Raw genomic sequence first — 55397 nt, 5'->3', positions numbered from 1 at the left:
TGACCAAACCGTGAACGATGAAGCCCACGTGGCCTTTGGTGGAGAAAAAGCATCTGGTCTAGGCCGTTTTGGAGGGGACTGGGCATTAGAGAAATTCACCACTGTGAAATGGATCAGCGTGATGAATGGGTATCGGGATTACCCGATGTAATCAGATAGAAAGAGCCTGCCCATGGAGGCAGGCTTTATTTATTGATGAAGCTCTTTAAACGTTTGAAATCTGGAAACCGCTTCTTTTAATGTCTCTGTAGAATTGTTCAATCCAATCCTTACATACGATTCTCCAGATGCTCCAAACCCAACCCCCGGAGCAACAAAGAGACCAGCGTTTTCAAGCAGAGCATCTGCAAAGGATTCTGAAGAATATCCCTTCGGCACCTTCATCCATACGAAAAAGGACCCTTTACACGGTTCTACTTCATACCCTAGTTTTTGAAGCCCTCCTACTAACAAATTGCGTCGCTTTTCATACATATCTTTCAAATCGGTTACACATTCCTGAGATTCAAGCAGAGCTGAAGCAGCAGCCTCTTGCAGGGCTCCGAAAATACTTACATAGTAATGATCCTGTATAAGCTCAATCGCTTCGATTACGCTTTTGTTTCCGACAGCAAAAGCAATACGCCAGCCAGCCATATTGTAGGTTTTGGACAATGTGTAGATTTCCACGCCTACATCCTTTGCGCCGGGAACCTGGAGAAAGCTGATCGGTTTTTCCCCATCAAATCCTATTGCTCCATAGGCAAAGTCGTGAACGACACAAATGTCATGCTGGTCTGCAAATTGAATGGTTTTTTCAAAAAAAGCCTGATCTGCGATTGCAGAAGTAGGATTGTTCGGATAGTTCAAAAACATCAGTTTCGCTTTTTCCAGATCTTCTTTATCTATGGCACTATAATCAGGAAGAAAGTCGTTTTCCTTCAATAACGGCATGGGGACTAATTTTGCATTGGCCATAGCAACGCCGGACCAATAATCCGGATATCCAGGGTCAGGAATTAATGCGGCATCTCCCTCATCAAGAAAGCATTGACTTAATTCAACGAGTCCGGTTTTACTTCCAAACATTATGGCAACCTCTGTTTCAGCATCTACGTCTACGTCGTATTCTCTTTTATAAAACTTTGCAACGGCTTCTTTTAAGTAATCAAAACCCTGAAAAGGAGGGTATTTGTGATACATCGGTTTTTCTGTAGCTTCCTGCAAGGCTTTAACGATATGCTCAGGGGTAGGCTGGTCGGGATTCCCTTGACCCAAATTCAGTAAATCATGTCCTTTAGCTTTATAGGCATTCAGCTTTTTGACTAAGTCAGCAAAGAATTGATCAGGCAGACGCTTGAGCAATTGAGATTGAGGAAATTGTTTCATGTCATCCCGCCTTTGTTTTAATTATTTTGAAAAGTCTAATAACAGATCATATCGTTAGTTCTCTTTTTTGTAAAGGGGTTTCTGTTTTTTATAAAATAATCCGCTGTTCTTTTGCTTTTTGCTGAATTTGGGTAAAGATAAAGGTAGAGATTTGTGTATAGAAGGGGCTGAATATATGAAATTTGTTATTATTGGGGGAGATGCAGCGGGAATGAGCGCTGCCATGCAAATGGTAAGAAATAGTGAAGGTCATGAAATCGTCACGCTGGAGCGTGGAGAAATTTACTCGTACGGACAATGCGGACTGCCTTATGTTCTTAGCGGTGATGTTGATTCTACAGATCGATTGATTGCCAGGACACCGGAAACGTTTCGAGATCAATACGGTATTGATGCTCGCACCCGTCATGAGGTAACCAAAGTGGACTGTGACCATAAAATTGTTTTTGGAACAGACCATCACTCGGGAAAGCCCTTTCAGGAAAAATATGACCGGCTGCTAATCGCCACTGGTGCAGACCCGGTTGTCCCCCCATGGGAAGGAAAACAATTACAGGGAATTTATTCATTAAAAACCATTCCAGACATAGAGAAGATTATTCAAAGTATGGATCACCGCGTCCAAACAGTCACGATCGTAGGCGGGGGATATATTGGTTTGGAAATGGCTGAAGCCTTTGCAGCCAGAAATAAGCAGATAAGAATCATCGACCGAGGCTCACAGCTGGCGAAGTTGTTTGATAAGGATATGGGAGAACTTATCCACGAAGAAGCTGAACGGAATAGAATACAATTGAACCTAAATGAATCAGTCGAAGAGTTTAAAGGAAATACAAGGGTAGAGACGATCGTCACTGACCGTGGAGAATATGAAACAGACCTTGTGCTCGTCGCTGCAGGGGTTGTTCCAAACACCTCGTTTTTAGAGGATACGGGAATTTATACGAGTTATCAGGGCGCCATTCAAGTGAACGCTTTTATGGAAACAAGTATCCACGATATCTTTGCTGCTGGTGACTGTGCCACACAGTACCACCGGATTAAACATACGAACGATTATGTCCCACTTGGAACTCATGCGAATAAACAAGGTCAAGTAGCTGGTTTGAATATGGTCAACATCCGAAAACCATTCAAAGGAATTGTCGGTACTTCCATCTTGAAATTTTTTGATTTAACGTTGGCAAGAACCGGATTGTCCGAAAAAGAAGCTGTTCAAAGCCATATTCCTTATCAAACAATTACCACCAATTCTACAGCAGCTGCGGGCTACTATTCTTCAGGGGATGAGTTAACCATAAAATTGCTGTATCACAAAGATAAAAGAATGTTGCTAGGAGGACAAGTGATTGGTCGGGAAGGGGCAGATAAACGAATTGATGTTCTGGCCACAGCGCTTTTTCACAAGATGACTGTAGAGGAGCTTCTTGATCTTGATCTTGCTTATGCTCCTCCTTATAACAGTGTGTGGGACCCTGTGCAGCAGGCAGCGCGCAAAGCAAAATGAAACTTTTTCCGATACTATTCCGTAGTTGATAGTTAGAATACTTAAAGGAGGATTTTTTTATGAGTGAAGGGTGCGTAAAATGCGGAAGTCAAGATGCAGGCCAAAAGGATGTCTCCATGACAGGATCTGGTTTATCTAAGATGCTGGATGTCCAAAATAATAAATTCACAGTAGTGTATTGCAAGAAATGCGGGTATTCAGAGTTTTATAACCAGCAAGCATCAAAAGGAAGCAATATCTTAGACTTGTTCTTTGGCTGAGAAAAAAACAATTAAAGCCTATAGGCGAAGCGGCAGCTATCTGTGGTCAGATTAGCTGCTTTTTTATGTTGGCATCTAATCGAAGATGGCACAGTCGAGTGTAACATGGGAAATATGGTAGTATGGAGGAGCAACGAAGTATACAGGGGGATAAGGCTGTGAATAAAGAACGATTACAACAAGCCGAACAGTTTATTCGTCAATGCTATGAGGAATTAGGAAAAAGCAATGAACAGTTGGAGAAAAGGCTGTTAGAGATAAAAGAAGCGATAAGTGCAACAGGAACGTATGAACACAACTATGAGGAACTTGAACACGGGGCGCGAATGGCCTGGAGAAACAGCAACCGCTGTATCGGCCGGTTGTTTTGGAAAAGCCTCCAAGTGTTTGATCACAGAAGCTTGAACAACCCCGAAGAAATTAAGGATGCTCTACTGGATCATTTGGACTACGCAACTAATAAAGGAAGAATCCGTTCCACTATTTCGATTTTCAAGCCAAAGAGTGAAAAGATGCAGGTAAGAATATGGAACCATCAACTCCTTCGTTATGCTGGCTACAAACGCGAGCACGGAGTTATTGGTGACCCCGCCTCGGTAGAATTTACCCAAAAATGTGAGGCTCTGGGTTGGAAAGGGAAAGAAACCTCCTTCGATATTCTTCCGCTAGTCATCCAGGTGAATAACGAAACACCGAGATGGTATGAAATCCCTGAGGAAAAGGTGGTCGAAGTTCCTTTGCGTCATCCGGACTATGATTGGTTCAAGGATCTTGATTTAAAATGGTATGCGGTTCCAATTATTTCCGATATGCGGCTGGAAATCGGCGGGATTGATTATATTGCTGCGCCGTTTAACGGCTGGTACATGGAAACAGAAATCGGTGCCCGGAATTTGGCTGATGAATTTCGATATGATCTGCTTCCTGTCGTGGCAGAAGCTATGGGGCTGAATACAAAAAGAAATACCTCATTGTGGAAAGACCGTGCTTTATTAGAGCTGAACCAAGCCGTGTTATATTCCTTTAAAGAGGACAAAGTCAGCATGGTCGATCACCATACAGCTGCCCAGCAGTTTCAGCTGTTTGAGAAAAAAGAACATTCGTGCGGACGCGAAGCTACAGGGGACTGGACATGGTTAATCCCTCCAGTATCCCCTGCAACCACCCATATTTTCCACAGCTCCTATGAGGACCGGATGGATACGCCGAATTATTTTTATCAGGAAACTCCTTTTTAAATCAAAGCGAGTAGAAAAAACATCCAAGCAGGAACAATCGAGTACGAAATCACCAACGATTTCTGCTCGATTGTTTATTTTTAGGAGCTAGAATTTCCTGACAAAACCATGTAATTGCTACATATATTCTTCTGCTGTTCGTCTGAAAAGGTTCCTTCCTGACCGGTTCATCATCCAGGTTTTCAAAATCCTCCTTGTTAGGATTGAAAAATCTGAATGACAACGGTGCTCACAGCGACGGCCACAAGGATAATCGCCAGCGACAACACAGTTATGATTCCATATTCCCAGCTTTTAATTTTTTGAATGCCACGCTTTTTCTTTTGCTGGGGGTACCAGAAGATGACTAATACTAATGCAGTGACGGCCAATGAAAAAATTCCACAGATAATAAGAGCCTCAACAATTTTCATTAGTATATTCATAAGGGAACTCCTCACTTTGGTTAATCTCCCAAACGATTACTTGTATAGGTCAGGACGACGGTCCCTGAAAATAGGAATTTGTTCCCGAATGGCTTCTACAGCTGAAAAATCAATATCTCCCGTAAGGATCTCTTCTTCTTCAGAGCCTTCAGCAACAATATTTCCCCACGGATCAATAATAATTGAATGCCCGCCGAAAGTATTGTTAGGATCGCTGCCGATACGGTTGCAGGCGATCACGAATGTCTGGTTTTCAATCGCACGGCTGATTAAAAGACTTCTCCAGTGATCAACCCTCGGCTTCGGCCATTCCGCTACGACACAAAGAGCTCGTGATCCTTCAAGCATATGGGTACGTATCCATTCAGGAAAACGAATATCATAGCAAATGACGCCGGCCATAGGAGTTCCATTCAGTTCAAAGAGCCCTTCTTTATCTCCCGCGTGTAAAAATTTCTCCTCATCCATCAAACGAAAGAGGTGGACTTTGCGATAATAAGCCTTTCTTTCCCCAGATGGATCATAAACGACAAACGTATTATAAAAGTGTCCATTATCTTTTTCTGCCACAGAGCCAGCAATCGTTATTTCATGGGCTTGGCACAGTTCTTTCAGCAATTGATGGGTCGGACCTTCAAGCGTTTCTGCGATGGAAGGAAACCGGCTGAGATCGTAACCGGTCGTCCATAATTCAGGAAGCAAAATAAATTCCGCACCTTTTTCCGCTGCCTTTTCAATGGCACTCTTTGCAGCGTGACGATTTTTTTCGGGTTGTCCAAACGCAATATCCATTTGAATAATACCAATTTTCACTGTCATTCTATCACCTCGTAGTCTTTATTTTATCAAAGTTTTCTGTATTCTTCTTCCTTTATGCCAGAGGGGTGAAACGTGCTACAATGACAGCAAATCAGGAATATTAGTTCGAAGAGGAGGATGAAAAAGAATGAACGAAAAAATAAAGATGGAAAAAGAGCGTTTTTATGTAGGTGATCCTATGGAGCCGGCAGCTGAGTTGAAGTTTGAAGAGCGTGGTGAAGATATGATCATTACTCATACAATCGTTCATCCGGAGGAACGGGGAAAGGGACTAGCTACAGAACTTGTACGTTATGCAGAACAATATGCGGAAGATCATCGATTGGAAATTGTTCCCGTTTGTTCCTTTGCCAAAGAAGTATTAAGGAATCGTTGAGGTTTTGGGAGGTGACATTTAATGCTAACTGTTAGAAAGCCGATGAACAAAGACTTAATCCATTTCACAAGATATGCGATTGAATTCGAGCGGGCAGTTTCTAGAAACGGGAAGAAAGAGGACCGTACACCGAATAGATTGAGGCTTCGAAAAGAATGGGCAGCCGATCAATTAATAGCGGAACAGCGCGACCAAAGTTTGTTATTTGCTGAACATCATGGGCAGATGGCGGGCTATGTTTTAGGCTGTATCGTTACTAATGACAAGCAGCAGACAGTTGGACGAATAAATGAAATATTTGTAGAAGAGTTTTTTCGCAGGGAGGGAATAGGCACGAAGCTCTGTAAGGAAATAGAAAAGTGGATGAACACACAAGGAGCAGATCGTATGGAAGTAACACTTCCAGAGGGCAGCGAAGGATTAGCAAATTTTTTTCATTCGTTAGGGTTTGTAAAGCAGGAAAACAATCATTTTTTTCAAAAAGAAACAGGAGGCGGATGATCCACCTCCTGTTTAAGGTTTAAATAGAAGTGTTTTTGTTAAAGAAGCTGAGAAGACCAAAATAAATAAGTACTAATGAGAAAAATGCCATGGCAATGTAGCCGACGACTGAGAAGAACGTGTCTAAATCATCTAAGAATGTTCCTGTTTCAGGCAGTATCGACAACGCAAACCCTGCAAACACACACGCCAGATACAAAAATACTTTGTTATTCATTAAAACCCCCTCCTTTGTTTTTAAATATATGCTCGGCTTTATCCGAATATTTAAAGATAAAAAAATAAATCATCGAAACGGGATGTCTGCCCTGTCAAAATGCTTGTTTTCCAAGAACATTGGTAAAAAACATAAAAAAAACCCTTTCTGAAATGTTCAGAAAGGGACATGGCAGAGAACCCCTGATAGAGGAAGACTCACCATGAAATCTACAGGTTTATTCTTCCTGACGGGGAAGAATAACAAAGGGTGATTCGACGTAAGACACCAAAGAGTGCTTCAAGGAAGTCTTGAAACAATTGACCAGAATTCTTGAGTAACATCATTCCTAACATATCCATGAAAATCCTGACAATAACTCTCTTCAATAGAGAAGAAGCATGCCAGAAGAAGGCTCAAGAATAAGAGTTTTTCCCATTTGGTTAAGTCCATTATATCACTGAACAGGGGTGTACATCTTTGGGAAAATTCCGTGGCAATTGTTCAATTAAATATGTCTAATAAACTTATTTTTTCTCAAGTTTTGGGTTGAATTGGAACATGTGTTAAAAATAACTAGATTCCATTGTCGAAGGGGATCGAATGAGGTAAGATAAAGGTAATAATCATAATGAGGTGGATCCATGGAATTTAAGAACGTGGAGTTTTTGATTCAAATGCAAGCCATGTCGGCAATGAGTACTGCGAATGACCGTTCGCTTTCAAGCGGGGTTTCCGATCGTGCATTTCAAAGTATGCTGGAAGCTGCCCTGGCTAAATCTTATGGAGCGGGCCCTGCTGCTAATCCAGTACCTAGTCAAATGCCTTTGTTTCAAACGAAAGCTCTTCCGGTTGTTAATATGGTAAAGACCAATGACTCAACCCCTGATCGTTCAGATATTGATGCTTACATAAATAAGGCAGCTCAAACCTATGGGGTAGACGAAAGCCTGATTCGTTCAGTCGTGAGTGCCGAATCAAGTTTCAACCCAAAGGCTGTAAGCTCAGTAGGGGCTCAGGGGCTCATGCAGTTGATGCCTGAAACGGCTAAAGGACTTGGCGTATCAAACCCATTCGATTCAGAACAAAATATTATGGGGGAACAAAATATTTAAAACAACTTCTCGAACGATACAACGGAAATAAGCAGCTTGCTTTGGCTGCGTATAATGCCGGACCGGGAAACGTTGACAAGTATGGCGGAGTTCCTCCATTTGAAGAAACGCAAAAGTACGTAAATAAAGTCTTAAATTATGTATAGAAAAGCCCGTTCCCTCTATTTAAGGGGAAACGGGCTTTTCATTATTTATCTGATTCCAACGATTTACTCATATTTAAGTACTGATTGAAAACTTTCGTCATTTCTTTCAGACGGCTTCTTACATCTTCATCGATCAGTTCACCCTGGGTGGAAAAATGGTTTGTATGGGTGTAGACGTAGTTAGGAGTAACCATACAGCGAAAATAGTTAAGTATCGGTTTAAGTTGATTTTCTATCACCAGATGGTGCTGTAGTGTTCCACCATTGGCAACAATGGAAACTGGTTTATATCGCATGGCTAACGGGGAAACCGCATCGAATAAATTTTTTAATGTTCCTGGTATGGAGCCTTGAAAAATAGGAGTGGCGATTACGTACGCATCAGCCGTTTCCATTTCTTTAATCAATGTCTGCATATCATCGTTGTATTGATCTATAGGCCTTCCATCAACGAACTGCATATCGTAATCTTCGAGATTTACAAGTTTAGTATCATGCTTTTGGGGAAGTTCAAGGATATCCTTTTCAATTTCCTCAAGCAGTGTTCTCGTTTTTTTTCCGACAATGGTCCCGTTCAATAAAAGTATTTCCATGAAAATTCTCCCCTTTTAATAATCGGGATGGTTCATTCATCTCGATGTGTCTGGTGAAATATCTAGAAGGACAAGTTAGAACAGTGAGAGTTATAATTAGAATGTGCGAAGGTACTGAGTGTATGCAGGGTATAATGCCTCATTACAATCATTATGTTAAAGCATACGTATTATTTAAGCAATTGTGACTAACTGGGTTTAAATCCCTTGAGCCAGCCCGTTCTTAGGAAGGAGATTTCTATGATAAGGTTATGGAAACGGATAAAATTTGTATTTCAAATAAAAAAATCGATCCCTTTCTTTATACAGTTTTTCCGTTCTGAAAAAGTAAGCAGACAAAAGAAATGGTTTTCCATCCTTCTCATGGGAGGGTATCTGTTGTTTCCCTGGGATGTGATCCCTGACTTTCTATTCGCGTTAGGATTAATCGATGACCTTACCGTCTTCACCTTCGTTCTGCAGCTCCTAGTGAAATTGGCGCCTGAATCCTTAAAAGAGGAGTATCGGCTTGACGAGTAAGAGAAAGGTTTGATTGTTTGAGAGTTGAGGTACATAAGGACTGTGAAGAGTTAATAAATTCAAGGAGTGATAGCATGAGTGATGTAATGTTTACTTCCAGTGCCACAGCAAAAAATGGACGTAACGGTCATGTAAAATCTGAGGACGGCTTAATTGATCTGAACCTGGTTATGCCTGGGGAAGGTGATGAAAAAGGTTCAAATCCGGAACAATTATTTGCTGCTACTTACGCTTCTTGTTTCGATGGGGCCCTGAATTTAGTGGCCGGCAAGAAAAAGAAAGACATTGATTCTACAACTACAGCAGAGGTCAGCTTTTTAAAAGACCCGGCAGATAATGGGTTTAAAATTGGAGTAGTATTGAACGTCGAAATAAACGGCGTTTCCCAGGAAGAAGCAGAAGAGTTGACGAACGATGCCCACCAAGTCTGCCCTTACTCCAAAGCCACTCGTGGGAACATTGATGTTGAATTAAAGCCTAAAGCTGTCTAATGAAGGTCGGGGTCTCCAGAATGGTTTTCTGGAGATCCTTTTTATTAACTACATATATTAAAGAAATAAGGTTACGGGCATAATGACAAGAGGTTTTGGTTCATATCCAGGGACTAATTGTGATACTTTTATAGTCGAAGGAGAGAGATCATTATGAAAATTACAGATCAAGCCCGTGATTTACTCGACCAGTTATTAGAAGATGAACAAGCAGAGTGTCTGCGAATCTTTTTTGCCGGTTATGGATGCGGCGAACCTGATATCGGGTTAATGCTCGGTGCACCTGAGGCTGATGATGAACTGCACCAAGTTAACTCTATTCCTGTAGCTATTGATAAGAAGATCGTTCACTTAACTAAAAATCTAACAATTGAAGGCAAACAAACGATGGAAGGACCTAAATTTCAAATGTTGGGACTTCCTGAGAAAGATTGCTAATCCCAGGCAGTAACCCGCTGGACAGGCGGGTTTTTTAGATTGGATAAATTCCTTTTTTCTTTCAAATTTGCGATAATGAAATAGATAGCGACTTTGATAGTAAGGATGATTTCAACATGATGGCAACAGGACACCAGGTGGTGGGCTTTACTTTTGGCATAGGGGCGATGACTCTGCTGCCTCAAGTCGAATTAATGCCGGAGAGTCCTTTTCAGACGGTTCTTTATCTGGTATTTGTACTTTTCGGAGCTTTAATTCCAGACATCGACACACCGAGCTCTAAATTGGGCCAAAAATTTTGGCGGGGGATTATGCTTCTATTCACACTCGCTTTGCTGGGATTTTTATTTGCGCCGGAATTCTTTGATGTGTACAGACAACAGCTGAAGTTTTATGTCCTCTTAATGCTCCCGATCCTGATTATGGTTAGAAGTCACCGAAACATGACCCATTCGCTGCTGTTCCTTGCTTTACTTGCCGTTTACAGCGGCATCATCGAAAGAGTCTTCCATGTACCTTTGTTTTTGCTTACAGGATTTATCATCGGTGCAGTTTCACATTTGTTTGCAGATTTCCTGACAAAGAAAGGCATTCCGATATTCTTTCCATTCTCAAAAAAGTACTTTCGGTTCCCAGCTGCATTTAAAACGGGCTCTGTAACTGAAAAAGCCCTTGTATCACTGCTGGTGCTCGGAAATGTATGGTATTTAATAGTCACCATCTTTTAATTCCAATTGACAAAACAGCGCTTTTACCATATGATTTTTTTAATTTCATACTTAGAGCGATGAAGAAGAGGAGTAAATGACACCGCCTTTTTCAGAGAGCTGATGGCAGGTGGGAATCAGCAGGGGCAGTCATTGAATGGGCTTTGGAGCAGCTGCGCTGAAAATAGCAGTAGGAGCAGCGGAGGAACTCTTACCGATACAAGAGAGGTTACAGTGACAGCTGTAAATGTTAGTGCACACAACTACAAGTGTGAATAAAGGTGGCACCACGGGAGCTCTCGTCCTTTTTAGGAGGAGGGCTCTTTTTTATACAAAAAATGAATAAAGGAGTGAATTCAATGAAGCGAATCATCACAGGTATTAAACCGACTGGAACTCCCCATGTAGGAAATTATTTAGGAGCAATTAAGCCTGCTTTAAAGCTTGCAGCAGAAGAAGAGCACCAATCTATGTATTTCATAGCTGATTTACATGCCTTGAACTCTATTCATAACCGCTCCAAGCTTAAGAGTCTGACCTATGAGGTGGCCGCTGCGTGGCTGGCACTCGGCCTTGACCCTGAGCGTTCCTTGTTTTATCGTCAATCCGATATTAAAGAACTGCCTGAACTTCATTGGATACTCAGCTCCGTAACTGGCAAAGGCCTGATGAACCGGGCGCATGCTTATAAAGCGCAAGTGGAACAGAACAACCGCGAAGGGAGAGATAGAGATGACGGAGTAAATATGGGGTTGTTTAACTACCCCATTCTCATGGCAGCGGATATTCTTCTCTTTAACGGTTCTGAAGTTCCTGTAGGAAAAGATAACAGGCAGCATTTGGAGATGGCGAAGGATATTGGAGAATCGTTTAATCGTTTATATGGTTCGACCTTTGATCTTCCTACGCCGGTATTTGCGGAAGGATCAGAAATTATTCCCGGGCTGGACGGGAGGAAGATGAGTAAGAGTTATGGAAACACCATTCCACTGTTTACGGAGGAAAAATCGCTGCATAAGCTTGTGAAAAGGATTGTAACAGACTCTTTGCCGCCGGAAGCTCCTAAGGACAGAGAAGGATCGCCATTATTCACTCTTTTCCGTGAATTTGCCACTCCTATAGAAACCGAGCAAATGGCCCATGCGTTTCAAAAGGGGATCGGATACGGAGAAATCAAAGAAGAGTTGTTTTTAGTGATGAACCGTGTGATTGCTGGTCCTAGAGTTAAGTACCGGCACTTACTGGAGAATACAGACGAGATCGATAAATGTTTAAAAGATGGAGGGAGTAAAGTACGGAAAGAAGCAGCTGAACACATGGATAGAATTAGAGAAAGAGTGGGTTTATGACACGAGCAGTCAATCTATCTATCCTAAGTAGAATTTGAAGTTTACCTACCTGAAAAATCCGGATGATGGTGAAATCTTATCAGAATAAGTTCACCTTCATCCGGATTTTTATTATGGCTAAAACACTTTTGTCACAGGCCCTTGTTAATTATGAACTTCTTTTCTGTTTGTCCCGCTCGCTTTTCAGTCTTCGTTCAGGCACTGGCTCCTGCCTGATGATTTTCGTAAAAGCGTAAACAAATATGATAATAATTACTGTAAATGGCAAGGCAGAAACAAGTGATGCGGTCTGCAAGGCATTTAATCCGCCGGCAACGAGTAATACAGCTGCAATAGCAGCCATGAGGACCCCCCAGATAATCTTAATCGGCAGGGCAGGTGTTAAATCCCCATTGGATGTCATACTTGCTAATATATAAGTAGCTGAGTCAGCAGATGTAATTAAGAAGGTTGCGATCAGCAAGATAGAAAGTAGTGACATGATTCCTGTCATAGGCAAGTGGGAGTAGGTTTCAAACAGGGCAACGGTTACATCGTTGTTCACTGCTTCGGCAATTTTCGTGCCGTGATTTAAGTCGCTGTTCAGCGCCGTTCCGCCAAAGGTAGCAATCCACAAGCAGGCGATAGCCGGAGGTACAACCAGTACACCGAAGATAAACTCGCGTATCGTTCTTCCCCTGGATACACGTGCCACAAACGCTCCAACGAATGGTGACCAGGCAATAACCCATGCCCAATAGAAGATCGTCCATTCGCGCAGCCAGTCTCCTCCTTCATAAGGCGTGAGGCGAAGGCTGTATTGAACAAAGTTCGTAATGTAATCGCCGATTCCTAAAGTAAACCCGTTCAGAATAAACACGGTCGGTCCAGCGATAAAGACAAAAGCGAGCAGCACCAGACAAAGCCCTAAGTTAATATTACTCAGCCACTTAATCCCTTTATTCAAACCGGAACTCGATGATAGTAAGTATAAAACGAGCAGGCAGAAGGTAATGATCAATTGAATCGTAATCGAATTTGGAACATCAAATACGGCTTTTAAGCCGCCGTTCATTTGCAGAATACCTAAGCCGAGTGAAGTTGCAATCCCCATTACAGTAGCAATAACCGCCAGGGAGTCAATGATCGTTTTTACAGTTTTGTTTTTCCCGAGGACAGGTTCTACAGCAGTCGAAACGAGTCCATTTTTATTTTTTCTAAACTGAAGAAATGCGATCATCATGCCCACAATAGCAAAAACCGACCACTGGCTGATTCCCCAGTGAAAGAAGGCGTAGCCCATGGCTACACGTGCGGCTTCATCTGTCTGACCCTCAAGACCTTGGAAGGGAGTTTTAAAGTAGTGGCTCATCGGTTCAGCGACTCCCCAGAATACAAGACCCGCGCCAAATCCGGCAGAGAAAAGCATACCGATCCACGTAAAGAAAGGATATTCCGGCCGCGAGTCAGGAGGACCGAGACGGATCTTGCCGTATTTGCTGATTGCCAGGGCGGCTAAAAAGAGGACAAACATAAAGACGGAGAGCAGATAAAACCAACCGAAATTAATTGTGGTGAAGTTAAATAATTGAGTAGCTACAGCACCAAACCCACTAGGGTTGATGGCCCCGATGATTACTAAAATAGTCACTACGATAGCAGAAATAATGAAAACCGGGGTGAGCATCTGTTTGTTCATAAGTATGGATCCTTTCATTAATAGATTGAAATTACCCTTATCTTAAAATATAAATGTGGGAAAACGTTGTTCTAAGTATTAAGAAGGATAAGGATAATAACGTGTTTTAACTAATTCCCTATTCATCCTTACTTAAACACTTGCCAGTTTCAAAAAATTATACCAAATGTGCTTAGTTAATAAAACAATCATTGCTATAAAGAACGAAAATAGCCATTTAGCGTCATAGAGTGGAGATAAATGGAAAGAATACTAGGGGAAAGGTGGGAGACTATGTTTGACCGATGCCTGGAAATCAAGAAATGGTTGAAGTCTTTTCAAGGAAAATGGATGGTGGCTGGAGGGTGGGCGATTGATTTACATATTGGCGAGGAAACTCGCAGTCATGAAGATATTGAGGTTGCAGTATTCCGCAATGACCAGCTGAGTTTGATTCCGGTGCTGAAAGGGTGGGAAGCCTATTTCTACAGCAATGGAGAGGCGTTTTTATGGGATCAAAAAACCTATTTGGAAGCGCCGATTCATGAACTTCATGTCATCAACCCAGCTGGAGAAGAGGTGGAGCTTCTATTAAATGAGCGGAAGAGAGACCTGTTTTGCTTTAGGAGAGATAAAGAAATAACATTCCCTATTGAACGGATGCAGTTGCATTCAGAAATGGGTATTCCGTACTTAAATCCAGAAATCGTCCTGCTTTATAAAGCGAAATATACAAAGCAAAAGGATGAAGATGATTTTAATAACATCTTTCCGCATCTAAATGAGCGTCAGAAGGAATGGCTGAAGCAGTCACTGATTCATTATGACCGCACGCACGTCTGGCTCGAAAAGCTCCTTTACTGAGAGGCACAGATTTTCCCAGTTTAAAGGGAGGCTGCTCAGGTAAAAGGCGGGGTGTAGAATTATAGAAAGAAGGCGGATATATGAATAAAGAAAAAATGTGGGTTCATGTGAGAGACAGCTTTTGGTTTTTACCAGCGGTATATGGATTAATTTCGCTGGCTGCAGTCAGTTTGGTCAGCGTAGCGGACTTTTTGCTAGTCCCTAAGTTCGAAAAGAACATCCCGTCGGTTTTTCTTACGAATAAAAGTGTGGCTCAAACCTTGTACGGGTCATTGATTACTTCAATCCTTACGATGACGACGATTAGTTTTTCGACCATTATGGTCGTGTTAACAACTTATACGACCCAGTTCTCACCAAGGACGCTTCAGGACTTTATGAGAAGCCGCTTTACCCAGCATGTACTTGGAGTTTATTCTTTCGGGTTTATATTTTCACTCGTGAATTTACTTCTGCTTGGAAAGGAACAGAGTAAGGGACTTATCAGCCCGTTTCTTACCGTAATCATATCTATTATTTGTTTAGCTTTTTTTATATTGTTTATCCATCACTCCTCTCAATTCGTTAAAGTCAACAATCTAATCGGTCAAATACGTCTCAGTACTTCCAAAATTATTAAGAAAACGTTTGAAGAAAAAGATTATGAAGAAAGCAGCGTGTGGGATCAAGAAGAAGTGGACCACATACGAAGTGCGAATCGGAGAGTTATTTATGCTGAGCAATCTGGTTATGTACAGGGGGTTCAAATCAAGCCATTAATGGCTTGGGCTAAAGAAAATGATGTTCTGCTAGAAGCGGACTTTTTTATCGGGCACTATATCCAAAAAGGAATGCCGATTTTTTATTACATTCAAAACAATGAATCGGATGAATTCTCTCCTGAATACTGTTTACAATTCCTTCTCATAGGGAATGAGCGGACGGATATCCAGGATATTGAGTTTTCGATTCAAAAGCTTGTAGAGATTGCAGTTAAATCGATTTCTCCGAGTATTAATGATCCTCATACCGCTGTGAATTGTATTAATAGAATTGGTTCGTTACTGGCGGAACTCGGTCAGCAATTCATTCCAATTCGTTATTATGCTGATCATAACCAGGATCTTAGGCTTATACTGGAACCCAAACCATACAGGGAATACTTGTATAAAAGCTTTTATCAAATAAGAATTTACGGCAGACATGATTTGTCAGTGATGAACGGCGTACTTGAGGCCTTGTACAAGATTGCGGTTGTAGACGGTGCGGAAGTCAGAAAAGATGTGTGGCGGTTTGGGGAATACATGATCAAGGCGGTCGACGTGGAAGAACTGGAAGAGCTTGATTATGAATACTTTCATCAGCAGGCCAAGAAGCTTGCGAATGCATGTGGAGAACCGCTGGACTATTTAGCCTGATAACAGCAAAGATTGAGTTGTTTTTCAGGCTTGTTTTTTTGGACAAATCTAACAAAGTGACATAAAATCATATCAATGTCTGGTAGAATGTAAGAGGGAAAGAGAGAGAATGAAATAAAGGAGTTCGAAATACATGTGGGAATGGAAAAACATTTACCGCGGCATCCTGATGGGTGCAAGTGACGTCGTGCCGGGTGTGAGCGGCGGAACAATAGCGGTCGTTTTAGGAATTTATGATCGACTGATCGAAGCTATCAATGGATTCTTCAGCCGGGAGTGGAAGAAGCATTTAAAGTTTTTACTTCCACTGGGAATCGGGGTTGGCATTTCGATATTAATGCTGTCTAAACTGATCGAGTGGCTGTTTGGCCATTATCCCGGGCCAACTGAATTTTTCTTTTTAGGACTGATCATTGGAGTCGTCCCGTTTCTTTCGCATAAAGCGGATGTAAAACATAATTTTACCAGCCGGCACTATCTCATTTTTCTGATCGGAGTAGTGATTGTCGGATCGCTGGCATTCTTTCAGGCGAACGAATCGGAACCGATGCAGAACCTTACACTAGCCACGTATGTGTTTTTATTCTTCTCCGGCTGGATTGCTAGCAGCGCCATGATTCTTCCAGGGATCAGCGGGTCTTTTATTTTGTTAATTATAGGAGTATATACTACCGTTATTCATGGTATTTCTGAGCTGAGAATCGATATTATCGCAGTTGTAGGCTTAGGGGTTGCTTTAGGGTTAATCTTTATGAGTAAAATCATCAATTATTTCCTGGAGCACCACACCTCAGGGACGTTCGCGCTGATCATTGGGTTTGTGATCGGATCCGTTTTTGTTATTTTTCCAGGACTGCCGGAAAGCAATCTGATGTGGTTTGTAAGCGGGGTTACCTTTATCGCCGGTCTGCTTGCTGCCTGGCTGCTTGGACGCGTCGAATATTCGTAAGCGTGTGGCAGGACAAACAGGAATAGATTTTTTAAGATAATAGAGAATACTTTTAACAAAGGAGCAATTACATCATGGAACCGATTCATACAATGGAAGCATTTAATCAAATCATTTCGAGTGAACAGCCGGTTATTGTTAAGTTTCAAGCGGACTGGTGTCCGGATTGCCGGAGAATGGATATGTTTATCGGTGATATATTGACGGAATACAAGGAGTATCAATGGTACGAAGTAAACCGGGATGAACTGCCGGAAGCAGCTGAACAATATGAAGTGATGGGCATTCCTAGTCTGCTCGTGTTTAAACAAGGGGATAAACTCGCTCATTTACACAGTGCTTATGCAAAAACTCCTGAAGAGGTTGAGGAATTTTTGCAAAAACACCTTTAACTGTCGCGTCCACATGGTCAAGTTCCATGTGGATGTTTTTATCTAGGGAAGGGGGCTGAAATGTGTCAAAGCGAATGCTGTTAATAGGGTCGGGCCCTGCTCATCTGGAAGTGCTCCGATCGATGGCTGAAGGCAGCTGGCAGGGTGTTGATGTCTGTCTAATCTCACCATCGAGCTATTACGAACACAAGGGAATGCTATCCGGATATATAGAAGGAATTTATTCTGCGGAAGATATACGTGTTAATGCTGAATCATTGCTGGCGAGGGCAGGCGGTCAATTCATTAAAAAAATCCCTTCTGTTGTATATCCCCGGCAGAAAAAGCTGGTATGTTCCGATGACACTGTTTACCCCTTTGATGTCATTAGCTTTGATATGGGGGAAAGCAGTCTCCTAAAACCAAGTGAAGGGACAGGTATAGAAAGGACCGCTGATCCATTGTATAAGCAAATCGATAAGCTGAAACAGACGAACCATCCTTTGATTATTGGAGGAGGAACGTCAGGAATAGAAGTTGCATTCGCTATGCAATCGTACAAAAACAACCGAAATATTCCGGGCGATGTGCGGTTGTTAACTTCAGATAAAACGTGGAATACTTCCAGCCCTCTATCCAATAGACTTCGCAGCCTTCTCACTAAAAGAGGTGTCCGCGTTTGGGAAAATGAAACTGCAGACATCATCGAAGATTCGTTTATACTCACCAATCTAGGCAATAAAGTGAGGAATACTGGAGTTCTTTGGCTTGGAGGAGCTTCTAAAGCGGGGATTTTTGACGCTTCAGGTATAGCAGCAGATGAAGAGGGAAGGGTACTTGTACAGCCGACGATGCAATTAAAAAACTTTGATTATATTTTCGCTGCAGCCGGACACGTAACAGGTATAGATGAATTCTCTCATGCGAAGAAAAAAGGGTCTCCAAGGAAACAAGAGACCGTACTCGCGGAAAATCTCAAACGCTTCTTAACGGATGAACCACTTGAAATATACCGCCCAGAAAAGCCGAATGTATCGATTATTTCAACGGGAAACCAAAAAGGTTTACGTAATTATGGACCTGTATCGATCCATAACCATAGACATTGGAAAATCAAAAATAAACAGGATCAGGAATTCATCCATTCCTACACCTGAAAACGGGGCTGGTACAAAAGAGTTTTAGCCCCTATTAAATCCGAATGAAGGTGAACTTATTACGATAAGACTTTACCCTCGTTCGGATTTTTAGGTTAGTTGAACTTCAACTTCTTATAAGGTGGGAGCATGGCCGCTCCGGCAGAAGATTTCTTTTTCCGCAAAGCAGGTCGATGTGGCACAGGACATGCTGGTCTTAATCAAACTTCCTTTCCCTGCCCTTCTTTGTTCGTCTATAGAAGGAAGGTTTTAATGATGTCCCAGCCACGTTTTTTCTCGGACAAGTTAAAGAAAAGGTGGATAAGGGAAGGTAAGGGTTAGAAAAGGAGGAATGCGAAAAATGTTAGGTTCGCAATTTTCACGCCCGCATGGAGCTGCTGGCAAACTAGCAGGCTGGTTTATGTCTAAAGAGAATGAAGAGTTAAATGAATGGACATTATCATTTTTAAATATGAAGGATAACGAACACGTTTTAGAGGTGGGATTCGGACCGGGAAGTGCAATCAAACAGCTATTAAAATCGAATCAGGTGAAAGTGCTTGCCATTGACCCTTCCGAGGCGATGGTCGAGACGACAATCCGCAGGCTTGGGAAACTGCCTTTTCTCGAGCAGGTTTGTATCGTTCATGGTGAAGCGGCTCTGATTGAACAGTTTAATCTTACCTTTGATAAAGTGTATTCAATAAATAACGTGACGTATTGGAAAAATCCAGTCGAAACGTTACGGTTTCTAAAACAGCATATGAAGCCGAATGGAAGAATTGCCCTTACGCTGTGCCCTCATGAAAAAGGAGCCACTGATGATACAACAGAAGTATTGAGCGGCCAGCTTACGTCGATGCTTCAAAAAAGCGGGTTCCGCAATATTGAGGCTTTTGTAAAGCCAACAAAACCAAACGATACGGTATGTGCAGTGGCCATGAGCTAGAGTTGCTCTGTGCTACTATGGAGACGGAAGGAGGAAAGACAATGACTCATACGTTATCAAAAGAGGAAAGGGAATACCTCGTAGATCGAGTGAAAGAATACTTCGAGCTTGAACGCGGAGAAGTGCTTGGCGATCTTGCGGCAGATCAGATTGTACAAATGATGGTAGAGGAGCTGGGGCCATTTATGTATAACAAGGCGATTGCCGATGCCCGCCAAATGGTAGAACAAAAGGTTATGAATATGGATGAAGATCTTCTGTCTCTAGAGCGTCCTGCGGGACGGCCGAAAAGGAGATAATGTCCAGCCTGCATACGTACACGCCCATTTTTGATAAAAAACCATCGAGGAAGAACGATAGACAGTTTCCTCGATGGTTTCGTTTTATTATAAGATCATACCATTAACATTTGCTTCAAGTCCTTCCCCAATGGACATAGTAAGCTTTGCATTCTCAAGCGGCCAGTAAAAGCTGGGATTTCCTATTTCGCCTTTCTCAGTTCTTGCCGGCCCGAGCTGATAAAGGTCCTGAAATAGAGGTACTGAATGTTCCGGACTCCTCACTCCTATGTTCAGCTCCGTTAAAGGCTGATTCACCTCTGCACTCTTATCTTCAGGGATCCTATCCTTTTCCCATTCGATGAGAAAAGGAGCGGTCCATGAATCGCTTTTCACAGAAGGAAAGAGCATCTGCCATTTTAACAGCTCTCCATCCTGCTTCTGACGCTGCCCTTGGTAAGGCCCGCTATAGGGAATGTTTTGCTGCTGAAATTCGTGGACATACGCATCCATGTTCGCAGTCCGAAGAGCAAATTGGATAAGTCCCTGCTGATTTTGCGCTAGGGCTTCATATAATTGCTGAATTAATGGATTCTCTGAATGAGAAGCTTTTATTTCATCAATGATTCCTATCCATTCGACGTAGCTTTGGTTTGGAAAAAAACATAGATGATTGTATGTTCCCCATTTCTCATGCGTTCCACCTTCCACTGTTTTGAACCCTGTTTTTCTTGCGTAGGAAGCACATGCCTCTTCCGGATTTTGTGAAGCTACGACTATATGATCCAGAGCAAGCATCTTTCTTTCACTCCTCTCATATCATGCTAATTTTAGTTAAATTTCCGTTTTTAATGAGCATTAAACGTACGATACGTACTGCGCTCATGTAGAGCGGGGGGTTAATTGAAAAGCCTTAGCTAATAATTCATAAGATTTCAATCGAGCTTCAAAGGGAGTGACGATCGTATTAATAATGACTTCATCAACGAAGTAGCTTTCTGCCAGGCTTTCTAATTCCATTTTTACTTTGTCAGGGGAACCAACAATGATACGGCTTCGATTCTCTTGAATCCGCTCTTCTTCAAACATGGAATACGAATAGTTCAGGGCTTCGTCCGGGGTAGGGAAACGCCGGATCTGCTTGCCTTGTTCAATTTTAAGAATGGCAAGATCAAGGCTGGCTGCCAGGTATTCTGCCTGCTCATCTGTTTCTGCACACACGGCAAACACCGAAACATTTCCCTTGGGTTCCTGCTGCTGAATAGAAGCATTAAAATAGTTGAGGTAGCGCTCCATGGCTTTTGTTCCTCCATGGCCATTAATAAAATGGGCAAAAGAATAGGAAGCTCCTATGTCAGCGGCAAGACGGGCGCTCGTACCACTAGAGCCGAGCATCCAGATCGGTGGAGAAGAATTGCCATGAGGTGTGGCTGAGATCCCCATTCCTTGAGGATCTTCACCATGAAGATAAGCCATCAATTCAGAAATTTTAGCGGGATAATCTTCAACACTAGGGAATTTATTTTTGTTGAGGGCAAGATTTACGTTTGGTTTTCCTCCAGGCGCACGTCCTACTCCTAAATCAATTCTTCCAGGATGAAGGGTCTCGAGGACACGAAAGGTTTCTGCCACCTTATAAGCACTATAGTGGGGAAGGAGTATTCCGCCTGTGCCTATGCGGATGTTTTCTGTTTTACCTGCTAAATGAGCCGCCAATACTTCAGGAGTGGAGCCTGCTAAACTATCTGTACTATGATGTTCCGCCACCCAAAAACGATGGTAGCCAAGCTTATCCGCCCACTGAGCAAGCTCAGTTGTCTGCTTTAGCGCATCGTGAGCGTTCATTCCTGAGAGAACCGGAGATTGTTCTAGTATACTAAGTTTCATAAAATCGTTCCTTCTGTTCAGTCTTTTTCTTCCATCATCGTGCCATGCGGGGGCCGGGAATGCAATTCATTTGTGTTCATAAAAACAGCCCACAACGATATGTGGGCTTCCTACTAACGAGCGAATAAACCAAGTAAGCCATAGGTCTTTATTGTTTTCGTGTCTATATCGAATAGCTCCTGAACGTAGAGCTCCCGCATTTTAATAGGAGTGATAAAGCCAGCCTGTCTTCTGAATTCATCTTTTGGAGTATAAGCAAGCCATTCTCCTGGCTTCAAGCCTTTCTTAATCTCTACTAAGCCATTTTCCTTTATTCCGGTCTCAATGGTTCTTCTTTCCAGTACTCCTTCATCATTCATAACCCATGCATAGAGGTTCTTTTTAGTGATCAGAACATCCTCCATAGCTGTTACAGCATCCTCTGCCTGTGCTGTAATCACTTCCACATCCGCGTGGTAACCGGGGAGCAGATCTTTATTTTGCTCATCTAAGGTGACGGTAAATGGGTAAAGACTGCTGCCATAAACTTCTGTTTTATTCGGGAAATCCCGAACGGAAGCTAATGTTCCAGTTAATTGAAGTTCCAGATCTGGAATATTTATGTCTGCCATCATATCTTGTTCGACTTTTTTCCGTTCTTTTTCATCAAACTTGCCTTCAATTAAGAGATTGGAAGACTTTAAAGTAAGCAGCGGATCAGACAAATCCTTGGATATGTGAGTGACGGTCCCAGTAAACGGGCTTTTAACAGTAATCGTTTGTCCGGTTTCCTCCAGCTCATCAAGCTGCTCTTCAACCATAGAAATCATCGCTTCTTTTTGGGAGAGTTCTAATTCTTTTTCTGCAACGGCTTCTTGTTTATTGAATTTAGCGGTGGCCGTTGCATCCTGTTTACTGTCGTTCGAGTTCTCATTTGTGTTAGTGGTTGAATTGCTGTCTGCCGTACTGCTGAATTCACCTCCGGGACTCGTACCAAACGCTCCTGAATATGCGCTGCTGCTCTCAGATTCCGGAATATCAATGTTTTCCACTTCATCGATGTAAGATTGGATCGCTTCCTTTTCTTCCTCCAGCTGATCTAACCTTGATTCAAGCTCTGTTTGCTGCTGTGTATAATCGCTGACTTCATATGTATAAAGGTCGTCCCCTTCTTCGACCTGGTCACCCTCTTGAATAAGAAATTCCTGAAAGGCCCCTGTCTGTTTATCAAAGTACACAGAATTGGAAGCGTCGGCGGCCAGAACTCCTTTAGTATCGAGCGTATTGTACAGATCGTAGGTGATGGATTTGGACCACTGGTTAATGTATGATTTACGATCGACTTCGTCATTGTCATCAAAGTAGATTAAGAGAGCATTGGCTGTGATAAAAGCAACGATAGCAATTCCAATAATTCTCCCTTTGTAATTGGTTCTCTTCATCTCGTTATCACCTCGGCTATTTTATCTGATTAGGTAGAGCAAAAACAGATCATAGTAGGATAATGCTGCTGTTCCTGCCCATAGAAGAATGTGCCAAATGATGGTTCCTGTCCAGATCCAGCCGATTTTGGTGGAAGAGAGGTAGGAGATGCATTTGACTTGATACCAGATGATAAACAACTGGAAAATGGAAATGGCGCCAAAAAAATAAACCAGCCAATCCTGGCTTGTGACATAAGAGGCTATTACCCCAAACGAGAAGGGAGAAACGTACCAGTCGATCCCAGCGTAAACCATCAGTGGAATCCAGGTTACCCTTTCCAGCAGCATAATCATTAACACGTTCATCTGGACGATAAATAATTTTTTATAAGAAGTATCATTAAAGAGCCAAAAATAAAAAGAAGCGATGAAGATAACGAAAATAAAAAGAATGAAAGAATAGGCTGCGCGGCCAAGTAAAAACCAGGCTTTTCGAAACTCGTATTCAATTCGATTCAACTCTGCCATATTGGCGGAAATCGGATCTGTTCCGAGACCAATCCAGGACGACCATAAATATGTAAGAATTGTCCCTAATAAAAGCAAGAATAATAGATTATATACATTTTTAATTCTTTCTGCTTCATTTAATTTGAATAAGTAATCATTGCGGCGGAACATTAGTTTGAACAAATTAACTGAATAAGTCATGCCGTCCATCCTTTTTTGTCTGTCTATTCTTATCCTATTTTAACTGAATTTGTCATTCCTTGCTACACGAACCTGCTATTTGTTGGGAAATCGAAAGGAGAAAAATCTTTACTGGGACGATAGTTTCATTTCCAACTGAAAAGGAAATCATAGTTGTAATGTCACTTTGAAGGGAAGATCATGAATGCCTCGTTACAACACAGGTTTATATATATATAACGGAAATAGTGAACCAGGGATGCTTGAACAAAACCTTTCGGCAACTATACCTATCCTTTCACAGGAAGTACAACAATTGTCCATCATTCAAACCCTTTCATTAGAAGAGTTTCAGAATGCTTGCAGAGAAGAAGCTCCGCAGGTAGAAGTCCTTTTTATTCTTGGAGGAGATGGTACGCTGCATGAATGCATCAACATTCTAGCGGAAGTGGAAAATCCTCCTGTGATTGGAATCCTGCCAGGAGGAACTTGCAACGATTTCAGCAGGGTACTGGATATTCCTCAGAATATGCAGCAGGCTGCCCGTGCGATTATTCAGGGAGAAGAGAGAAAGGTAGATGCAGGAAAAGCTGATGAAGGATACTTTCTCAACTTCTGGGGGATCGGCTTAGTTACACAGACTTCTTTTAATATCGATGAAGGACAGAAAGATCGTTTTGGCGTGCTCAGTTATTTTATTAGTGCTTTGAAAACAATTAATCAGGCAGCTCCTTTTAATTTTTCCATTCAAGTGGATGAGGACACGATAAAAGGAGAAGCGGTTATGATCCTCGTATTAAATGGACAGTTCATTGGCACACGTCAGCTTCCAGTCCCTACGATTCATTTACAGGACGGCAAGCTTGATGTATTAATTATCAAAAATTCTAATTTAACCTCTTTCAGGGAACTGCTAACGATGGGACAGCCTGGAGCCGAACAACGAAGATTCCAGGAGCTCTCTCATATGCAGGGAGAACAAATAAAGGTCAGCACAGAACCGGAACAAGACGTGGATATGGATGGAGAAATCCATGGAAAAACCGATTCTACGATCGAAGTTCTCCCGGATCACTTCACTTTTCTAACAGGCGGAGATAACGCGCTCCGCTTAAACAATCGCGCTGAGTAAAATTGGAGGATTCATCGACTCCTGCTCAAAAGAATGAGCGGGAGTTTTTTATAGGGAGGAGTTTTTTTAAATGTGACGAAAAAGTAGAAGTGGATGATTATGGAAGGAGCTGAAATCATGGAAAAAACAGTAACCCCCGGGTGCACGGTGTCTTTATACATACCCGAAATTTAAAGAAGTCAGCAGCTTGGTACAGCTGGCTGCTGGGTCTGCCGTTTCGTGAGGAAGACGTCCAATCTCCCGTGTACAATCTTCCGACGAAGGAAGGTTCTTATCTCACGATTGACGATCATTGTAATGATCCCTCCTATCAATTTGAACCAATTAAGACCCCGGTGTTCAATTTCTGTTCGAACGATTTGAAAAGAACTTATGAGGATCTAAAAGAACAACAGGTTCCAATTGTCAGGGAAATTGAGCAGCACGGTGATTTCGGCTGGTTCAACATTGAGGATCCCGATGGGCATGTAGTTATGGTATGTGGAGATATTCGATAAGTGGCAAGGAAATATTTTACAGAGGTTTCAGGGTATAGGAAAGAGCCGTCAAAATAATGGCTCTTTCTTTATTTTTTGCACACGGCAATTCCTAAAGGGTGGTAGACACCTTCTCTTGGAGGCTCGATCAGGACTCCTTTTTGATAATAAAATGATGTTTCCTGGTAGTTGGAAAACAGTTCTCTGAATTGATCTGCGGTTATTTGATGAAAATGAAAAGGGGAGCCGCAGGGAATCCCTCTTCCTTCACCGAACGGGGTTGATACCAGCAGTGTGCCTCCAGGCTTCAACAGCTGGTAGTAATTTTGCAGCAATTTTTCCTCGTCTGACACATGCTCATATGTTTCAAAACTGACAATCACATCAAAAGTCCCGATTTTTTCCATCAAAGATGAATCAACTGCATCGTGTGCTTCAAACCGGGACTTTGGATGGTAATACCTTCCTCTGGCGTATTCAAGGATCTCCTCATCAATATCCACACCAATGATTTCTTCAATTTCGCTTTTACATTCCTTAGCAATCATGTGTGTGCCATAGCCGGATCCGCAGGAAAGGTCAAGAACTCGGCCTTTCATATAAGCTAATGCGAATTGGTAACGGGCTATATGTTCTAGGAGAAGATTATTAGTCGGTTTCATAAATTCGGGAATGACGCGTTCTCCAGTATCTTTTACCAATTCGTGTCACCGCTTTCTGTATGGTAAAATAGGGAATCGTATTCATTATGACACAACCATTGGAGGAAACCAAAAATCACCCTTCAAAATACAGCTCGTTTACGAAAGTTGACAGTGTAAAATCACTCTATCTATACTAACCTTATTAGCAGCCTACCTAGAAAGGACGCGAGTAGCATGACCGATCAAAATCTCTACCGCCAGAAAAAAGAAGACCCCTCATTGAAATTATTTGTCGTATTATCAAAAGCACAGCGTTCCATTGCCGACTTAGTGAAGGATGATATTCAGCGTTATGACTTGAACCCAACGGAGTTCGGAGTGCTTGAGCTGTTATACCATCAAGGCGACCAGCCGCTCCAAAAAATTGGAGAGAAAATTCTTTTAGCCAGCGGCAGCATTACTTACGTGGTGGATAAATTGGAAGAAAAAGGGTATCTTGAACGGATTCCCTGCCCAGAAGACCGAAGAATTACATTTGCTTCCATTACTGAAAAAGGCAGAGAATTGCTGCACAGCATTTTTCCTGATCATTGGAAACAGATTGAAGCGATCACTGCAGGGCTGTCTGAAGAAGAGAAGAAGCAGGCCATTAATCTTCTGAAGAAACTCGGTACGTATGCGGACCAAAAAAAGCCTAGATAAGCATTTATCTTTACGTTATAATGAGAGTAATTCTAAAGACAAAAGGGGGTATGAAGATGTTTCCGAAGCACGCGATTGATCAGAAGCTTTTGCATTTCATCCGTGCGATTTTTCATGAAGCAACTGTACAAGGGACACGTATGTCCACTTTTACAGTTGAATAATGAAAAGGAAACGTCTCATACCTGAATTTATATTTGTTTGGACTAAAGTCAGAGGTAACGGGACCTCTGGCTTTTTTTGTCTTTAGGAGGAATGAAAATGTTAATTACTTTAAAAAATGCTTATAAAATTGTTGGGGGAAATGAATTATTTCAAGCACTGAACTTTGAACTGCAAGCAGGGCAGAAAGCCGCGCTGGTAGGAAGAAATGGCAGCGGTAAGTCAACACTGTTTCGTCTGCTGACTAAGGAGGAGTCCTTAGATGGCGGTGACTTGTTCATACAAAAAGGGCTATCGATCGGCTACCTGCATCAGATTCCAGAAGAACGGAATGATACGGGCTATGACTATTTGAAGTCCGCTTTTCATGCTCTTCAACAAATGATGGAAGAAATGAAGAAATTAGAGACAGCGATGCTTGACCCGGAACAGATGGAGAAAGCCTTAAAACAATATGGGGAATTGCAGGATCGCTTTACCAGGGCTGGAGGGTATGAAATGGAATCCATGATCAGCCAGGTAGCTCAAGGATTAAATATCCAGTCTCTGCTGAACCAATCGTGCAGACATTTGAGCGGGGGAGAAAAGACAAAACTCGGCTTAGCCAAAATTCTTTTGGAAAAACCAGGTTTGCTTTTACTTGACGAGCCGACCAACCATTTGGATTTACAAGCCATTGAGTGGCTGGAAGGCTATATTCAACAGTATCATGGGACCGTCTGTATGATTTCGCATGACCGGTCTTTCCTTGATCATACAGTGGATGGCATTATGGAGATTGAATCAGGAGAAATTGACCGTTACAAAGGGAATTATTCTTCTTATGAAAAGCAGAAAGAAGAAAAGCTGCTGGCAGAGTTTCATCAATACCAGGAGCAGCAGAAAAAGATAAAAAAAATGAAAGAAGCCATTAAACGTTTAAGGCAATGGGCAAATGAAGCAAATCCTCCAAATGAAAAATTGTTTAAGAAAGCCAAAAGCATGGAGCGTGCCCTTGAACGAATGGAAAAAATCGACAAACCGCTCATCGACCCAAAAAAAATGAATTTAACTTTCCATACCAAAGATCGAATGGGCAAAGACATTATAGTCGCTGAAAAGCTTCACAAAAGCTATGCTTCAAGAAATATTTTGGCTGATCTTGATTTACACATTCGATATAGGGACCGGCTTGCGATTGTTGGAGAAAACGGGTGCGGAAAATCCACCTTATTAAAGTTGTTATTAAAAGTTGAGAAACCAGATCAAGGAACCATTCGCACAGGCCCATCTGCAAAGTTTGGCTATCTAGCTCAAAATCCGCTTCAAGACAATGATGAACACGTGCGGATGATTGATTATTTCAGAAGCTTTATTCGAGTAACTGAAGGACAGGCGCGGCATATATTAGCTGGCTTTATGTTTTATGGATATGATGTTTTTAAAAAAATCGGGCAGCTTAGCGGTGGAGAACGGATGCGGTTAAAGTTAGCTATATTTATGCATCAAGGGATTAATGTTCTCGTGCTTGATGAACCGACGAATCATTTGGATATTGATTCCCAGGAAGTCCTCGAAGACGCCGTTCAAGGTTTTGAAGGTACGGTCATATGCGTTTCCCACGACCGTTATTTCTTGAATCAATGCTTTAACGAAACGGCTTATTTAGTAAACGGACAGCTCCACAGGTATTTTGGAAGCTATGAAGAAACGAATCATCATTGGAACGCGCTTTTAGAAGAACAAAAGTCTGTGACAGTAAAGAAAGAAGCTGTGAAGGCGGCGATTAAGCCGGAATCTCCCTCCAGCCGGCCGGAAAGTCTCGAAGTCCAGATCGAAGAAAAGGAGCAGCAATTGGCGCTTATTGAGGAAGAAATGGAAAGAAAGACTTCAAGCTCCGACATTGAAAAGCTTGAAAAAGAAAAAAGAGCACTCGCTCAAGACATCGATAAATTATACGAACGATGGATGGAAGCCTGATTCGGTAAATGGATAAAAACAGGAAAAACAGCATTCTCTGTACAAGCTGTTGACATTTTGTTCAATTCATCATATGATAACCATCATTAACTAAATCATCGAACTACAATGATTTCTTATCCAGAGAGGTGGAGGGATAGGCCCTTGGAAGCCTCGGCAACAGGTTTATGATCAAACACTGTGCTAACTCCTACGGACAAATGATTGTCTGGAAGATAAGAAGAGCGCCCACTTAGTGACGAACGATAAAGTCCTCTTCTTAATATGATAAGAAGAGGACTTTTTATTGAGAATTAATTCACAGCTCATCTGAGCTTGGAGGGGTAGAAACGTGACAAATAGTATCAGCTATGATCATTTCCCCGGCGATCCTTTTAAACAGTTACAGCCTGTAGATGAAACAAAAGGGGCAGCCGAGGTGTTAAAGTGGGCGTATGATTCATTTGGAGATTCGATTGTGTATGCCTGCAGCTTTGGGGCAGAAGGAATTGTTTTAGTTGATTTAATCTCAAAAGTCAAAGAAAATGCAAGGGTTGTATTTCTTGATACAGGTGTACATTTTAAAGAAACCTATGAATTAATTGACAAAGTCAAGGAAAAATATCCTAAGCTTCAAATAGAAATGAAAAAACCGTCATTAACCATCGATGAACAATCAGAGAAATATGGTCCCGCCTTATGGGAGCGAAACCCAAACCAGTGCTGTTATTTAAGAAAAGTGAAGCCGTTGGAAGAAGTACTGACAGGAGTTCCTGCCTGGATTTCCGGCCTTCGACGAGAACAGTCGCCGATCCGTAGTAAAACGGATTTTATTAACAAAGATGATCGTTTTAAATCCTTAAAGGTGTGCCCGCTTATTCACTGGACTTGGGATGATGTATGGTCTTATATCCGACTAAACGGGTTGCCTTACAACGAATTGCATGATCAAGGCTATCCGAGTATCGGCTGCCAGCCATGTACTTTCCCAACGGGGAGTCTGGAGGATTCCAGGGAAGGCCGATGGAGCGGCTTTGACAAAACCGAATGCGGTCTCCATGGAAGAGAGTGATCTTTAGAAGTTTTCGGTCCGTTCATTTCATAGAGTAGTAATAAACAGCGATTTTCAAAATCATTTTAAGGATGGAGTGGAATCATGAGAAAAGTATTTTTAGTTGGAGCAGGTCCTGGTGATCCGGAACTAATCACTGTCAAAGGTTTAAAGGCCATTCAGAAAGCAGACGTCGTATTATATGACCGACTTATCAATGAAGAGCTTTTAACTTATGCAAAACCGGAAGCAGAGCTTGTGTACTGTGGAAAAAGCCCCGATAACCACTCTTTCAGTCAAGAAGATATTAATAAGCTGTTATGTAATTACGCGACTCAAGGGAAAACCGTGACCAGGCTGAAGGGGGGAGACCCATTCATCTTTGGACGTGGAGGAGAAGAAGCGGAGGAGTTAGCCAAGCGGAAAATTCCTTTTGAAATCGTGCCTGGGATCTCCTCTGGATCTGCCGCACCTGCCTATGCCGGAATTCCTCTTACTCATAGAGACTTCAGTTCATCTGTGGCGTTCGTTTCAGGAGTAACGAAGTTAGGAGCGGAGGAAGATCAGTACTGGCATCACCTGGCCAAGAGTATTGATACGCTGTGTATTTATATGGGGGTAAAGAAGCTTCCTGAGATTTGTAATAAATTGATTCAATTTGGACGTCCGGCCACAACACCGATCGCTCTCGTTCATTGGGGAACGACGAACCGTCAGCAAACGGTGGTCGGCACCCTGGCTGATATTTCGGAAAAAATGGATCATATCACTAATCCTTCCATGATTATTGTTGGTGAGGTTGTTACACTAAGAGAGAAGCTGCAATGGTTTGAACAGCTTCATTTGGAAGAGGATTCTAAAACCCAGGCATTTGTAGGATAAGGAGTGACTTACCCATTGCAAGGTGTATTATATGTTAGTCATGGCAGCAGGGTGGAAGCCGCTAAGCAGGAAGCATTGAAGTTTATTGATTTGCTCAAGCATCAAGTAGATGCACCGCTTCAAGAGGGTTGTTTTTTGGAAATAGCAGAGCCGAATATTCATACAGCTGTAGAAAAGCTTGCAGCTGAAGGGGCAACGAATATTGCAGTTGTTCCTCTGCTTTTGCTCGATGCCGGTCACTATTACAAGGATATACCTGCTGAACTGAACGAAATAAAAGCAGAGTACCCGAACCTCACATTTACGTATGGAAAACCGCTGGGAGTTCAGGATCGTTTAGTAGATATCCTTGCTGAAAGGATGAAGGAAGCAAAGGAGCCGATTCATGAAAATGCCCGGATTCTATTAGTAGGCCGGGGAAGCCGAAATCCTAAAACGAGAAGAGACATGGAAGAAATCGGGGAACGGTTGAAAGCAAAAACGAATATTTCCCACCTCGACATTTGTTTTTTAGCAGCTCTCAAGCCTTCTTTTGAACAAGCCCTTGCTCAACTGGAAAAGGTGGATTCACAGCAGGTTTTTATCGTTCCTTATTTGTGGTTTACAGGAGTGCTGATTCAATCCATGAGGAAAAAAGTAGACGAGCTTGGTGAGCGATATGTGTTCTGCGAGTATTTAGGGCACCACCCTTTCATCCAGGAAGCTGCCGTGGATCGTGTTCAAGAGGCATTAGATACAAAAGGAAATCTTTGAAAGATTGGTTGTAATCCTGATAATTAGGGTAAACATAAGCAGGTGCAAAATATCTAAATACGGGAGCGCATATTATGGGAATTTTGCCTTTAATGGTTGATTTATCAAATCAGCGAGTGGTAGTAGTAGGCGGCGGTCAAGTGGCGGAACGCCGAGTGCTGAATTTAGCAGAATGGGGCGTGACCCCCGAGGTTATCAGCCCTGCGTTAACCAGTGGACTGGATGCGTTGTGGAAAGAGCAGTCGATTACTTGGAAACAAAAAACATTTGATCCAAGTGATCTTCAAGGTGCTTTTTTTATCGTTGCCGCTACAAATCAGCCCGCAGTGAATCAGCAGATTATTGACAGTGCTCCTAAAGACTCCTTGATTAACGACGCTGAAAAAGCGGAACGAGGAAACGTCTATATCCCCGCTTCTATTAAGAGAGGAAGACTCTCCATTTCAATTTCTACTAACGGTGCAAGTCCACTTTTAGCCGGCCAGTTAAAAAAACAGATGGAACAGGATTTTGATGAGGAATACGGTAATTATATCGAGTTTTTATATGAAGCTCGCAAGCTTATTAAACATTCGATGCTCTCTAAAGAAAAGCAGCAGAGCTTATTAAAAGAGCTGCTGGCTGAGCAGTTCCTATTAGAGGAAAAGCAGATGAAAATGATCGACTGGCTTTATATGCTGTTGAAAAAGGAGGATGAGCAGTGTCTGGATTAACAGATAAACATATAGGAATTGCTGCTTCAAGACAAGCAGAGAACATTTCAAAATTAATAGAAAAGCAGGGTGGAACATCCCGTGTATTTTCCATCCAGGGCAAACAGCAGCTAAACGAACAGACATGCAGAGAAAACGTCGGTACATTGATTGATGAACCTTTTAACTGGGCGGTGCTCACGACAGGTATAGGGGCAAGAACCCTGGAGGATTCAGCAGTAGACAGCGGTTTGCAAGGTGAGTTTATTAAAAAATTATCCCAGTTGAAACTCGCCGTTCGAGGCAGCAAAACATTGAGATGGATGAAAGAACACAACTTGAATGCAGATTTAACAGCTGAAGACGGGACGATGGATAACCTGTTTCACTATTTAAAAAAGGAAACAAACAACGAACAAAGCCAGCGGATCTTCTTGCAAGCTTATAATCAGGATGACGCTGAATTGAAAGAAAGCTTAGAGCAGTTTGGCTTTTCTGTATATCTCTCAAAGCCTTATAAATATGAAAGACCGGATCCGAAAGTTTTAGAGGAACTGGAAACAAATATTCTTAGTCAAACCTTGGATGCAGTCGTTTTTACGAGTAAAACCCAAGTTCAGAATTTACTGCTTCACACACCTCGAGCTGAAGAATTGGTCAATGCTTTCAATGAAGGAGTACTAGCAGTGGCGGTCGGTAAGGTGACGGCTTCTGAGCTTGAACGAGCGGGCATTAGTGAAGTGCTTCAGCCTGAGCAGCCCAAAATGGGTGCCATGATTGTGTCCATGGTTCATCATTACAATGAACGGCAAGGAAATCCATTTTAAGAACCCTAACAAAAGAAAGCTGGATTTTGAATCCAGCTTCTTTTTTTATACGATCGATACATGCTTCTCTTTTTTGTCTCTGTGCTGTTTGTAATAGTCAACCAAGTGAGATGCATAGGAGGCAAAATCCGGACAGCGAATATCTGTTTTCCTTAAATCGTAAAGAGTATGAGTGCAGTCGTATTCACTTTCACATAGAAAGTAAGACACGGCTTCTCTTTGAACACCCATCCATTTTCTTATCCATTTAAGTTGTAATGCTGTGCTTGCAATTGGTACAGGAAGCGTGAGGTGTGGTTCTTTATTATTTAATTCATTAGAGAACATTTCATAGATGTCCTGAGCGGGGTAAGGATTCGGATCGGTTAAGTGGTAGGTTTTGTTCAATCCTTCTGCAAAGTGGGCAAGATGTAAGGTGGCTTCGACTACATAGTTATAGGGGACAAGGTTAATTTTTGCCCTGCTGTTACCGATATGCGGAACAAAGGGCAGCTTATTTAGTTTACCCAGCATATTCAATATAAAATATGGTCCATCAAATTTCAGTGTTTCCCCGGAGCGGGAATGTCCGACAGTGATCCCGGGTCGGATAATTGTTGTTGGCAGTTCCCTTTGGGCTTGGGTTACCAACTGTTCGGCGATATATTTTGTATATTCATAATGATTTTTAAACCCTTGCTCGTGTGTAAGCTCTTCCTCATAAATGATTCCTTCCCGCTGACCTGATACAAAGGCGGTACTAAAGTAGATGTATCGCTGCAGCGAGAGGCAGGAATGGAGCCATTGATTGACCATTCGTGTGCCTTTGACGTTCACCTTCCACGCAGAAGAAAGAGGGACAGCAAGGTCGTATAGTGCGGCGAGGTGAAAGAAGTGGGTGATTTCTTGTTTTAATGATTGAGACGTATTGGAATCAAGTCCCAAGTCCGGCTTGGTAATGTCGCCTTCCAAAAGCTGAATATCACCGGCATTTATCCCGCTTTCCTTTAATTGCTGCAGCTGTCTGTGCGCCTGTTGTTTCATTATAGGCAAGTGGAGAAGATATACCCGCTCAATTGGAAAGGATTGATGATGCATCTCTTTCAAGAGACTGCTCGCCAAAAATCCAGGGAAACCTGTAAACAAATACGTATTCGCCATTGATGGTCACTCCCATTTATTAGGTGATCTTGTAGAAAGATTCGCTAATGTGCGGAGATATTCCTGCAACGCCGGTCCGTCGTTTATTTTTTAACATTTAGGGAATTTTGAACAAAGACTTATCATTTTAAGGAGGGTGCCGAGTTGAAGGTATTAGTGATCGGGGCTAATGGAAACGTAGGAAGACATATCGTCGATAAATTGCAGGAGTCCCAGCACGAACCTGTAGCCATGGTACGGGACAGCGATCAAATCCCTGCCTTTGAGTCTAAGGGAGTAAAAACGGTATTGGGAAACCTTGAGAACGGGTTTGAATCAGCGTTTTACGGGGTGGAAGCTGTCATTTTTGCGGCTGGTTCAGGGCCGGATACAGGAGCGGACAAAACGATTTTAGTGGATCAAGAAGGAGCAATCAAGGCGGTCGACCATGCCAAGCATTATGGCGTTCAGCGTTTTATCATGCTAAGTTCGATGGCAGCGGACCGCCCTCAAATAGGCCCGGGCGGCATGAGACATTATTTATATGCGAAGCACAGAGCCGATGAATATTTAAAAGCATCCGGTTTGAATTACACGATTTTACGGCCGGGCGGTTTAACTGATGAACCAGGAAGCGGAAAGGTTGAACTAGCTGCACATCTGAAGGAATTCGGCCAAATTTCACGCGAAGACGCAGCTGAAGCACTGGTTTATCTGCTTTCCGTTCCAAGAGCAGAGAATAAAAGCTTTGATGTCCTCCAGGGGACGCAGCCGCTTCAGGAATTCCTTGCCCATTAACGATTTAATTCATCCAAGCGTAATGAATCTTCTCCTGCAAACCATTCACAAACCGTTAAAAAAGATTATTAAATAAATGAAATTTATAGGTTTTAAGTCATGGGTATAAGGGTAAAAAAACTGTGAGCAATCATATAATTGCATAGTTTTACCTTGGAAGGGGAGGACAGCTATGAGCAACCAGAGGGTTATTGTATATACGAGCAATAACTGCTCCAATTGTGAGAAAGTTGTTTCAAAGCTATCGGAATGGGAGATTGAGTTCGAAGAGAGAAATATATCGAGCAATCGAGAGTATTTTAAGGAACTCCAAAAAAAGAAAGTATATGGAACACCGGCTACTTTCATAGATGAAGAACAGATCTTAGGTTACCAGGAAAATAAACTCAAACGTACTTTAAGGGTTCCTTATGAGGAGCGTTTTCTCGATACAGATGCTATGCATTATTCTTAAACCAAGTGATTCAATATCACTTGGTTTTTTTCACTTTTTTTGCTTTTCTTCATAGGCTGAAGTATGAAATAAACATCAGAGGTGGAATACCAATGCAACCAAATCAAAATTCATGGTACGGGTGGAATAATGTAAACTACCGCCAGACTTATCCTTATAATTATTCTCCCTATAACTTTACCTATCCTAATATCAATCCTAATCCTAATCCTAATCCCAATCCCAATCCCAATCAAATGCAAGGAACTTATGGAATGAATGCTGGATCGTCCATGTACCAAAACCCTTATATGTATGGTTATGGCTATCCGGGATATACTGAAAACGATGTATATGGTGAAAATGCTGAAGCGGCTAAGCAAGCAGGCTTCCCGAAAGGATTTATGACGTATTTTCAGGATGAAAATGGGGAAATAGATTTTGAGAAGATGATGTCGACTACAGGGCAAGTAGTGAAAACTGTTCAGCAGGTATCGCCAATTGTAAAAGGGATAGGCACGTTTGTTAAAGGAATAAAATAACGCGCGCTAAGGCGCGCTGTTTTTATACATAGGTTCGGCTTCGTCTGCGTATCGCGGGACAAGCATGAATGGCTGAATCCTGAAGAAAGATGAATAATAAAATTTGTGATATAGTTGTTTCGTGAAGCGAAATATTTAGGTGGTGAAAAGAAAAATGAGTATTGGCTGTTTGTGCATTCATGGGTATACGGGAAGCCCCGAGGAAGTGCGTCCTTTAGTGGAATTCTTACAAACAAACACGGATTGGGAGCTTGCTTCTCCAACCCTGCCTGGACATGGAGAAGACCTTGACTTAAGAGGTCATTATTATCAGGAATGGATCGCTACAGCAGAGCTTGCTCTTTTAGATCTTAAGAAAAGAAACGATACTTTACTGCTTGTCGGATTTTCCATGGGCGGGATGATCGCAGCTTACCTCGCTGCAAAATATGAAATCAAACGGCTTGTGCTGCTTTCAGCTGCAGGGAAGTATATTAGTCTTCCTCAAATGTTTAAAGACATTGTAGAGATGGGAGTAGACGCCGTCCGCAAAGAACTGGCATCGAATGAGCTGTTTCTTCGTTATCAGCGTAAGCTGAAGGATACCTACTTCTTTTCTTCATTTGAATTTATGAAATGTGTGAAATTCACCCGGCCGTCTCTTCATAAAGTCAACTGCCCGGTCTTAATCATTCAAGGGGACTTGGACGGGATGGTTCCAAAAGCGACCGCTAATTTCTTGAAAGCAGAAATACCTGCAGCTGAAAAAGAGGTCGTGTTTTTACCAAAGTCCAAGCATTTGATTTGCCATGGAGATGACAGGGAGGAGCTTTGTGACAAGGTTCTTACTTTTCTATCAGAAAATTAAAGGGGAGAGACTAAGGGAATCAAGTGAACGAGAAGCTGCAAGCCGCTTGCTTTCTCCATAAAAAAGTCAGAGGGGGTATCCCTCTGACGTCAATCAATCCTTCAATCCTTAAAGAAGGCAAGCACTAGCCCGCCTTCTCCAGCATGAGTGGCAATGAGCGGTCCCATTTCCATAAATAATCCCTGCTTAAAAGGATATTTTGTTTTTATAGCTTCAGCTACGGCCAGTCCGTGGTCTTCATCGTTACAATGAGCGATGGCAAATCTTTTGTCTTCAAATGCATCTGTATATTCACCAATCTGCTCGATGAAACGTCGAATGGACTTCTTAGTGCCGCGCACTTTTTCGGTTACTTCGATTTCGCCTTCTTCGTTTCCGCGCATAAGCAGCTTTATATTCAGGGTTTTCGCAATTCTGCCCTTTACTTTGTCCAGGCGGCCGCCTTTTATTACATTGTCCAGCGTCTTTAGGATAAACAACGTGGCTACTTTCCTGATTCTTTCTTCCATATGGTGGACGAGCGTCTGAAATGGCATGCCTTCTTCAATATGATCTTGGGCTTCAGCTGCCAAAAGGGCGATCCCGCTGGAAGCTGTTTTCGTATTCAAGACAGCAATTTCTCGTTCGGGTTCCTCATCCAGCAGCATTTCCTTCCCCATAACAGCGTTTTCATAAGTGCTGCTCAAACCTTTAGTAAGGCTTAAAACCAGGATTGAATGAGCTGGGTCCGTCTGCCTATAGATTTCGTAAAAATCGTGCGGGCTCGGGGATGAAGATCTTGGCAATTCATCCGACTGCTTTAACAGTTCATAAAATTTGGGGAGAGAAAGCTTCTCCGTATTAAATTGCTCCTCCTTTAAATGAAGGTTGAGAGGAACGATTTGAATGTGATGATCCTTGAGAAAGGAAGCAGGAAAGTCGCCGCCTCCGTCAACAATTAATTGTACTGGCATTTATACACCTCTTTCTTTTTTAGAAGCATGCGTAAGCATAGGTTTAACTTTCTTTGACGTACTGAATATAAACAGCATCAAACCAAAAATAACGATGGCTCCTCCAAGCCATTGAAACCAGGTGATTCCTTCACCTAGAATGACGTAAGCAAGCAGAGAGGCTCCGATAGGCTCTATCAGAATAGTCATCGAGAGCGTAGAGGTGCTCAGCCACTTTAAGGTAAAATTGAACAGGGAATGCCCTAAGAATGTAGGAATAACGGCAAGAGCTAAAAATACGAGCCACTGGCTTGAAGAGTAGCCTACCAGCGGCTGACTCAGCAGCAGATTGTATACGAGAAGTGTAATAGAAGCCATTCCGTACACTAAAAAGGTATAGGTCATTAACGAGAGCCGCTTGCGCAGGTTTTGTCCCAGTAGAAAGTAACCCGTAACCATGGCTGCTCCTGCTAATGCCATAAGATCACCTAAGAGCGCTATTCCGCTGATTTGAAAATCTCCCCAGCTGATGATGACGCTTCCGGTAATCGCAATCACCATGCTCAGCACGGCTCCAACCGTAAATCGTTCATGGAAAAAAAGGTACGTGCCGATAAAGGCAAAGATCGGCTGAAGAGTGACGAGTACTACGGAACTTGCGACTGATGTGTAATGGAGTGATTGAAACCATAGAATAAAATGGAAAGCCAGGAAAATTCCTGCCGAAATCGCCAAAAGCCAATCTTTTAATACAATTTTTTTAAATTCGTTTACGTATTTCCAGCCTATATATGGGGCCATAATAATAACAGCTAATGACAATCGGTAAAAAGCTGTAACAGATGCAGGGGCTTCCCCGGCAAGTCTTACAAAAATAGCTGCAGTTGAAATGGATATGACACCGATAGCAAGCAGAATATATGGGTGAAATGGAGGCTTATCCATTGGATCCCTCCTCGGGAAGACATCATTTTTTACTCATTTTATCATTATTAGGTTTGAAAAGCATAGAAAAAATGTGTAGAATTAAAACTGTCATGTGTGTTAAGATTAGTTAATCTATCAGGCAGGTATTTTAGAAGCCTTTCCGTGTCGTGGGGCAGAAGGCTTTTTTTACATGTTTTCTATATATAAGGTAGAAGATTTTATTTTAAAGGAGTATGAACAAATAGTGACAACATTTCAATCATTAGGTTTATCAAACCCAGTTTTAAAAGCTCTGAATCATATGGGCTTTGAGGAAACCACACCCATTCAAGAACAAACCATCCCGCTTGGGATGCAAGGCAAGGACGTAATCGGTCAGGCTCAGACAGGTACTGGTAAGACAGCAGCTTTTGGAATTCCGATGATCGAGAAGATCAATAAAGATTTAAAGGCTGTTCAAGGATTAGTCATTGCCCCGACACGTGAATTGGCTATTCAGGTTGCGGAAGAAGTTAACCGCCTTGGAAAAAACAAAGGCATTCGCACATTACCGATTTACGGCGGCTCTAACATGGAGCGTCAAATCCGTGCTTTACGCGACAATCAAATTGTCGTCGCAACACCTGGACGTTTACTCGATCACATCCGCAGAAAAACGATTAAACTTGAGAATGTGCATACAGCAGTATTGGATGAAGCTGATGAGATGCTGAATATGGGTTTCATTGACGATATCCGCGACATTTTAAAAGCGTTGCCTGAACATCGTCAAACGCTGCTTTTCTCAGCAACGATGCCTAAGGAAATCCGCGATATCGCCACAACGCTGATGAAAAAGCCTGAAGAAGTAAAAGTAAAATCAAAAGAAATGACCGTTGAAAATATTGACCAATACTACGTAGAAATCCCTGAGAAGCATAAATTTGATACGCTGACTCGTCTGCTTGATATTCACGCACCGGCATTAGCCATTGTGTTCGGCCGTACGAAACGCCGTGTCGATGAGTTATCTGACGGTTTGCAAGCACGCGGATTCAGAGCGGAAGGGATTCACGGAGACTTAACTCAGGGGAAACGGATGTCTGTGCTTAATAAATTTAAACGCGGCCGCATTGAAATCTTAGTAGCAACAGACGTTGCTGCACGCGGACTTGATATATCCGATGTTTCTCACGTCTATAACTTTGACATTCCACAGGATCCGGAAAGCTATGTTCACCGAATTGGCCGTACTGGCCGTGCTGGACGTAAGGGAGAATCAGTCTCTTTTGTAACACCGAGAGAAAAAGCGCAGCTTCACTTGATCGAGAAACTCACGAAGAAAAAAGTGGAACGTTTACATGTGCCTTCATCTGATGAAGCTAAGCGGGGCCAGCAGCAGGTAGCTGTAGACAAAATTAAAGAAACCATTGATGCTAACGACTTGAATAAGTACCATCAAGCGGCTGATCAACTGCTGCAGGACCACGATGCATCAGAAGTAGTGGCAGCAGCTCTTAAACTGCTGACAAAAGAACGTGACGAAGTGCCTGTCCGCTTAACTTCAGTTCAGCCGATCAGTGTAAAAGGCGCACAGCGCGATAAGAACAAAAACAAGAAAAACTATCGTAAAGATGGCAATCGTAATTTTAAACGCAGCGGCAATAATAAATCACGCAATCGTAAATTTAATAGCAAAGGGAAACACGGCTTTCAGAATAAAAAGCGTAATTCTAACGTAAATTAATAAAAAACTGGCAGACATTCTAGTCTGCCAGTTTTTTTATGATGGGAGCGAGGGTGTAAGCTCCTGTTATTTCAGTAAAGTTTTTTACAAGAAATTCGAAAATACGTAAATGGCAACTAGAAAAATAATAAGTCCCCAAAAGAGGTAGCGGCCCGCGGTTTTAAGCGAACGGTTCCTTCTACTGTGACGATTGGGGTTAAAGCTGAACCCTCCCGGGCTTGAACTTCTGGAGCGGATCTGCGATAAAGAAAATCCTTGTACATTTCTTAAAACAATCGGCGCGGCGGCCAATCCCCCAAGAAACCCAAAAATATGGCCGAGCACGTTAATGTTAGCCTGAAGAAATGTCATCACCGCACCTAATATGAAAATGACAGTAATGATTTGGGCATTGGCTTGATCGATTAAATGCTTTCTAAAAAACACCATGAAAATGTAAACGCCGAATAGACCAAAGATAGCGCCGGAAGCTCCTAAGTGAGCCGTGTAGGATTCCGGGCTTGCGATGTAAGTGCCGAGGTTACCGGCAAAACCTGCAAATAAATATAAGAGGATGAACTTTGTTTTCCCGAGCATCTGTTCCAAAGCAGGACCGAAAAGGACGAGGGAAAATGAATTGAATAAAGCGTGAGCAAACCCTGCGTGAAGGAAAACCGGGGTGATCAGTCTCCAGTATTCCCCTTGGGAAATAAGCAGGTTCACTCCAAGCCCCTGCTGGTAAAGCTGAACTGCAAAACCGAAGTGAAGCACGCTAATCAAGAGCCAGAGAACAAAATGGATGATTACTAAGGCGGATACAATGGGGTAAAAACGAATAAATTCTTTAAAGCTTTCTGTACGTACAAACATTAGTCGATTCTCCTTTAAAAACCCTTATACTCGTCAATATAAGCGAAATTTCCAGCTATTATTCTTTTTTTAAGAGAGAGGTTATCGGGTATACTACAACTAGTTTCATTGTAAAGGAAGATGAAAATGATCCAGGGAATTGGTGTAGACCTTATTGAGATTGATCGTATTAATCAAAGTATAAAGCGAAATCAGCGGTTTGTTCAACGAATATTAACTCCTGAAGAGTTCAATATCTATACAGGTATGAAAGAAAAGCGCCAGCATGAATTTCTGGCTGGAAGATTTGCGGCGAAGGAAGCCGTAGCAAAAGCTTTTCATACCGGCATCGGAAAACTTAGTTTTCAGGACATTGAAATTTTGCCAAATCCTGAAGGAGCCCCGCGCGTTCGTGTAAAGGGCTATGAGAAGCTTACCATCTGGGTATCAATCTCTCATAGTTTATCTCATGCTATGGCGCAGGTAATTGTTGAAGAAAGGTGAAATGACATAATTACATAGTTTGTCTCATAACATTGTAATGCGGGTAGGAGGGAACGAAATGGAGATTGTCACCGCACAAGAAATGTACGACTGGGACCAGCTGGCTATCCAGTCAGCTGGAATTGAAGGGAAAGTGTTGATGGAAAGTGCCGGCCGTGAAGCAGCCCGGGCAGTGGAGGGAAAGGTAGAGAGGCACGATAGAATTTTAGTGCTCATTGGAGCAGGAAACAATGGAGGGGATGGATTTGTCCTCGCACGGACTCTGCTTAACAGAGGCTATCATGTGCAAGCCTGGCAGGTGGTGCCGGATGAAAAAATTTCTGGTGATGCTTTGCTTCACAAAGAAATCTATTCAGCCTCAAATTACCCGCTCCTAAAGCTTGAAGACTGGGAAGAATTCACAGCTGCGATGCAATCCGCCGATGTGTTGGTGGATGCTATGTTAGGCATAGGTGCAAATGGACCGTTGCGATCACCATTAAAGGAAATTGTTGAGCTCGCCAATCAGCAATCCTGCTGCCGTATTGCTGTTGATCTTCCAACAGGGGTACCGGCAGATGAAGGTGTGGTGGACTTCGATGGATTTCGGGCGGACCACACCATTGTGATAGCGGCTCTAAAAATGAGCGCTTTTCTACAGCATACCCGCCCTTATTACGGGGAAGTGGAGGTTGTGGAAATCGGACTCCCTGTCAAGTATAAGAACAAAGGGAGAAGGGTCGTCTGGCAAGCGGATGATGTGAAAAGGACCTTGCCGAAAAGAGGTGCAGACTCGCATAAGGGCAGTCATGGAAGAGGACTCATCATCGGAGGGTCTTATTCCATGCCGGGGTCTATTGCGGTGTCAGCGAAAGCAGCTCTAAGAAGCGGTGCAGGACTGGTAACGGTTGCTACTGCAAAAAGCGCCATTCCATCTGTTTCTTCATATGTCCAGGAAGCTACGTTTTTGCCGATGAATGAAAAAGACGGCGCAATTACCGGACATGCTGTTGAGGATTTCCAGCAATTCGATGGAGTTGCTGTGGGAATGGGAATCGGCCGGAATTCGGAAGTGCAGGAGCTTATGAGTGAACTGCTGGCCGAGCTCAATGTTCCGCTGTTAATTGATGCGGATGGCCTTTATCAAGTGAAGGAACTGCTTGAGGATGTAGAAGTACGGTCTGCACCGATCGTGTTGACGCCGCATCCTGGAGAGTTTGCCCATTTGACAGGCGAACCGATTTCCAAAGTGATGCAGTCGCCATTTGCTTACTCAAAGGAGTTTGCTTGTTCCCATGGGGTTTACCTCGTTCTAAAAGGACCGGCGACGATCATTACGTCCCCAGAGGGAGATCAGCGTGTAGATGTGTCCGGCAATGCAGGACTTGCAAAAGGAGGAACCGGCGACGTCCTGTCGGGAATCCTGCTTGCAATGATGCTTCAGAGCGAATCCTTTATGGACGGCCTGTGCAATGGGTGCTTCATCCACGGCTCGACGGCCGAGCTTCTAACGGAAGCGTCGCATTCTAAGACGGGTCTGCTTGCTACAGATGTCATAGAAGGACTGTCCCAATCCTTCCGTATATTTTCTTAGTAAAGTGATGCGTTCCCTTTGTCCTCAGTTGAGACAAAGGAGTTGAGTTAATGAAAAGACGTTTTCTAATCCTTTTGTTCGCCTCGTTGTTTGCCATGCTCGCCTTAAGTGCGTGCGGACAGCAATCCAAAGAAGATGTGTTGAAAAAGCTTGAACAAAAGGCAAGCGATATGGCTGGATATAAAACGGACGCCAATATGAAAATGCGGACCGGGAAAGAAGAGCAGCAATATCATATTCAAGTCTGGCATAAAAAAGATGATTTTTACCGGGTCAAGCTTCAAAATGACCAGGATGAAAAGGGGAGCCAGATCATTTTGAAAAATGGCAGCGGCGTTTACGTCCTCACTCCAGCTCTGAACAAGAGCTTCAAGTTCCAGAGTGACTGGCCGCAGAACACAAGCCAGCCATACTTGTATGCCTCTTTGATCAAAGATATTAAAGCTGATTCAGAAGCGGAATTCAACACAACGGAAAACCATTACGTCTTTAAAACGAAAACCAATTATCAAAACAATAAAACACTGCCTTATCAAGAGATCTATTTTGATAAAAAATCTTACCAGCCGGTTATGGTCAAAGTCTTTGACCAGGATATGAACGCACTAGTGGAAGTCCAATTCTCTAATTTTTCGAAAGACGATTCACTGAAAAAAGAAGACTTTGATGTCGATAAAAACATGGCGATGGCAACAGCAGAGGTGCCTGTCGCAAACATGGAGGAAAATCAGGTGTCGGAGGTTCTTTATCCTGAAGAAACCTACGGGGCCGAGCTTGCTGATGAACAGGAAATGAGTACGGAGGACGGAAACCGTGTCATTATGAATTATACAGGAGAAAAGAATTTCACCCTCATTCAAGAAACGGCTGACGTTCAAGCGGCTAGTGCCCAGACTTCTGTCCACGTGAATGGTGATCCGGTACAGCTTTCAGACGGCGTCATCGGTGCGCTTGCGGACCAGCATCTTGAATGGACGCAAAATGGCACAACCTTCCATTTGGCGAGTGATCAATTAACCGAAGAAGAAATGGTGTCAGTGGCAAGCTCGATCAATAATCACGCGGTCAAATAAAATCTTTGGTAAGCAGGCTTAGCGGTCTGCTTTTATTTTTAAGGATTTGACACGGTCTGCCCCTCGTTCAATAATAGAAAGATATTGGATGAAGAGAGGAGTCAGACCTTTGTCGATCGAAACTTTTTACAGGGACTCATGGGCAGAAATCGACCTTTCTGCCGTTGATTACAATATAAAACAACTCAAGAACAGGCTCTATAAAGGGACGAAGGTTTATGCTGTCGTAAAAGCAAATGCCTACGGCCATGGAGATGTCCAGGTTGCCGAGCAAGCCTTGAAATCCGGAGCTGAAGCGCTTGCCGTATCTTTGCTGGATGAAGCGATTAAATTAAGAGAGGCGGGTATTGAAGCTCCTATCCTGGTTATGGGCTGGATTCGTCCGGAGGATGCACCGGTTGCTGCCAGCCACCAAATCAGCGTGACGGTTTTTCAGGCGGAGTGGCTCCAGAAAGTAAGTGAACTGCAGCTGCCTACCCCTTTAAAGGTTCATATGAAATGGGATACCGGTATGGGGAGGATCGGCATACGATCGAACGAAGAAATGGATGAAATTCTTTCGTTTATTCGAAAGACCAGCCAATTCCAGCTGGAAGCCGTTTATACCCATTTTGCAACTGCAGATGAGGAAGAACTTGATTATTATGAAGAGCAATCCCAGAGGTTTGAATCGCTGATGACGCATTTAAGAGAAGTTTGGAAAGAGCCCTTCTTTATCCATACCGGAAACAGTGCTGCGAGTATGCGATTTCCTGGGCAAATGAAGCAATTTGTCCGGTACGGCATCAGTATGTACGGCCTATACCCTTCTCCGCTTGTCAAAAAAGAAAAACCGATCGATTTAAAACCTGCGTTTGCCCTAAAAAGCAGATTGGTCCACGTTAAAAAAATGGAAGCAGGAGAAGCTGTCAGCTATGGTGCCACTTACAGGACCTCTTCCGAAGAGTGGATCGGGACAGTTCCGCTCGGATATGCAGATGGGTGGATCCGTAAGCTGCAAGGCATGGATGTTATTGTTGATGGCAAAAGACACCAGATTGTGGGACGGATCTGCATGGATCAATTTATGATTCGTCTGGATCAGGAATATCCTGTAGGTACAATGGTTACCTTAATTGGTAAAGAACAACAAGCAGAGGTTAGTGCAGATGAAGTAGCTGCCCATTTAGAAACCATAAATTATGAGATACCTTGTATGATTAGTTCACGGGTTCCTCGCGTATATTTAAGAGATGGCCGAATCATAGATGTTGAGAATTCATTATGATGTGACATGCAGAATTCAACAAATATCCAGAAGAAGGGCGAACAGGCTTCATATTTTACGAAAAAATTCCAAGACGCCTTTGCAATAGCCTCTCCTGAATGATAAACTTATATTGGAATTATTGACTGGTTTCTTTTAAGAGAAGATGGTGGAGGTGTATGGTTTTGTCCGACAGCATGCAGGAGATTGTCATTCGGATTCCGGATAACCTACTCAATGAAGTGGATGGCTTTATTCAACTCGAAAACAGTGATCGGAGCGATTTCATGTGTCAAGCAACAAAAATGTATTTGCGTGAGAAAAAGCAGCGCCATATTAGAGAGACAATGCGCAGAGGCTACATGGAGATGGCAAAAATTAACTTAAACATCGCTTCAGAAGCGTTTCAGGCTGAAGAGGAGGCAGAACACACCCTGGAGCAATTAGTGGGCGGGGTGTGAAGCCATTGATAGTCAAACGAGGAGACGTTTATTTCGCTGATTTGTCCCCGGTGGTGGGTTCTGAACAAGGCGGGGTTCGTCCAGTACTCATTCTTCAAAACGACATCGGCAATCGTTTTAGTCCTACCGTAATCGTTGCCGCGATTACAGCGCAAATACAAAAAGCCAAACTACCTACACACGTTGAAATTGATGCAGCCAAATATGGTTTTGAACGAAATTCAGTAATCCTGCTGGAGCAAATCAGAACGATTGATAAACAACGTTTGACCGACAAGATTACTCAACTTGATGATCCTATGATGCAGCGCGTAAATGAAGCGCTGCAAATTAGTCTTGGATTAATTGATTTTTAAATGAAGCTGTCTGGCAAAGGCGGCTTCTTTTTTATTTTTCGTTTAAGTTTGGGTTACATCAGTTAAGTTGGATGGCGTTATTCTTAAAAGCAGTATAGAATAATGGTAATTAGTATATTAAACCACAAATTTTTGATAACATTATATTTGGATATCAATTCGACGGCAGTAAAAAATCAGGGAGCATCAGGTGGAGGTAGAGAGATGGACGAGAATATAAAGGATGTAGTTTTGGAACACAGCAACGACATTGTACAAATGTGGCTTGAAGAAATCCAGGCTCATAAGAAATTTGATTACACCGCGACTATTTCCGATGAGATGTTTGAAAGCACGAACAGGGAATTCGTGAATGTGATTTTTTCCAGTATAGAAAAACAGGGGCTTTCTGCTGATCTCGAAAAATTTGCAGAACGGCTTATAAACCTAGGCTGGCCGCTGAGTTATTTGACAGACGGCATGCAAGTATTCCGCCGTGTAATTACGGACTTCATTTTAAAACAATCCGAAAGTATTGATTCGGATTATTTCTCTGAAGTACTCCGTAAAGTAGACGGCTGGGTAGATCCAGTTATTAACCAGCTTGTCAATGAATACTCCGGCAGCTGGGAGCACATTGTCTCACTTCAGCGGGTGGCTTTACAGGAGTTGTCTGCACCGCTTATTCCGGTGATGGAAAACATTACGATCATGCCTTTAATCGGTACGATTGATACAGAGAGAGCTAAGCTGATTATGGAAAACCTGCTCGATGGAGTGATTAAGCATAACGCTGAAGTTGTGCTGATTGATATTACAGGTGTTCCGGTGGTGGATACGATGGTTGCCCATCATATTATTCAGGCAGCTGAAGCCGTCCGGTTAATCGGTTCCCGCTGCATCCTTGTAGGGATTCGGCCGGAAATTGCCCAGACGATTGTCAATCTTGGGATTGACCTAGGTAAGTTTCCTACGAAAAGTTCTTTGCGGAAAGGGTTCCAAACGGCACTTGAATTAACCAATCGCAGCATCGTGGAAAAAGAAAATAACGACGAAAATATCGAAAAATTAATCGATTCATTAAACAGGGAGTGAATACTGTGAGAATACCAATTTTAAAACTGCACAATTATTTACTCATTTCCATACAAATCGACCTCGACGATCAAACCGCCATTCAATTTCAAGAAGATCTTCTGCGAAAAATCCACGAAAGCGGCTCAACAGGTGTAGTCATCGACTTGACTTCAGTTGACATCATCGACTCGTTCATTGCCAAAGTACTAGGTGACGTTGTGACGATGTCCGACTTGATGGGAGCGAAGGTCGTGCTCACCGGCATTCAGCCAGCTGTGGCCATGACGCTGATTGATTTAGGAATACATCTGCAGGATGTCCCTACTGCGTTAGATTTAGAACAAGGATTGATTAAACTTCGTCAGGAATTGGAGGAGTAGGTATGGACTTCCAATCCTGTGTCAATATCAAAAAGGAGTGGGACATTGTCGGAGCGAGACAGCTGGGCCGTGATGTCGCCAGAAAAACAGGCTTTGGCACGGTAGATCAAGCGCGTATTGCTACGGCAATCTCCGAACTGGCCAGAAATATTTACTTATATGCCGGAACTGGTAAAATCTGTTTCGAAGTGATAGAAGAAGTCAACCATAAAGGAATGAGCATTATCGCTATGGATAATGGACCAGGGATTAAGGAATTAAGCCAGGTTATGGAAGACGGCTACTCCACTTCAGGGGGACTCGGAGCAGGACTGCCTGGTGTCAAGCGCCTGATGGATGAATTTGATATTCATTCTGAAGAAGGCAAAGGTACAGAAATAAAAGTAATTAAATGGCTCCGTTAGAGGAGGTTAACGATGAGTACATTAAAGCTTGATTTGGAAAACTATAAAGAACTGCTTCAAGAATATATCCAAACTAAAGATGAACAAGCTCTTTATCAAGCCGAGCAATTCAGTAAGCATTCCATGCAGCATAACATCTCCCCAGAGGAAATTATTAATGTTCATATCCAGTCTTTACAAGAGCTATACCCGGATATGCCTGAGTATATTCAATCTTCTTTAAATTTTCTCCTGGAGACAATGATTTCCTATGGTTTAGCTTATCAGGAATATCAATCTCTGCGTGAAAAACAACTGGAATTAAAATCAGAAATATCCGTCGCTGCAAATATGCAAAAAACGTTATTGTCCACTAAAAAACCAGAGATGGAGGAAGTGGAAGTCGGAGCCATCAGCGTACCTGCCAAGCAGATGAACGGTGATTACCATCACTTTGTCCAAGACAGCGAGGGGGCCCTTGGTGTCGCTATAGCCGATGTTATCGGTAAAGGCGTTCCTGCTGCCTTATGTATGTCTATGATTAAATATTCGATGGATAGTTTTCCTGAACTGCGTATGGACCCAGGTGTCATCTTAGGAAGCTTGAACCGCGTGGTTGAGCGGAATGTCGATGCGAGCATGTTCATTACGATGTTTTATGGCCTCTATGATACAAAGGATCATACATTCTACTATTCATCCGCCGGGCACGAGCCTGGTTTTTATTACCATAAGGACAAGGATGAATACGAAGAAATTGAAGCTTCCGGCCTAGTACTGGGTGTTTCTTCTGAAGCCTCTTATACAGAATATCAACGAAAAGTTGAAAAAGGGGATATGATTATTCTGCTTACCGATGGAGTAACAGAATGCCGGCAGGGTGACCGCTTTATTGAACAGGAAGAGATTCTTCATGTCATAAACAAGTACACGCATCTGCCTGCTCAGGAGATTGTAGAACAAGTGTATAAGTATTTTGAGCGCCTGCAGGATTTTCAGCTGAGAGATGACTTTACACTCATCATCCTGAGAAGAAATGTTTAACTTTTGTGTATAGCGGGAACTCCTCTTTTGATCGACTTTAATTTAACAGGAGGCTGTATAGAATGAATTTAACGATTGATGTTACAAATAAAGAAAACACCGCTTATGTTTCACTCGCAGGAGAAGTAGATGCATTTACGGCTCCTAAATTAAAAGAAGCTTTGCTGCCACTAACTAAAGAAGATGGACAAACCGTGGAAGTCGATCTGCAAGAGGTTAATTATATGGACTCAACTGGACTTGGAGTGTTTATTAGTGCGCTTAAGTCCACGAAGGAACATGATACGGAGTTGAAGCTTGTGCAAATGCAGGAACGCGTATATCGGTTGTTTAAGATTACCGGCCTGACAGAAATTATGAACATCGACTCTACGGTACGAGGTGGGATGTAATCATGGAACCATTTGATTTTGTTGAAGTAAAGGTCCCTGCTAAGGCTGAATATGTGGGAGTTGTTCGTTTGAGCACTTCCGGGATTGCTAATCGCATGGGCTTTTCCTACGAAGATATTGAGGACTTAAAGGTAGCTATTTCAGAGGCAATTACCAATGGTGTAAAGCATGCCTACAAGGAAACGGGCGAAGGCGAGATTACTATTGGATTCGGCATATATGAAGACCGTTTAGAAGTGATGGTAGCGGACCACGGCGGCAGTTTTGACTTAGGAGAAATCAAAGAAGATATCGGGCCGTATAAGCAGAATGATGATATAAAAGAACTTCGTGAAGGTGGGTTTGGGCTGTTCCTGATTGATGCGCTAATGGATAAAGTCGAGATCAACAGTAAATATGGAGTCATTGTATTAATGACAAAATATCTAAGCGAAACTGAGGTGGGTCAGGATGGCGACCAGATCTCATCATCATAACGACGAAGTATACGAATGGATCCAGCATTTACAAGAAAACCCGCGGGACGAAGAAGTCCAAGAAAAAATAGTTCTCGTTTACAACGATCTCGTAGAATCTATTGCGCGCAAATATTCTAAGAACAGCACTATACACGAAGATTTAGTCCAAGTAGGAATGCTCGGGTTATTGGCTGCTATTCGTCGTTATGACCCTGAGTATGGCAAATCCTTCGAATCGTTTGCCATACCCACGATTATTGGTGAGATTAAACGGTTCATCCGTGATAAAACCTGGAGTGTTCATGTTCCAAGGCGAATCAAAGAGCTTGGACCAAAAATAAAAAAAGCGGCAGAGGAGCTGACGAATACCCTTCAGAGGTCACCTTCCGTTATAGAAATTGCTGATCATTTAGGCGTCTCTGAAGAAGATGTTCTGGAAACGATGGAAATGGGTAAGAGCTACAAAGCCCTTTCAGTGGATCGTAAAATTGAGGCGGATTCTGATGGAAGTACGGTGACCATTCTTGACTTAATCGGTAATAAGGAAGATGGGTACAATCATATTGATCAGCGCATGCTTCTTGAAAAAGTCCTGCCGATCCTCAGTGAACGTGAGCAGGAAATTCTGCAATGTACGTATTTTGAGAATTTGAGCCAAAAAGATACGGGAGAGAGACTGGGAATATCACAAATGCATGTTTCCCGTCTGCAAAGGCGTGCATTGAGAAAGCTGAGGGAAGCTCTGCAGTCTGAATCAGTTGAGGTGTTCTAGTGGAAGAGGATTCCAAGCATGTAACGATTTCTGTATACCAAGAGCCCAAAAAAGGCAATTATTACTGTGGAGATAGTTATTACTACAATGAAACAGAAGATGCCTTTATTTGTGCTCTGGCTGATGGTCTTGGCAGCGGGGAATTAGCAAGTGAATCATCTAAAGCTGTCATGGAAGTTATGGAAGAATATCCGAATTTGGAAGTAGAAGCTTTGGTACGTAAATGCAACGAATCGTTAACAGGCAAACGAGGCGTTGTCTTAGGTGTCCTTCGCATTGATTTGAATACAAAAACCTATTCTTACTCTTCGATAGGGAACATTGGTGTTATTATTGTGAATAAAGATGGAACCAGGACAAGAAATATTCCATTAGCCGGTTATCTGGCTGGGTTCCCAAGAAAATTAAAAGTCTCACGAGGAGTTGTCCATTCGGGGATGATTTTTTTAATGTTTTCAGACGGGGTAAATGAGCGTAATCTATCTGTTCGCGACACCATCACACAAGATATTAATAAAATCACACAACGATATAAAGATCTCTATGGCGGGACGCGTGATGACGATACCACACTGATTGCTATGGAGTATAAATAAAGGCCTTATTTCTTCCCGCAGGAAGGAGTGAGGCCTTTATTTATAGGTAAATCATTAAAGAATTTGATACAATGGAGACCGTAGTTAAAAGGAGGAATTTCGTGAGCGACTTACAATTGAATGATGATTTGCTTGCCCTAGTTACGAAGCAGACCGGGATTGGTAAGCAACCGGTGTCCCAAGTCATTCACATGCTTGGTGAAGGGAATACCGTTCCTTTTATTGCCAGGTATCGTAAAGAAATGACAGGCGGGCTGGATGAGGTGCAAATCAAATCCATAGAAGATCAATGGAATTATGTCCAGAATTTATCACAGCGCAAAGAAGAAGTGATTCGCTTAATTGATGAACAAGGCAAACTCACAGATGAATTGCGAAAGGATATTGAAGCGGCGGATCAGCTACAGAAAGTAGAAGACTTATACCGTCCTTATAAACAGAAGCGAAGAACGAAAGCAACCATTGCTAAGGAAAAAGGTCTTGAGCCCCTGGCTGAGCTTGTATGGAAACAGGAAACATTTAATTATGAGCAGGAAGCTGAGTCTTATTTGTCGGAGGAACATGAGTTACATACCCTGGAGGAAATTACCCAGGGCGTAAACGATATTATAGCGGAGTGGATTTCTGATGAGCCTGCTTTCCGTGATCAAATCCGAAAGCAGACATTTCAAAAAGGAACGATTGAATCAAAGGATAAAAACGCTGATGAGGATGAGAAAGGCATCTTTGAGATGTATTATGAGTTTCAAGAGCCTGTGCGTTCTATCGTTTCCCATAGGATTTTAGCATTAAACAGAGGCGAAAAAGAAGACGTACTCAAAGTAACGGTCCACCCGCCAGAAGAAACGATCGTTCAATATTTAGAAAAACAGGTGCTGCGTCGTTCCACTAATGGCACTGTCCGTGACATATTAATGGAAGCCATTCAGGATAGCTATAAACGATTGATCCAGCCTTCGGTTGAAAGAGAAATTCGAAGTTCTCTTTCGGAAATGGCCGAAGAACAGGCGATTGATGTTTTTTCCAGCAACTTGCGCAGCCTCTTACTGCAGCCGCCTTTGAAGGGGAAAGTAGTGCTGGGAATTGACCCTGCGTTCAGAACAGGCTGTAAACTGGCAGTAATTGATGAAACCGGAAAAGTACTCGATATTGCAGTCATGTATCCGACTCCACCTAAAAATGATAAAGCGGGTGCGGAGAAACAGATTCTTTCGTTTATCGAGCAGTATCCCATTGAGTTAATGGCGATTGGAAACGGGACAGCTTCGCGTGAAACTGAGCAGTTTGTTGCGGATATGATTCAAAAGTACAATCTGGATGTTTCCTATATGATAGTGAACGAAGCTGGAGCAAGCGTGTACTCTGCATCCAAGCTTGCAAGGGAAGAATTCCCTGATTTTCAAGTAGAAGAGCGAAGTGCCGTATCGATTGCAAGACGAGTGCAGGATCCTCTTGCGGAACTTGTAAAGATTGATCCTAAATCAATCGGCGTGGGTCAGTATCAGCATGACGTTACCCAAAAGAAGCTGAATGAATCGCTGACCTTTGTCGTAGAAACAGCTGTGAACCAAGTAGGGGTAAATGTAAATACAGCGTCATCCTCGCTGCTGCAATATGTCTCCGGATTGAGCAAATCAGTAGCAAATAACATCGTAAAGAAGCGTGATGAAATCGGAAAATTCTCCTTGCGTAAGGAATTAAAGAATATACCGAGACTAGGAGCTAAAACGTTTGAGCAAGGTGTAGGGTTTCTGCGGATTTTAGATGGGGAAGAGCCTTTAGACCGGACATCCATTCACCCGGAAAGCTATCAGGCTACAAGAAAGCTCTTAGCTATGGTAAATCTGAGTACTGATCAATTAGGAAGCAAGGAAATGCAGGAACAGCTTCAAGCTCTGGATTTATCCAGAACGGCAGAGGAATTGGAAATCGGGAGACCGACGCTGGAGGATATTATCAAGTCACTCACTCAGCCGGGAAGAGACCCTCGTGATGATCTCCCTAAGCCGCTGTTAAAAACCAACGTACTCTCAATGGAAGATTTGGAGCAAGGGATGGAGCTTGAAGGAACAGTCAGAAATGTGGTTGATTTTGGAGTCTTTGTTGATATAGGAGTTAAACAGGACGGGCTTGTCCATATTTCCAAATTGTCAAATAAATTTGTTAAGCATCCGATGGACGTGGTGTCCGTAGGTGACGTTGTGACGGTATGGGTTGAGAACGTAGACACACAAAAACAGCGCATCGCATTAACGATGCTGCCTCAATAATAGTGGCTATACTCGGAGGGATTCCTTCCGGGTATAGTTTATTTTAAGTGCTGCTGATAAAAATACCAGCATTGATTCAGCATTTTTATTTGATACTTATCCTTATTAAAAAAAGCAGCGCAGATTTGCTTTTTCAGCCAGCCGGGCATTTCGTTCACTCCTTTTAGTTTCTGAAACACAAAAGCGTATGATAAACTATGCACCGAACGAAAGGAACGTGACAAATGGAGATCAACAATCAAAAGCTTAAGGAGTGGACGTGTAAAATATCAGAAGAGGTGTTTGCAAGACCCTTTAAAGATGAAGTCGTCTTCAATCACCGTTTGCGGACAACAGGCGGACGATACATCCCTGCGAAGCGGGTTATTGAATTAAACCCGAAGTACTTGAAGGAATTAGACCAAGAGGAGTTCATTGGTATTATTAAGCATGAGCTCTGCCATTATCATCTTCATATTGAGGGGAAAGGATATAAGCACAGAGATAGAGATTTCAGACGCTTAATGAAGGAAACAGGTTCACCGAGATTTTGCAAACCATTACCATCCCACGCGGACACCGTTCAGCATTACTATATATGTACTCAATGCGGTCAGGAATATTATCGAAAAAGGAAAGTGAACACGTCCCGATATTCCTGTGGTAAATGCCGGGGGAAATTATTAAAGAAAGAAATTAATCATTGACGAATGATTAAGGGCATGTTAAATTAGTTAAGCCGTGTTAAAAAATGTCTTTTTTCGCGCTACATAAAGCCATGAAATTTGATGCGAAAAGGGTTTGACATTAAGGCTGAAATGTTATAAGATATTTATCGTCGCTGGTTGTCCCGGCGCGTTATGAAAGAGCTTTGATACAAGTTCTCTAGTATTATTCCACCGTAGCTCAGTGGTAGAGCAATCGGCTGTTAACCGATCGGTCGTAGGTTCGAATCCTACCGGTGGAGCCATTATGGAGAAGTACTCAAGTGGCTGAAGAGGCGCCCCTGCTAAGGGTGTAGGTCGTGCAAACGGCGCGAGGGTTCAAATCCCTCCTTCTCCGCCATTATTATTTCATAAGGACTAACGAGGCCCGTTGGTCAAGTGGTTAAGACACCGCCCTTTCACGGCGGTAACACGGGTTCGAATCCCGTACGGGTCACTTTTAAATTACATATGAGGTCCGGTAGTTCAGTTGGTTAGAATGCCTGCCTGTCACGCAGGAGGTCGCGGGTTCGAGTCCCGTCCGGACCGCCATTTACGTTGGCCCATAGCCAAGCGGTAAGGCAACGGTTTTTGGTACCGTCATGCGCTGGTTCGAATCCAGCTGGGCCAGCCATTTTTATTTGAGATTAATCTTGACAAACATCGGGTAAAGTTATATGATGTTTCTTGTGCTTTTAAACAGAAATGTTGCACATCTTAAGTTATTTTGAGCCATTAGCTCAGTTGGTAGAGCATCTGACTTTTAATCAGAGGGTCGGAGGTTCGAATCCTCCATGGCTCATCAGTTACATGCGGGTGTGGTGGAATTGGCAGACACGCTAGATTTAGGATCTAGTGCTTCACGGCGTGGGGGTTCAAGTCCCTCCACCCGCACTTTTATCTCATGATCAGCACTTATATTGCAATCTGCGGTCGTGGCGGAATCGGCAGACGCGCTAGGTTGAGGGCCTAGTGGGGGCAACCCCGTGGAGGTTCAAGTCCTCTCGGCCGCACCAACCAAAAAAAAGTTCTTGCGTTGAATTAATTAACATGATATATTGATAGATGTCGCTCTTAAAGAGATGCGCCCGTAGCTCAATTGGATAGAGC

General features: G+C 42.7%; 65 protein-coding genes, 9 tRNA genes, 1 pseudogene, 1 riboswitch and 1 other annotated feature (2 of these 77 running past the window's edge). Of the genes and pseudogenes, 59 read left to right on the top strand and 16 right to left on the bottom strand.

Annotation, left to right across the window (positions count from 1 at the left end; translation table 11 throughout):
- Positions 1-151, top strand: the end of a protein-coding gene (locus MUN89_RS21670) for an aldehyde dehydrogenase family protein (protein WP_244710324.1). Its footprint begins 1304 nt before the window's first position; the window shows 151 of its 1455 coding nt (coding positions 1305-1455); the start codon falls outside the window, past its left edge; its stop codon occupies positions 149-151.
- Positions 152-189: 38 nt separating this feature from the next.
- Here the strand turns inward: MUN89_RS21670 and MUN89_RS21665 are convergent, their stop codons facing one another.
- Complete coding sequence (locus tag MUN89_RS21665; RefSeq protein WP_244710322.1) at positions 190-1368, bottom strand: pyridoxal phosphate-dependent aminotransferase; 1179 nt, start codon at positions 1366-1368, stop codon at positions 190-192.
- 175 nt (positions 1369-1543) lie between these two features.
- Here MUN89_RS21665 and MUN89_RS21660 point away from each other — a divergent pair, with 175 nt between their 5' ends.
- From MUN89_RS21660 to MUN89_RS21650, 3 genes are all read left to right on the top strand, one after another.
- A complete protein-coding gene (locus tag MUN89_RS21660; RefSeq protein ID WP_244710320.1) occupies positions 1544-2875 on the top strand; it encodes a CoA-disulfide reductase in 1332 nt (443 codons plus the stop codon).
- A 59-nt stretch (positions 2876-2934) separates the two neighbouring features.
- The gene (locus MUN89_RS21655) at positions 2935-3135 is read left to right on the top strand and encodes a zinc ribbon domain-containing protein (RefSeq protein WP_244710319.1); all 201 of its coding nucleotides are present in this window, start codon (positions 2935-2937) and stop codon (positions 3133-3135) included.
- Positions 3136-3257: 122 nt separating this feature from the next.
- Positions 3258-4373 (top strand): nitric oxide synthase oxygenase, encoded by a 1116-nt coding sequence (locus MUN89_RS21650; RefSeq protein WP_244710317.1) that lies wholly within the window; start codon positions 3258-3260, stop codon positions 4371-4373.
- A gap of 197 nt (positions 4374-4570) precedes the next feature.
- On the opposite strand, the gene MUN89_RS21645 is transcribed toward MUN89_RS21650, so the two are convergent.
- Both MUN89_RS21645 and MUN89_RS21640 read right to left on the bottom strand, forming a co-directional pair.
- Positions 4571-4798, bottom strand: a complete 228-nt coding sequence (locus MUN89_RS21645; protein ID WP_244710316.1) for a hypothetical protein — start codon at positions 4796-4798, stop codon at positions 4571-4573.
- 36 nt (positions 4799-4834) lie between these two features.
- Positions 4835-5617, bottom strand: coding sequence for a carbon-nitrogen family hydrolase (locus tag MUN89_RS21640; protein WP_244710314.1), 783 nt, complete (start codon positions 5615-5617; stop codon positions 4835-4837).
- Positions 5618-5744: 127 nt separating this feature from the next.
- Here MUN89_RS21640 and MUN89_RS21635 point away from each other — a divergent pair, with 127 nt between their 5' ends.
- Together MUN89_RS21635 and MUN89_RS21630 are read left to right on the top strand one after the other, a co-directional pair.
- The gene (locus MUN89_RS21635) at positions 5745-5993 is read left to right on the top strand and encodes a GNAT family N-acetyltransferase (RefSeq protein WP_244710312.1); all 249 of its coding nucleotides are present in this window, start codon (positions 5745-5747) and stop codon (positions 5991-5993) included.
- Between the two features lie 21 nt (positions 5994-6014).
- A complete protein-coding gene (locus MUN89_RS21630; RefSeq protein ID WP_244710310.1) occupies positions 6015-6494 on the top strand; it encodes a GNAT family N-acetyltransferase in 480 nt (159 codons plus the stop codon).
- A gap of 19 nt (positions 6495-6513) precedes the next feature.
- Here the strand turns inward: MUN89_RS21630 and MUN89_RS21625 are convergent, their stop codons facing one another.
- Positions 6514-6711: a hypothetical protein gene (locus MUN89_RS21625; protein WP_244710308.1), complete on the bottom strand. Its 198-nt coding sequence runs from the start codon at positions 6709-6711 to the stop codon at positions 6514-6516.
- 656 nt (positions 6712-7367) lie between these two features.
- On the opposite strand from MUN89_RS21625, the pseudogene MUN89_RS21620 reads away from it, so the two are divergent.
- Positions 7368-7951 (top strand): annotated as a pseudogene (locus MUN89_RS21620) (lytic transglycosylase domain-containing protein).
- A 41-nt stretch (positions 7952-7992) separates the two neighbouring features.
- Here the strand turns inward: MUN89_RS21620 and MUN89_RS21615 are convergent.
- Positions 7993-8544, bottom strand: coding sequence for an NADPH-dependent FMN reductase (locus tag MUN89_RS21615; RefSeq protein WP_244710307.1), 552 nt, complete (start codon positions 8542-8544; stop codon positions 7993-7995).
- A 240-nt stretch (positions 8545-8784) separates the two neighbouring features.
- Between MUN89_RS21615 and MUN89_RS21610 the strand changes: the two genes are divergently transcribed.
- From MUN89_RS21610 to MUN89_RS21590, 5 genes are all read left to right on the top strand, one after another.
- Positions 8785-9063, top strand: a complete 279-nt coding sequence (locus MUN89_RS21610; protein ID WP_244710305.1) for a YkvA family protein — start codon at positions 8785-8787, stop codon at positions 9061-9063.
- 74 nt (positions 9064-9137) lie between these two features.
- Positions 9138-9554, top strand: coding sequence for an organic hydroperoxide resistance protein (locus tag MUN89_RS21605; protein ID WP_244710303.1), 417 nt, complete (start codon positions 9138-9140; stop codon positions 9552-9554).
- A 153-nt stretch (positions 9555-9707) separates the two neighbouring features.
- A complete protein-coding gene (locus tag MUN89_RS21600; protein ID WP_244710301.1) occupies positions 9708-9992 on the top strand; it encodes an iron-sulfur cluster assembly accessory protein in 285 nt (94 codons plus the stop codon).
- A 116-nt stretch (positions 9993-10108) separates the two neighbouring features.
- The gene (locus MUN89_RS21595) at positions 10109-10720 is read left to right on the top strand and encodes a metal-dependent hydrolase (RefSeq protein WP_244710300.1); all 612 of its coding nucleotides are present in this window, start codon (positions 10109-10111) and stop codon (positions 10718-10720) included.
- A gap of 50 nt (positions 10721-10770) precedes the next feature.
- Positions 10771-11009: a binding site (T-box leader), on the top strand.
- Between the two features lie 49 nt (positions 11010-11058).
- Positions 11059-12048: a tryptophan--tRNA ligase gene (locus MUN89_RS21590; RefSeq protein WP_244710298.1), complete on the top strand. Its 990-nt coding sequence runs from the start codon at positions 11059-11061 to the stop codon at positions 12046-12048.
- 148 nt (positions 12049-12196) lie between these two features.
- Here MUN89_RS21590 and MUN89_RS21585 read toward each other — a convergent pair whose 3' ends face one another.
- Positions 12197-13726, bottom strand: coding sequence for a BCCT family transporter (locus tag MUN89_RS21585; protein WP_244710296.1), 1530 nt, complete (start codon positions 13724-13726; stop codon positions 12197-12199).
- 273 nt (positions 13727-13999) lie between these two features.
- Here MUN89_RS21585 and MUN89_RS21580 point away from each other — a divergent pair, with 273 nt between their 5' ends.
- From MUN89_RS21580 to MUN89_RS21550, 7 genes are all read left to right on the top strand, one after another.
- Positions 14000-14569 (top strand): nucleotidyltransferase domain-containing protein, encoded by a 570-nt coding sequence (locus tag MUN89_RS21580; RefSeq protein ID WP_244710294.1) that lies wholly within the window; start codon positions 14000-14002, stop codon positions 14567-14569.
- A gap of 80 nt (positions 14570-14649) precedes the next feature.
- Positions 14650-15966 carry a DUF2254 domain-containing protein gene (locus MUN89_RS21575; RefSeq protein ID WP_244710292.1) on the top strand — a complete coding sequence of 439 codons (1317 nt, stop codon included), beginning with the start codon at positions 14650-14652 and terminating at the stop codon, positions 15964-15966.
- A gap of 133 nt (positions 15967-16099) precedes the next feature.
- Complete coding sequence (locus MUN89_RS21570) at positions 16100-16915, top strand: DUF368 domain-containing protein (protein WP_244710290.1); 816 nt, start codon at positions 16100-16102, stop codon at positions 16913-16915.
- A gap of 74 nt (positions 16916-16989) precedes the next feature.
- The gene (locus tag MUN89_RS21565) at positions 16990-17307 is read left to right on the top strand and encodes a thioredoxin family protein (protein WP_244710288.1); all 318 of its coding nucleotides are present in this window, start codon (positions 16990-16992) and stop codon (positions 17305-17307) included.
- A gap of 62 nt (positions 17308-17369) precedes the next feature.
- Positions 17370-18443 (top strand): NAD(P)/FAD-dependent oxidoreductase, encoded by a 1074-nt coding sequence (locus tag MUN89_RS21560; protein ID WP_244710286.1) that lies wholly within the window; start codon positions 17370-17372, stop codon positions 18441-18443.
- 340 nt (positions 18444-18783) lie between these two features.
- Positions 18784-19371, top strand: a complete 588-nt coding sequence (locus MUN89_RS21555) for a class I SAM-dependent methyltransferase (protein ID WP_244710284.1) — start codon at positions 18784-18786, stop codon at positions 19369-19371.
- A 41-nt stretch (positions 19372-19412) separates the two neighbouring features.
- The gene (locus tag MUN89_RS21550; RefSeq protein ID WP_244710282.1) at positions 19413-19670 is read left to right on the top strand and encodes a DUF2164 domain-containing protein; all 258 of its coding nucleotides are present in this window, start codon (positions 19413-19415) and stop codon (positions 19668-19670) included.
- 87 nt (positions 19671-19757) lie between these two features.
- Here MUN89_RS21550 and MUN89_RS21545 read toward each other — a convergent pair whose 3' ends face one another.
- The 4 genes from MUN89_RS21545 to MUN89_RS21530 form a co-directional block, all read right to left on the bottom strand.
- Entirely contained in the window at positions 19758-20447 is a 690-nt protein-coding gene (locus MUN89_RS21545; RefSeq protein ID WP_244710279.1) for a VOC family protein, read from the bottom strand.
- Positions 20448-20531: 84 nt separating this feature from the next.
- On the bottom strand, positions 20532-21536 hold the full coding sequence (locus MUN89_RS21540; protein WP_244710278.1) for an LLM class flavin-dependent oxidoreductase: 1005 nt from the start codon (positions 21534-21536) through the stop codon (positions 20532-20534).
- 113 nt (positions 21537-21649) lie between these two features.
- Positions 21650-22957, bottom strand: coding sequence for an efflux RND transporter periplasmic adaptor subunit (locus MUN89_RS21535; protein ID WP_244710276.1), 1308 nt, complete (start codon positions 22955-22957; stop codon positions 21650-21652).
- Between the two features lie 21 nt (positions 22958-22978).
- On the bottom strand, positions 22979-23650 hold the full coding sequence (locus MUN89_RS21530) for a hypothetical protein (protein ID WP_244710274.1): 672 nt from the start codon (positions 23648-23650) through the stop codon (positions 22979-22981).
- A 184-nt stretch (positions 23651-23834) separates the two neighbouring features.
- Here MUN89_RS21530 and MUN89_RS21525 point away from each other — a divergent pair, with 184 nt between their 5' ends.
- Both MUN89_RS21525 and MUN89_RS21520 read left to right on the top strand, forming a co-directional pair.
- Positions 23835-24761 (top strand): YegS/Rv2252/BmrU family lipid kinase, encoded by a 927-nt coding sequence (locus MUN89_RS21525; protein WP_244710272.1) that lies wholly within the window; start codon positions 23835-23837, stop codon positions 24759-24761.
- A gap of 140 nt (positions 24762-24901) precedes the next feature.
- Positions 24902-25258 carry a VOC family protein gene (locus MUN89_RS21520; RefSeq protein WP_244710270.1) on the top strand — a complete coding sequence of 119 codons (357 nt, stop codon included), beginning with the start codon at positions 24902-24904 and terminating at the stop codon, positions 25256-25258.
- Between the two features lie 68 nt (positions 25259-25326).
- Here MUN89_RS21520 and MUN89_RS21515 read toward each other — a convergent pair whose 3' ends face one another.
- On the bottom strand, positions 25327-25938 hold the full coding sequence (locus MUN89_RS21515; protein ID WP_244710268.1) for a class I SAM-dependent methyltransferase: 612 nt from the start codon (positions 25936-25938) through the stop codon (positions 25327-25329).
- 177 nt (positions 25939-26115) lie between these two features.
- On the opposite strand from MUN89_RS21515, the gene MUN89_RS21510 reads away from it, so the two are divergent.
- The 8 genes from MUN89_RS21510 to MUN89_RS21480 all read left to right on the top strand — a co-directional run bounded on the left by MUN89_RS21510 (position 26116) and on the right by MUN89_RS21480 (position 32888).
- Positions 26116-26583 (top strand): MarR family winged helix-turn-helix transcriptional regulator, encoded by a 468-nt coding sequence (locus tag MUN89_RS21510; protein ID WP_244710266.1) that lies wholly within the window; start codon positions 26116-26118, stop codon positions 26581-26583.
- 56 nt (positions 26584-26639) lie between these two features.
- Positions 26640-26747 carry an RAxF-45 family protein gene (locus MUN89_RS21910; RefSeq protein ID WP_305852436.1) on the top strand — a complete coding sequence of 36 codons (108 nt, stop codon included), beginning with the start codon at positions 26640-26642 and terminating at the stop codon, positions 26745-26747.
- Positions 26748-26844: 97 nt separating this feature from the next.
- Positions 26845-28704, top strand: a complete 1860-nt coding sequence (abc-f, locus tag MUN89_RS21505) for a ribosomal protection-like ABC-F family protein (RefSeq protein WP_244710264.1) — start codon at positions 26845-26847, stop codon at positions 28702-28704.
- Between the two features lie 113 nt (positions 28705-28817).
- A riboswitch (SAM riboswitch) is annotated at positions 28818-28926 on the top strand.
- Positions 28927-29035: 109 nt separating this feature from the next.
- The gene (locus MUN89_RS21500) at positions 29036-29755 is read left to right on the top strand and encodes a phosphoadenylyl-sulfate reductase (RefSeq protein ID WP_305852435.1); all 720 of its coding nucleotides are present in this window, start codon (positions 29036-29038) and stop codon (positions 29753-29755) included.
- Between the two features lie 84 nt (positions 29756-29839).
- Positions 29840-30616: a uroporphyrinogen-III C-methyltransferase gene (gene cobA, locus MUN89_RS21495; RefSeq protein ID WP_244710263.1), complete on the top strand. Its 777-nt coding sequence runs from the start codon at positions 29840-29842 to the stop codon at positions 30614-30616.
- Positions 30617-30619: 3 nt separating this feature from the next.
- Positions 30620-31369, top strand: coding sequence for a sirohydrochlorin chelatase (locus MUN89_RS21490; RefSeq protein ID WP_244710261.1), 750 nt, complete (start codon positions 30620-30622; stop codon positions 31367-31369).
- A gap of 74 nt (positions 31370-31443) precedes the next feature.
- Positions 31444-32082, top strand: coding sequence for an NAD(P)-binding protein (locus MUN89_RS21485; protein ID WP_244710259.1), 639 nt, complete (start codon positions 31444-31446; stop codon positions 32080-32082).
- On the top strand, positions 32070-32888 hold the full coding sequence (locus MUN89_RS21480; protein WP_244710258.1) for a uroporphyrinogen-III synthase: 819 nt from the start codon (positions 32070-32072) through the stop codon (positions 32886-32888). Before MUN89_RS21485 ends, MUN89_RS21480 begins: the two co-directional genes overlap by 13 nt.
- A 45-nt stretch (positions 32889-32933) precedes the next feature.
- Here the strand turns inward: MUN89_RS21480 and MUN89_RS21475 are convergent, their stop codons facing one another.
- A complete protein-coding gene (locus MUN89_RS21475) occupies positions 32934-34028 on the bottom strand; it encodes an SDR family oxidoreductase (RefSeq protein ID WP_244710256.1) in 1095 nt (364 codons plus the stop codon).
- A 144-nt stretch (positions 34029-34172) separates the two neighbouring features.
- On the opposite strand from MUN89_RS21475, the gene MUN89_RS21470 reads away from it, so the two are divergent.
- The 4 genes from MUN89_RS21470 (at position 34173) to MUN89_RS21455 (ending at position 36627) form a co-directional block, all read left to right on the top strand.
- Positions 34173-34805, top strand: a complete 633-nt coding sequence (locus MUN89_RS21470; protein WP_244710254.1) for an SDR family oxidoreductase — start codon at positions 34173-34175, stop codon at positions 34803-34805.
- A 172-nt stretch (positions 34806-34977) separates the two neighbouring features.
- Complete coding sequence (locus MUN89_RS21465; protein ID WP_244710252.1) at positions 34978-35259, top strand: glutaredoxin family protein; 282 nt, start codon at positions 34978-34980, stop codon at positions 35257-35259.
- Between the two features lie 92 nt (positions 35260-35351).
- Complete coding sequence (locus tag MUN89_RS21460) at positions 35352-35780, top strand: YppG family protein (RefSeq protein ID WP_244710250.1); 429 nt, start codon at positions 35352-35354, stop codon at positions 35778-35780.
- 154 nt (positions 35781-35934) lie between these two features.
- Positions 35935-36627: an alpha/beta hydrolase gene (locus tag MUN89_RS21455; RefSeq protein WP_244710248.1), complete on the top strand. Its 693-nt coding sequence runs from the start codon at positions 35935-35937 to the stop codon at positions 36625-36627.
- A gap of 101 nt (positions 36628-36728) precedes the next feature.
- Here MUN89_RS21455 and MUN89_RS21450 read toward each other — a convergent pair whose 3' ends face one another.
- Entirely contained in the window at positions 36729-37580 is an 852-nt protein-coding gene (locus tag MUN89_RS21450; RefSeq protein WP_244710247.1) for a DegV family protein, read from the bottom strand.
- A complete protein-coding gene (locus MUN89_RS21445; RefSeq protein ID WP_244710245.1) occupies positions 37581-38504 on the bottom strand; it encodes a DMT family transporter in 924 nt (307 codons plus the stop codon).
- A 226-nt stretch (positions 38505-38730) separates the two neighbouring features.
- Here MUN89_RS21445 and MUN89_RS21440 point away from each other — a divergent pair, with 226 nt between their 5' ends.
- Complete coding sequence (locus MUN89_RS21440) at positions 38731-40212, top strand: degradosome RNA helicase CshA (protein ID WP_305852434.1); 1482 nt, start codon at positions 38731-38733, stop codon at positions 40210-40212.
- Positions 40213-40296: 84 nt separating this feature from the next.
- Here the strand turns inward: MUN89_RS21440 and MUN89_RS21435 are convergent, their stop codons facing one another.
- Positions 40297-41061, bottom strand: a complete 765-nt coding sequence (locus MUN89_RS21435) for a rhomboid family intramembrane serine protease (RefSeq protein WP_244710243.1) — start codon at positions 41059-41061, stop codon at positions 40297-40299.
- Between the two features lie 126 nt (positions 41062-41187).
- Here MUN89_RS21435 and acpS point away from each other — a divergent pair, with 126 nt between their 5' ends.
- The 15 genes from acpS (at position 41188) to MUN89_RS21360 (ending at position 53604) form a co-directional block, all read left to right on the top strand.
- Entirely contained in the window at positions 41188-41544 is a 357-nt protein-coding gene (gene acpS, locus MUN89_RS21430; protein ID WP_244710241.1) for a holo-ACP synthase, read from the top strand.
- Between the two features lie 58 nt (positions 41545-41602).
- Positions 41603-43117 (top strand): NAD(P)H-hydrate dehydratase, encoded by a 1515-nt coding sequence (locus tag MUN89_RS21425; protein WP_244710239.1) that lies wholly within the window; start codon positions 41603-41605, stop codon positions 43115-43117.
- Between the two features lie 50 nt (positions 43118-43167).
- A complete protein-coding gene (locus tag MUN89_RS21420) occupies positions 43168-44190 on the top strand; it encodes a LolA family protein (protein WP_244710237.1) in 1023 nt (340 codons plus the stop codon).
- Between the two features lie 109 nt (positions 44191-44299).
- A complete protein-coding gene (gene alr / locus MUN89_RS21415; protein WP_244710235.1) occupies positions 44300-45457 on the top strand; it encodes an alanine racemase in 1158 nt (385 codons plus the stop codon).
- 158 nt (positions 45458-45615) lie between these two features.
- Positions 45616-45897: a CopG family ribbon-helix-helix protein gene (locus MUN89_RS21410; RefSeq protein ID WP_244710234.1), complete on the top strand. Its 282-nt coding sequence runs from the start codon at positions 45616-45618 to the stop codon at positions 45895-45897.
- A gap of 5 nt (positions 45898-45902) precedes the next feature.
- Positions 45903-46253 carry a type II toxin-antitoxin system PemK/MazF family toxin gene (locus tag MUN89_RS21405; RefSeq protein WP_244714003.1) on the top strand — a complete coding sequence of 117 codons (351 nt, stop codon included), beginning with the start codon at positions 45903-45905 and terminating at the stop codon, positions 46251-46253.
- 204 nt (positions 46254-46457) lie between these two features.
- Complete coding sequence (locus tag MUN89_RS21400) at positions 46458-47327, top strand: RsbT co-antagonist protein RsbRA (RefSeq protein ID WP_244710232.1); 870 nt, start codon at positions 46458-46460, stop codon at positions 47325-47327.
- Between the two features lie 5 nt (positions 47328-47332).
- On the top strand, positions 47333-47689 hold the full coding sequence (locus MUN89_RS21395; RefSeq protein WP_305852433.1) for an STAS domain-containing protein: 357 nt from the start codon (positions 47333-47335) through the stop codon (positions 47687-47689).
- A 2-nt stretch (positions 47690-47691) separates the two neighbouring features.
- Complete coding sequence (locus MUN89_RS21390) at positions 47692-48093, top strand: anti-sigma regulatory factor (RefSeq protein ID WP_244710228.1); 402 nt, start codon at positions 47692-47694, stop codon at positions 48091-48093.
- Positions 48094-48105: 12 nt separating this feature from the next.
- Entirely contained in the window at positions 48106-49116 is a 1011-nt protein-coding gene (locus MUN89_RS21385; protein WP_244710227.1) for a PP2C family protein-serine/threonine phosphatase, read from the top strand.
- A gap of 62 nt (positions 49117-49178) precedes the next feature.
- Positions 49179-49508, top strand: a complete 330-nt coding sequence (locus tag MUN89_RS21380) for an STAS domain-containing protein (protein WP_244710225.1) — start codon at positions 49179-49181, stop codon at positions 49506-49508.
- Between the two features lie 2 nt (positions 49509-49510).
- Positions 49511-49984 carry an anti-sigma B factor RsbW gene (rsbW, locus tag MUN89_RS21375; RefSeq protein ID WP_244710223.1) on the top strand — a complete coding sequence of 158 codons (474 nt, stop codon included), beginning with the start codon at positions 49511-49513 and terminating at the stop codon, positions 49982-49984.
- On the top strand, positions 49959-50738 hold the full coding sequence (gene sigB / locus MUN89_RS21370) for an RNA polymerase sigma factor SigB (protein WP_244710222.1): 780 nt from the start codon (positions 49959-49961) through the stop codon (positions 50736-50738). The genes rsbW and sigB overlap by 26 nt, the downstream gene beginning before the upstream one ends.
- Positions 50738-51334 (top strand): SpoIIE family protein phosphatase, encoded by a 597-nt coding sequence (locus MUN89_RS21365; RefSeq protein ID WP_244710220.1) that lies wholly within the window; start codon positions 50738-50740, stop codon positions 51332-51334. Before sigB ends, MUN89_RS21365 begins: the two co-directional genes overlap by 1 nt.
- A 101-nt stretch (positions 51335-51435) precedes the next feature.
- Positions 51436-53604, top strand: coding sequence for a Tex family protein (locus MUN89_RS21360; RefSeq protein ID WP_396266066.1), 2169 nt, complete (start codon positions 51436-51438; stop codon positions 53602-53604).
- A 38-nt stretch (positions 53605-53642) separates the two neighbouring features.
- On the opposite strand, the gene cmpA is transcribed toward MUN89_RS21360, so the two are convergent.
- Positions 53643-53753 (bottom strand): cortex morphogenetic protein CmpA, encoded by a 111-nt coding sequence (gene cmpA / locus MUN89_RS21355; protein WP_244710216.1) that lies wholly within the window; start codon positions 53751-53753, stop codon positions 53643-53645.
- 75 nt (positions 53754-53828) lie between these two features.
- Here cmpA and MUN89_RS21350 point away from each other — a divergent pair, with 75 nt between their 5' ends.
- The 10 genes from MUN89_RS21350 to MUN89_RS21305 all read left to right on the top strand — a co-directional run.
- Positions 53829-54290, top strand: a complete 462-nt coding sequence (locus MUN89_RS21350; RefSeq protein ID WP_244710214.1) for a SprT family protein — start codon at positions 53829-53831, stop codon at positions 54288-54290.
- A 188-nt stretch (positions 54291-54478) separates the two neighbouring features.
- Positions 54479-54553 (top strand) — tRNA-Asn (locus MUN89_RS21345).
- A gap of 4 nt (positions 54554-54557) precedes the next feature.
- A tRNA-Ser gene (locus MUN89_RS21340) sits at positions 54558-54648 on the top strand.
- 24 nt (positions 54649-54672) lie between these two features.
- Positions 54673-54744, top strand: a tRNA-Glu gene (locus MUN89_RS21335).
- Between the two features lie 18 nt (positions 54745-54762).
- A tRNA-Asp gene (locus tag MUN89_RS21330) sits at positions 54763-54839 on the top strand.
- Positions 54840-54846: 7 nt separating this feature from the next.
- Positions 54847-54921: transfer RNA gene (locus MUN89_RS21325), tRNA-Gln, on the top strand.
- Positions 54922-55016: 95 nt separating this feature from the next.
- A tRNA-Lys gene (locus tag MUN89_RS21320) sits at positions 55017-55089 on the top strand.
- Between the two features lie 10 nt (positions 55090-55099).
- A tRNA-Leu gene (locus MUN89_RS21315) sits at positions 55100-55181 on the top strand.
- A 35-nt stretch (positions 55182-55216) separates the two neighbouring features.
- Positions 55217-55303, top strand: a tRNA-Leu gene (locus MUN89_RS21310).
- A 68-nt stretch (positions 55304-55371) separates the two neighbouring features.
- A tRNA-Arg gene (locus MUN89_RS21305) sits at positions 55372-55397 on the top strand (it continues 51 nt past the right edge of the window).

Source organism: Halobacillus salinarum (genome assembly GCF_022919095.1).
GTDB lineage: Bacteria > Bacillota > Bacilli > Bacillales > Halobacillaceae > Halobacillus_B > Halobacillus_B salinarum.
Note: the sequence above shows the minus strand (reverse complement) of the source record. Positions and strands in the feature narration are given on the sequence as shown.

Bases quoted from the DNA above. Each gene is read 5' to 3' on its own strand.
- MUN89_RS21545 (WP_244710279.1), bottom strand. From the start codon at position 20,447: ATGCTTGCTCTGGATCATATAGTCGTAGCTTCACAAAATCCGGAAGAG.
- MUN89_RS21510 (WP_244710266.1), top strand. From the start codon at position 26,116: ATGACCGATCAAAATCTCTACCGCCAGAAAAAAGAAGACCCCTCATTG.
- rsbW (WP_244710223.1), top strand. From the start codon at position 49,511: ATGGAACCATTTGATTTTGTTGAAGTAAAGGTCCCTGCTAAGGCTGAA.
- MUN89_RS21595 (WP_244710300.1), top strand. From the start codon at position 10,109: ATGATGGCAACAGGACACCAGGTGGTGGGCTTTACTTTTGGCATAGGG.
- MUN89_RS21575 (WP_244710292.1), top strand. From the start codon at position 14,650: ATGAATAAAGAAAAAATGTGGGTTCATGTGAGAGACAGCTTTTGGTTT.
- MUN89_RS21610 (WP_244710305.1), top strand. From the start codon at position 8,785: ATGATAAGGTTATGGAAACGGATAAAATTTGTATTTCAAATAAAAAAA.
- MUN89_RS21400 (WP_244710232.1), top strand. From the start codon at position 46,458: ATGGACGAGAATATAAAGGATGTAGTTTTGGAACACAGCAACGACATT.
- MUN89_RS21385 (WP_244710227.1), top strand. From the start codon at position 48,106: ATGAGTACATTAAAGCTTGATTTGGAAAACTATAAAGAACTGCTTCAA.
- MUN89_RS21350 (WP_244710214.1), top strand. From the start codon at position 53,829: ATGGAGATCAACAATCAAAAGCTTAAGGAGTGGACGTGTAAAATATCA.
- MUN89_RS21650 (WP_244710317.1), top strand. From the start codon at position 3,258: ATGGAGGAGCAACGAAGTATACAGGGGGATAAGGCTGTGAATAAAGAA.
- sigB (WP_244710222.1), top strand. From the start codon at position 49,959: ATGGCGACCAGATCTCATCATCATAACGACGAAGTATACGAATGGATC.
- MUN89_RS21600 (WP_244710301.1), top strand. From the start codon at position 9,708: ATGAAAATTACAGATCAAGCCCGTGATTTACTCGACCAGTTATTAGAA.
- MUN89_RS21605 (WP_244710303.1), top strand. From the start codon at position 9,138: ATGAGTGATGTAATGTTTACTTCCAGTGCCACAGCAAAAAATGGACGT.
- MUN89_RS21910 (WP_305852436.1), top strand. From the start codon at position 26,640: ATGTTTCCGAAGCACGCGATTGATCAGAAGCTTTTGCATTTCATCCGT.
- MUN89_RS21580 (WP_244710294.1), top strand. From the start codon at position 14,000: ATGTTTGACCGATGCCTGGAAATCAAGAAATGGTTGAAGTCTTTTCAA.
- MUN89_RS21630 (WP_244710310.1), top strand. From the start codon at position 6,015: ATGCTAACTGTTAGAAAGCCGATGAACAAAGACTTAATCCATTTCACA.
- MUN89_RS21425 (WP_244710239.1), top strand. From the start codon at position 41,603: ATGGAGATTGTCACCGCACAAGAAATGTACGACTGGGACCAGCTGGCT.
- MUN89_RS21525 (WP_244710272.1), top strand. From the start codon at position 23,835: ATGCCTCGTTACAACACAGGTTTATATATATATAACGGAAATAGTGAA.
- MUN89_RS21535 (WP_244710276.1), bottom strand. From the start codon at position 22,957: ATGAAGAGAACCAATTACAAAGGGAGAATTATTGGAATTGCTATCGTT.
- cmpA (WP_244710216.1), bottom strand. From the start codon at position 53,753: ATGCCCGGCTGGCTGAAAAAGCAAATCTGCGCTGCTTTTTTTAATAAG.
- MUN89_RS21625 (WP_244710308.1), bottom strand. From the start codon at position 6,711: ATGAATAACAAAGTATTTTTGTATCTGGCGTGTGTGTTTGCAGGGTTT.
- MUN89_RS21390 (WP_244710228.1), top strand. From the start codon at position 47,692: ATGGACTTCCAATCCTGTGTCAATATCAAAAAGGAGTGGGACATTGTC.
- cobA (WP_244710263.1), top strand. From the start codon at position 29,840: ATGAGAAAAGTATTTTTAGTTGGAGCAGGTCCTGGTGATCCGGAACTA.
- MUN89_RS21660 (WP_244710320.1), top strand. From the start codon at position 1,544: ATGAAATTTGTTATTATTGGGGGAGATGCAGCGGGAATGAGCGCTGCC.
- MUN89_RS21635 (WP_244710312.1), top strand. From the start codon at position 5,745: ATGAACGAAAAAATAAAGATGGAAAAAGAGCGTTTTTATGTAGGTGAT.
- acpS (WP_244710241.1), top strand. From the start codon at position 41,188: ATGATCCAGGGAATTGGTGTAGACCTTATTGAGATTGATCGTATTAAT.
- MUN89_RS21570 (WP_244710290.1), top strand. From the start codon at position 16,100: ATGTGGGAATGGAAAAACATTTACCGCGGCATCCTGATGGGTGCAAGT.
- MUN89_RS21590 (WP_244710298.1), top strand. From the start codon at position 11,059: ATGAAGCGAATCATCACAGGTATTAAACCGACTGGAACTCCCCATGTA.
- MUN89_RS21485 (WP_244710259.1), top strand. From the start codon at position 31,444: ATGGGAATTTTGCCTTTAATGGTTGATTTATCAAATCAGCGAGTGGTA.
- MUN89_RS21460 (WP_244710250.1), top strand. From the start codon at position 35,352: ATGCAACCAAATCAAAATTCATGGTACGGGTGGAATAATGTAAACTAC.
- MUN89_RS21455 (WP_244710248.1), top strand. From the start codon at position 35,935: ATGAGTATTGGCTGTTTGTGCATTCATGGGTATACGGGAAGCCCCGAG.
- MUN89_RS21565 (WP_244710288.1), top strand. From the start codon at position 16,990: ATGGAACCGATTCATACAATGGAAGCATTTAATCAAATCATTTCGAGT.
- MUN89_RS21420 (WP_244710237.1), top strand. From the start codon at position 43,168: ATGAAAAGACGTTTTCTAATCCTTTTGTTCGCCTCGTTGTTTGCCATG.
- abc-f (WP_244710264.1), top strand. From the start codon at position 26,845: ATGTTAATTACTTTAAAAAATGCTTATAAAATTGTTGGGGGAAATGAA.
- MUN89_RS21555 (WP_244710284.1), top strand. From the start codon at position 18,784: ATGTTAGGTTCGCAATTTTCACGCCCGCATGGAGCTGCTGGCAAACTA.
- MUN89_RS21465 (WP_244710252.1), top strand. From the start codon at position 34,978: ATGAGCAACCAGAGGGTTATTGTATATACGAGCAATAACTGCTCCAAT.
- MUN89_RS21540 (WP_244710278.1), bottom strand. From the start codon at position 21,536: ATGAAACTTAGTATACTAGAACAATCTCCGGTTCTCTCAGGAATGAAC.
- MUN89_RS21410 (WP_244710234.1), top strand. From the start codon at position 45,616: ATGGTTTTGTCCGACAGCATGCAGGAGATTGTCATTCGGATTCCGGAT.
- MUN89_RS21530 (WP_244710274.1), bottom strand. From the start codon at position 23,650: ATGACTTATTCAGTTAATTTGTTCAAACTAATGTTCCGCCGCAATGAT.
- MUN89_RS21380 (WP_244710225.1), top strand. From the start codon at position 49,179: ATGAATTTAACGATTGATGTTACAAATAAAGAAAACACCGCTTATGTT.
- MUN89_RS21645 (WP_244710316.1), bottom strand. From the start codon at position 4,798: ATGAATATACTAATGAAAATTGTTGAGGCTCTTATTATCTGTGGAATT.
- MUN89_RS21450 (WP_244710247.1), bottom strand. From the start codon at position 37,580: ATGCCAGTACAATTAATTGTTGACGGAGGCGGCGACTTTCCTGCTTCC.
- MUN89_RS21615 (WP_244710307.1), bottom strand. From the start codon at position 8,544: ATGGAAATACTTTTATTGAACGGGACCATTGTCGGAAAAAAAACGAGA.
- MUN89_RS21585 (WP_244710296.1), bottom strand. From the start codon at position 13,726: ATGAACAAACAGATGCTCACCCCGGTTTTCATTATTTCTGCTATCGTA.
- MUN89_RS21445 (WP_244710245.1), bottom strand. From the start codon at position 38,504: ATGGATAAGCCTCCATTTCACCCATATATTCTGCTTGCTATCGGTGTC.
- MUN89_RS21435 (WP_244710243.1), bottom strand. From the start codon at position 41,061: ATGTTTGTACGTACAGAAAGCTTTAAAGAATTTATTCGTTTTTACCCC.
- MUN89_RS21665 (WP_244710322.1), bottom strand. From the start codon at position 1,368: ATGAAACAATTTCCTCAATCTCAATTGCTCAAGCGTCTGCCTGATCAA.
- MUN89_RS21655 (WP_244710319.1), top strand. From the start codon at position 2,935: ATGAGTGAAGGGTGCGTAAAATGCGGAAGTCAAGATGCAGGCCAAAAG.
- MUN89_RS21550 (WP_244710282.1), top strand. From the start codon at position 19,413: ATGACTCATACGTTATCAAAAGAGGAAAGGGAATACCTCGTAGATCGA.
- MUN89_RS21640 (WP_244710314.1), bottom strand. From the start codon at position 5,617: ATGACAGTGAAAATTGGTATTATTCAAATGGATATTGCGTTTGGACAA.
- MUN89_RS21475 (WP_244710256.1), bottom strand. From the start codon at position 34,028: ATGGCGAATACGTATTTGTTTACAGGTTTCCCTGGATTTTTGGCGAGC.